Raw genomic sequence first — 57,671 nt, forward strand, 5'->3', positions numbered from 1 at the left:
GGACCGCGTACCGGGACCGCGTACCGGGACCGCGTACCGGGACCGCGTACCGGGACCGCGTACCGGGACCGCGTACCGGGACCGCGTACCGGGACCGCGTACCGGGACCGTTTCGGGGCGAGGGCTCTCAGGGGCGCCTCAGGGTCGGATCAGGGATGCCGCCGGATGTCTGAAACGTCCGCCGGCGGACAGTCTTAGCGCATGCTCGCGTCGAAGAGGCTCCACCCCCTGATCGCATGTGCCGCGATCGTCGTCGCCGTCGTGGCCGCCGTCACGGGACTGACCGAACCGGTCCTCTCCCCGAACCCGCTCGATCTGACGATCGGTGAGTACGCCGCCCTGGACCGCACCGGAGCCGCCGGGCTCGCGATGGCGGCGCTGGGGATCGCGGCCTTCGCGGTGGTCGCCGGGCTGCGGGCCGTGGGGGCGCCGGTGGACGCCTCGGCCGAACGGCTGATGCTGGCCTGGGGCGCGGGGCTCGTCGTCCTCGCGGTGTTGCCCGCCGCGCTTCCCGCCACGGGGACGGACCTGATCGCCCAGACGTACCGCTACCTGTCGGTCGCCGTGCTGGCGGCGGTGCCCGCGGCGGGTGGCCTGACGGTGGCGCGGTTCGCCGAGGACGAGCGGTGGCGGCAGACGGCCAGGCCGGTGGAGTGGCTCACGCTGGCCGGGGGGTTCGGGCTGCTGGCGCTCGTCTACGTGATGCTTCCCGGGCAGGGGATGTTCGTCGGTCTCGTCGAGTGGTCGCTGCTCGGCGCCGAGGTCGCGCTGGTCGGAGTGCTCGCCGCCCGGCTCGCGCGGCTGACGTGGGCGCGGGGCGCCGCTCACGCCTCACGCGCCGCCCTCGGCTGACTCATTCACTTCTGGAAACTCTTTCATCACATGTCACGAATAGGCTACAAATAGGGGGAGCCGCCAGTGCTATTGTCGTCGGCGATCTAGAGATTGCCCGGTCTCCCCGGGCGCTCCGAGAGCAAGCCGTTGAGGTGACATGGCAGCGAGCAGGTCCATCCGGTTCAAGGTCTCGGTGCTGTTGGTCATCCCCCTCGTCTCACTGGTCGGGGTGTGGGGCTTCGCGGCGGCCGTGACGGTCGGCGACTCGATGAGCCTGCTCTCCCTCAGCACGCTGTACGACGCCGTGGGCAAGCCCGCCGGAGAGCTCGGCGCGGCGGTCCAGCGTGAGCACCTCCTGTCGGCCGACTACCTGGCCACCCGCTCCGCCGCGGACCGCGACACCCTCGCGAGCCAGCGCCTCGTCACCGACCAGGCCCGTGACCGCCTGCGCCGGCAGACGACCGTCGGGGTGGCGCAGGCGGCGATGTCCGACGAGATGAAGGCACGCCACGCCGAGCTGATGCGCCAGGTGGACGGGCTCGACGCGATCCGCGCCAGGATCGACACCGGGCGGATCGGCCCGGTGGGCCTCACCGAGGAGTTCGGCCGGGTGCCCGACGCCCTGCGCCGGCTTTTCAACACCCTGAGCCTCAGCAACGACCTCCCGCTCTACCGCCAGTCGCGGGGCATCACGATGATCAACCAGGCCGTGGACGTGCTCAACCGCGAGCGGGCGCTCGTCGCGGGCCCGCTCGCGCTCGGAACCCCGATGACGGCGAGCGAGGCGAGGCTGTTCGCCAAGCTCGCCGGAAACCGGGCCTTCCTCATGGAGCAGGCGCTCCCCGACCTCTCCCCAGAGCTGCGCGCCCCCTTCTCCGAGCTGATCGCCTCCTCGGCGTACGCCCGCTTCACCGACCTGGAGAACCGCCTGCTCTCCGGCGTCTCCGAGGTGTCGTCCGCCGCCTGGCGCTCCGTCGGGGACGAGGTGGACGCCTCCTACCGGCGCTCCCTCGCGGGGGCCGTCCCCCTGCTGGTCGAGCAGGCCACGCCCGTGGCCGTCGGCGTCTTCGTCCGAGCCGGCGTCGTCGGGGTGCTCGGCCTCGTCGCGGTCATCGCGTCGGTGCTGGTCTCGTACCGGATCGGCAGCGGGATCACCAGGGAGCTCGCCGACGTGCGGGGGGCCGCCGCCGACCTGGCGCAGGTGCGGCTCCCGAGGGTGATGGAGAAGCTGCGCCGCGGCGACAGGGTGGACGTGGAGGCGGAGGCGCCCGCGCTGAAGCCGTCGGGCAGTACGACGGAGGTCCACGACGTCGCCGCCGCCTTCAACAGCGTCCAGCGCAGCGCCCTGGACGCCGCGGTGGAGCAGGCCAGGCTGCGCGAGGGTGTCTCGCAGGCGTTCCGCAACCTCGCCCGCCGGAGCCAGTCGCTGCTGCAGCGCCAGCTCAAGCTGCTCGACGGCATGCAGAAGCAGGCCGAGGATCCCATCGCGCTGGACAACCTCTTCAGGCTCGACCACCTCACCACCCGCATGCGCCGCCACGCCGAGGGTCTGGTGATCCTGTCCGGCGGGGCGGCGGGCCGCAAGTGGCGTTCGGCGGTGCCGATGGAGGACGTGCTGCGCGGGGCGGCCGCCCAGGTCGAGGACTACACCCGGGTGCTGATCTACCCGACGGGCGGCACCACCCTGATCGGCAACGCCGCCGCGGACATGATGCACCTGTTCGCCGAGATCCTGGAGAACGCCACCGTCTTCTCCCCGCCGGCCAGCCCGGTCTCGGTACGGGGCGAGCTCGTCGCGCGAGGCTTCGCGGTCGAGATCGAGGACAGGGGACTCGGGCTGACCGACGAGAAGCTCGCCGCGATCAACGAGCGCCTGGCCAGCCCGCCGGAGTTCGACCCCGCCGACACCGACCGGCTGGGTTTCGCGGTGGTCGGCCTGCTGGCCGCCAGGTACGGGGTCGAGGTGACGTTGCGCGCCTCGCCGTACGGCGGCACGGGGGTGGTCGTCCTCATTCCCGAGAACCTGCTCGGCGACCCCGAGCCCGTCGAGGAGCCGCCGGTTCTCACCGTCATCGGCGCCCGGCCCGAGTCGGCGGAGCGGCGCTCGGAGATCGTCGTGGAGCGGGTGGACCGGACCGGTGACTCCGGCGAGGTCCCGATCCCCGCGGACCTGTGGCAGCCGGGGCGGCGCGGTGCCGACGGCCTGCCCCGCCGGGTGCGGCAGGCGAACATGCCGCCGCGCCAGGCGCGGGAGCCCCGCCCGTCGGAGAGCGCGCCCGGCTCGGCGTCCGGTTCGGAGGTCGAGGAACGGTCGCCCGAGGAGGCGAGGGCGCTGATGAGCGCCCTGCAGTCCGGCTGGCAGCGCGGACGCGCCGACGACGAGGACGGCGGTGCCGATCGATGAGGCGGGAGCGCGGGAGCGGAGCCGCGGGATCGGGTTCGCGGAGCCCCGCCCGGAGGTCTCGGGCGCGTCAGGGCGACGCCGGTGTGAGTGAAGTCGCGCCGGTTCGAATGCTTGGGAGTCACGCCGGTGTGAGCGAAGTCGCGCCGGTTCGGGTGCTTCGGAGTCACGCCGGTGGGAACGGATCGGCGAGAACGGATTTACCGAGCCGGTGGGGGCCGGCGGCAGGCGAGACCATCGCAGGGGAAGGGGTTTGACCACGTGCCGGGTGAGCTTCATTGGCTTCTGGATGACTTCGTCACGAGTGTGGCGGACGTCTCGCACGCACTGATCCTGTCCAACGACGGGTTGATGATGGCCTCGTCCCGAGCGTTGAGCAAGGAGGACGCCGAGCACCTGTCCGCGGTCGCCTCCGGCTTCCAGAGCCTCGCCAAGGGCACCAGCCTGCAGTTCGGCGGGGGCAGCGTGCGCCAGACGATGGTGGAGATGGACTCCGCGTTCCTGTTCGTCACCTCCGCGGGCCAGGGGAGCTGCCTCTCGGTCCTGACCACCGGTGCCGCGGACGTGGGTCTGGTCGCCTACGAGATGGCCCGCCTGGTCACCCGCGTCGGCCAACATCTGGCCACAAGCCCCCGGGTGGGGGGCCTGTGAAGGACGACGTCGAGTGGGTCGACGAGGAGGCGGGTCCCGTCGTCCGCCCCTACGCGATGACCGGCGGACGCACCCGGGCGTCGTCCTCATCCTCGCTCGACATGCTCGCCGTGGCGGTGGCGACCGGAGCGCCGGTCGCCTCGGGGGCGAATCTGGGCTCCGAGCACCGGCGGCTGCTCAACCTGGTCAAACGGGCACGCCCGATCGTGGAGATCGCCTCGGACGCGGGCCTGCCCATCGGCGTGATCAGGGTTCTCCTGGGCGACCTGCTGGACCAGGGCCTGATCCTGGTACGGTCGCCGCTTCCCGCCGCCTCCATGCCCCCGGAGAACCTCCTGAGGGAGCTGATCAGCGGCCTGCGCGCCCTGTGACGCCCTCCGCCCTCCGGCCCTGAGCGCCCGAGCCGGCGCCCGGCCCCGCCACGGGGGCCGGTTGCACCTCGTCCGGCTTTCTCAGCTCTGGCTGGCCGTCAGCACCCTCAGCGAGTGCTCCACGAGCGTCACGAGCACCGTCTTCGCCGAGACGCGGCGCCGCACGTCGCAGAGCAGCACCGGCACGTCCACGTCGAGGTCCAGGGCGACGCGCACCTCCTCGGCGTCGTGCCGCTCGGCGCCGTCGAAGCAGTTGACGGCCACGATGAACGGCGTGCCGCGCTGTTCGAAGTAGTCGATCGAGGGGAAGCAGTCGGTCAGCCGCCGGGTGTCGGCGAGCACCACGGCACCCAGCGCTCCGTAGGACAGCTCGTCCCACATGAACCAGAAACGCTCCTGGCCGGGGGTGCCGAACAGGTAGACGACCAGCCCCTCCCTGATCGTGATGCGGCCGAAGTCCATCGCGACCGTGGTGGTGGTCTTGCCCTCGACGCCGTCGACGTCGTCGATGCCGATACCGCGGTCGGAGAGGACCTCCTCGGTGCGGAGCGGCCGGATCTCGCTGATGGCGCCCACGAGCGTGGTCTTGCCAACTCCGAAGCCACCCGCGATGAGTATCTTGAGGGCGACGGGTTCGTCAGAGGGCCCGAAGTCCATTGATCACTTCCTTGAGAATGCGCTCGCTCGCGGAGGCGCGCCCGATCGAGATGAGCTTGTGGTCCTGCAGGTCGCCGAGCAGGACCCGCACCACGCCGAGCGGCAGGTTGAGGTCCGAGGCGACGTCGGCGACCGAGGTCGGAGTGGTGACCATGGCGAGGATGCGTTCCTGTTCGGGGCTTGGGACGAACCCCCCGGTGGGAGCGCCACGGGTCGAGGTGACCATCGCGACCAGGTCCAGCTTGTCACCGGAGGAACGGGTGCGACCCCCGATGAGGGCGTACGGCCGGACGATGGGCCCGGCGTCCTCGTCCATCCAGTGGGTCATCCAGGCCTCCGGTACCGGGCTCGGGGGTCCAGCGGTCCGCTGAAGACGCGGCCGACCGCTCCCCCCCTCATGAGAGACCTTGGCGTGGGTTGGTGGAGATGTGCTGGCCGACCCGCTTGACCAGCATCGCCATCTCGTACGCGATGTGACCGACGTCGGCGTCGGAACTGCTCAGCACGGCCAGGCAGGTGCCCTGCCCGGCGGCGGTGACGAACAGGAACGCCGACTCCATCTCCACGATGGTCTGGCGCACATCGCCTCCGCCGAAGTGACGTCCCGCCCCGCGCGCCAGGCTCTGGAACCCGGCGGCGACCGCGGACAGATGCTCGGCGTCCTCGCGCAGGAGCCCCTTCGAGAATCCGACGGCGAGCCCGTCGGTGGAGAGGATCACCGCCTGGCGCACCGCACCCACCCTGGTGGTCAAGTCGTCGAGGAGCCAGTTCAGCTCGCCGGTGTTGGTCAATTTTCCGGTCACTTGTCCCCCTTATCGCCTGTCGTATGGTGCGCGAAGTCATTGTCCTGCTCCTCGCGACCGCGTCGAGACCCCGCCTGGAAGGCGGAGAACAACGCGCGGGCCTCCTCCGGCGAACGCTCCTCGTTCGGTTCCGCGCTCGGCTCGGGCTCGGCGGGCCCGGTGGACTCCGCCTCCTGGCGGAGCTGAGGCGCCAGGTTCGCCTGCCGGATCCTGCGGGGCAGACCGCCCGGCCCCTTGGGGGCCTGTGCGGCCGTCTGGCGCGTCGGACGGCCGTTGCCGCCCTTTTCCCCGGCGGGGGCCTCCCGGGGCGTCTCGTGGGACTCACGGGGCTCCTGAGGTGCCCCTCGGGGCGACGCCGTGGGAGGCGTCTCGCGTGAGGCCGTGTCCCGGCCGGTGTCCCAGCCCGTGTCCCAGCCCGTCTCCCATCCGGGCTCCTGGCCCGCGGGCGGGGACGGTGTGCGGTCGGGCAGGTCCGACACCACGCTGAGAGAGGGGGCCGCGGGCTGCTCGGGCTGGGGCGGCCTCGGGGAGGTCTGCCTGTTCCTGCGCGGGAGTCCGTTGCCGCCGGCCGGAGGTGCGAGCGCTCCCGGCTGGGCGGGGACGTACGGCTCCGCCTGGCGTCCGGTGCCGCGCTCGGCGGGGGACGTCCGCTCCGCGGTGAGGGCGAGCGGCGGGTCCTGCTGGGCGATCACCGAGCGGGGGATGAGGACGATGGCGGTGGTACCGCCGAACGGCGAGCCGCGCAGGATGACCTGGATGCCGTGCCGCGAGGCGAGCTGGCCCACCACGAACAGGCCGAGCCTGTCGCTGTCCGCCAGGTCGAACTCCGGCGGGTTGGCGAGCCGCTCGTTGATCGCCTCGTACTCCGCGATGCTCAGGCCCAGGCCACGGTCCTCGACCTCGACGGCGAACCCGTTGGCCACGACGTCGCCGCGCACGGTCACCGCGGTCTGCGGCGGCGAGAAGATCGTGGCGTTCTCGATCAGTTCGGCCACCAGGTGGGTGATGTCGGCGACCGCGGCTCCGTCGAGCGAGATGTCGGGCACCGGCGTCACGCTGACCCGGGTGTAGTCCTCGACCTCGGCGATCGCGGCCCGCAGTACGTCGATCACCGGTACCGGCTTGCGCCACGACCGGCCGGGGGCGGCGCCGGACAGGATGATCAGGCCCTCCGCGTGCCGCCGCATGCGGGTGGTGAGGTGGTCCAGCCGGAACAGGTCCTGAAGGCTGTCGGGGTCGGTCGCCCGGCGCTGCATGCTGTCGAGCAGGGTGAGCTGGCGGTGCAGCAGGCTCTGCTTGCGCCTGGCCAGGTTCACGAAGACCTGGCTGACACCGCGCCGCAGGTTGGCCTGGCCGACGGCGGCCTCCACGGCGGTGCGCTGCACCGAGCCGAACGCGTGGGCCACGTCGTGCACCTCGGTCGAGCCGCCCGCCTGGATCGGCGGCGCCTCGGCACGTACGTCGACCTCCTCGCCGCGCCGCAGGCGGTCCACGACGTGGGGGAGCCGCACCTCCGCCAGATCCAGGGCGGCCGAACGGAGCCCGGCCAGCTCGGCGGCGAGACGGCGGCCGAAGCGGACCGAGATGATGATCGACGCGACCACCGCGATCAGGCCGACGCCACCGGCGATCACGATCCGGGCCAGGACACCGGTGGCGACCCCCTGCGCCCGGTCCGCCAGGGCTTCGGCGGCGGCGAGGTTGACCTTGTCGAGCCAGGTCGTGAGCGCGTTCGTGGTCGCCTTCCACGCGCTCGCCTCGGAGGGAAGCCGGTCGCCGGCCGAGGCGATGATGACCTTCTCCAGGTCGGTGAACTTCTCGAAGGTGGCGGAGGCGAAGGTGTCGCGGTACTGCGTGCCCAGCTCGGGATCCAGCGCGGCCGCGCCCCGGTTGTGCAGGAAGCGCCGGGTGGCGACGTACTCGCCGAAGGCCCTGCGCTCCTCCTCCGACAGCCGCTTGTCGATCAGCGCCCCGCTGATCAGCGCGTTCTCCCTCGCGATCATCTCGTAGGCGTTGCCCATCCCCTGCATGGCCGAGGCCTGCTGGAAGATCGAGAGATCGGGCAGCGCGACCATCTGGTCGTACACCAGGAAGACCGAGTCGAGGATCTGGTTGTAGTTCGACAGCGCGCCCAGCCGCGTGTGCTGTCCGCTGTCGACGCCCGAGCGGATGCTGGGGAGCCTTTCGAGCCTGCGGACCAGCTCGCTCAGTGAGTTGTTCAGTTCCGGGCTGCCGGAATCCTCGGCCGCGGCCGCCTTGAACGCGCCGACCGCCTGGTCGGTGCGGGCGCGCTGCTCACCCATCCCGCTCGTGAGGACCCGGGAGCTGATCGCCACCGACGCCAGGGTCCGCTCGGCCTGGAGCTGCAGGCCCAGGTCCGTGGAGGTGACGCCCACCGTCTGGTACACGGTGTTCGACCTCAGCAGCGCGAGGCCGTCACCGACGGTGAGGTTGAGCACGAAGCCCCACAGCGCGCTCAACGACAACAGAGGCAGGAGCAGCAGCGAGAAAATCTTGAACCGAATCGAGCGGTTTCTAGAGCCCATGTCCACTCGTCCCAACCTCTGAGCGTGTGGAGGCCCGTGCCGCATTAGGGGTGATTACGCCTCCGGAAGATCGCACAGGAGACTAGCACCGAATAGGGTTTTTGCGCAGTGGAGGATCCGATGATTAGTGTGATTACCGGGGCTAGTGCCGGAATTGGTGCTGCTGCCGCGGTGGAGCTCGCGAGGCGCGGGCAGACCGTAGTTCTGGTCGGCCGTAATCCCGACAAGACGGCTCGGGTGGCAGAAAGGGTGCGGGAGGTCTCCGGGGTGCTCCCGGATACGTTTACCTGCGATTACACCCTTTTGGATGATGTGCGTAGTTTGGCAGCCGAACTGCTCTCCCGCTACGACCGGATTGACATCCTCGTCAACAACGCGGGGGTCATGACGACCGAGCGCACGTTCACGCGCGACGGCCACGAGACGATGATCCAGGTCAACCACCTCGCCCCCTTCCTGCTGACGAACCTGCTGCTCGAACGGGTCACCGGGCGGGTGATCACGACCAGTTCCCGCGCGGGCAAGACCGGGGGACTCGATCCCTCCGACCTCAACCGCGAACGGCGGCGCTGGAGCGGCTGGCTCCAGTACGGGGACACCAAACAGGCGGGAGCCCTGTTCACCGTGGAACTCGCCCGCCGCCTCCAGGACACCGAGGTGACCGCGACCTGCTTCCACCCCGGCGTGATCAAGACCGAGTTCGCCCCGTCGACGTTCATGATGTGGATGGTGAAGAACATCCCCGGCATGGGGCAGACCGTCGAGGAGGGGGCGAGCACCATGGTCCACCTCGCCACCCATCCGGACGGCGCCGCCCACCCCGGCCGCTACTTCGCCAAGAGCGCCCCCGCCGCCGTTCCGAAGAGGATGAGCGACCCCGCACTCGCCCGCGCCCTCTGGGACGCCAGCGCCGCCGCCGTCGCGTAACCGCCCACCCCCACGCGACCCTCCCGACGGGCGGCCGCGCCACGCCCCACGACGTCGCGACCTGACCTCGCGACGGGCGGGTTCACGCCCCAAGGTGTCGCGCGGGCGTGCCCACGACGTACGTCCTCGCGTGCACGGCGGGGATGTGGTCGAGGGAAGAACGGCAAGACGGTGGGCAGCACGTCCTCGCGTACGCGGCGGGGATTTCCCCGCGCGTCACCGGGCGTTCGCCGGGTGTTGGGCGGGTCCGGTTACGGTCCCGGGCTGTGAGCGTCGCAACCCCGCTGCGGGCCGCCCTCCCGCCCGCCACGGCGAGGGACCCGTTCTTCGACAACGCCAAGTTTCTCGCGATCACCCTGGTCGTATCCGGCCACCTGATCGAGGACCTGCGGGACGTTCCGGTCGCGCATGCCGCCTACTTCTTCGTGTACACGTTCCACATGCCGCTGTTCATCGTGCTCAGCGGCTACCTGTCACGAAATTTCACCTTCTCGTCCGGCAAGGCGCGCAAGCTGATCAGCACCCTCGCCGTCCCGTACGTGATCTTCGAGCTGATCTACTCACTGCCGCGCCTCTTCCTGTACGGCAAGCTCGACATCAGCCTCCTCGACCCGTACTACCTGACCTGGTTCCTGATGTCGCTGTTCCTGTGGCGGCTGTCCACGCCGGTCTGGCAGCAACTGCGATGGCCGCTCGTGGTCGCGGTCGGGCTGTCGCTGCTGTCGGGGATGAGCAGGCTCCCCGACGAGCTGTCGATGAACCGCACCCTCGGCCTGCTCCCGTTCTACGTACTCGGGCTCATGCTGCGGCCCGAGCACTTCGAACGGCTCAGGAGGCGGTGGGTCCGGGTCGCGGGCGCGGTCACCCTCGCCGCAGGCGCGGCGCTCGCGCTCGCCACGCACACCGTGGTGAAGACCGAGTGGATCCGCTGGCGGCACGCCAACGACGCGATCGGGGTGGACGACCTCACCGGCAGCCTGATCCGCCTGGGCATGCTGGCGGCGGGGGCGGTGCTCGTCGCGGCGTTCCTCGCGGTCACCCCCTCCGTGCGCACCTGGTACTCGGGGCTCGGCATGGCGACCATGTACGCCTACCTCCTCCACGGCCTGGTGGTGAAGGTCGCCGAGCGGTTCTACGGCGACTGGGCGCAGACCGTGCCCGGGGTGACGGCCGTGGCGCTCTTCGGGGTCGGGCTCGCCGCCCTGCTGTGTACGGCGCCGGTGCGGCGCGTCACCCACTGGGCGGTCGAGCCCAGCATGAGCTGGGCCTTCACCAAACTGAGAAAGCCGGGCTGAGAGAACCAGGTTGAGAAAGCCTGGCTGAGCGGCCCTTCCGATCGAAACCGACCGACCACGACCGACCGACCCCGAGGCCGGAGCGGAGACGCCGGAGTCAGGCCAGGATCGGTCCGGAGGAAGGGCCGGAAGGGCCGGAAGGGCGGGAAGGGCGCGAGGGTCCGTCCTGCAGCTCCGCGACCGCGCGGTAGGCGGCGGTGACGGCCGCGTCGGCGCGGGCGGCCGGAACGGAGTCGGAGTTGGCGATCGCGATCCGGCCGTGTGTCCTGCGGGCGACGGCCGCAGGAGGGGTTCCGTCGGGGTAGAAGTCGAGGTCCCACGGGGTGGCGTACTCCGGCGCGTAGCCGTGTCCCCACCGGTTGACCGTGATCGCCTCGATGTCACGGGCCGCGTCGAAGCCACCGGGCCCCAGCAACCGGGTGAGCTGGTCGCGGATGCTGTACTCCAGGTGCTCGTACGGCGTCTCGATCAGGGCGTACCGCCCGGCGACCGAGCCCTGCGCGGGGGACACACCGGGCGTGACGGGCGTGCCGACCAGGTGCGCGGTGATCGGCTCCTCGGGCCTCCTCGGACACCTGTAGGCGCCGACGTCCGCCGGGTCGTCGAGCTCGGCCACGCACCAGCGGGCGCCGGTGAACCGGGCGCGCCTGATCCCCATCCTCCGCCAGGCCCGCCAGTCGCGGAGCTGGACCGTCGCGTACAGCAGGGGCACCTTGACCGCCCGCCCCAGGGCCGTCCGCTGCTCGGGCGGGAGGTCGTCGACCAGGTAGGGGATCATCGAGTTCCAGCAGGCCATGATCACACCGCCCGCCCGTACGGTTCTCACCCGCTCGCCGTCGAAGTAGCCGACCGTGGCGCCGCCGGCCGTGCCGGCGGGGCCGTCGTTGGCGGCGGAGACGACCGGGCTGGACAGCCGTACGCGGACCCGGTTGCCCGGCCGGTCGAGCGCGCCGTAGTCGAAGCTCGCGGTGGTGATGTCCTTCACGCCGAAGGCCGTCGCGAAGCCGGGGATCATGCGGGCGGCCATCATCCTGACGATCGCCTGGTTGCCCTCGGGGAAGCGCCAGGCGCGCGGTGCGCCCGCGTCCCACTCCTTGATCACGGTCGGGGAGTTGTACCTGGACGGCTTGGACCTGTCGAGCCCGAGCCCCTGGAACCCCGGGTACCGGTACTCGTCGGCGCTGCCCCAGGCGTCGATCGCGCCGAAGGCGTCGGAGCCGTAGGCCCACTCGTCGCTCGGCATGGTCCTGACGAACGCCAGCACGTCCGGGTGGACGCCGCAGACGTCCCTGAGGAAGCCCGAGTAGGTCAGCCGGGCCAGCCGCGCCTGTTTCTCCTCGGCGGACAGGCCGGGAAACCAGTCGGGCGGATCGCCGTACAGCATGAGCAGGTCCCGTCTGGCCCGCTCGGCGACGGGCAGCTCGGCGATCCACTCGGGAGCGCTCCTGCCGGGCCCGAGCACGACGAGCCTCTCCGCGCCTCCGGCGGGGAACGCCTCCCGGTCGCAGAAGACGCCGTCGTGCATCCCCAGGCTCGCGTACGGCTCCCGGCCCGAGGGTTCCCCGAGCCCTTCCGGGTGGACGCCCAGTTTGGCGAGCAGGTCCTTGCCCTCGGGAGTCCACGCCGACGGGTGCCGCATCGACCGCGAGCCGCCGTACGCGACCAGCGGCCCCTTCCTGGCCGCCGGGCGGAACTCGTTGCGCAGGGCGTGCCCGCCGATGTCGTCGTGGTTGTCGAGGATGAGGATCCGCGCGCCGGGCTCGCGCTCCAGCCATCGGTGGGCCGCGCTGAGGCCGCTGATCCCCGCGCCGACCACGACCAGGTCGTAGTGCTCGCCGGTGGGTTCCGGGGTGCCGACGTACGGCCAGAAGCGCCGGTCGCGGAGGGCGTGGGGCACGCTCAGCGCCTCCGCGGTGTCGCCGCGCAACCCCGTGAGGGACGGCGGACAGGAGAGCTCCAGATCCTCCGGAAGCGCGGAGTGGGTCTCTTCCCGACCGGTCCCGGGCAGCGAGCACGCCGCCGCGACGCCGGTGGCCGTGATCACCCCATCGAAGAAGTCCCGGCGGGAGATGAGCCGGTCCATGCCGAGTTCCAGGGCCTTACGTGGATTGATCTCGTGAGGATCTGTCATGGGGCGATCATCACGATGTGAATGGATCGGTGGGGCCGCCTCGCTGCGTTTTCGGGAAGTTTTTACCCGGGCCATTAACGCGCTGTCGCGACATGTCCCACATGAGAGTCATGTCATGGCGACCGGGAATTAAGTGGGGAGATGGGGCCTTGGCCGATCCGATCCGGGAAAAGCCGCGAGTGGCCCGATACGCGCCCCACGCCGTCACCGGCCGACCCCGCTCATTCTCGCTGCTCCGGGCTCTCCGAGGGCGCTCCGGGCGCCCTCCCGACGACTCCGCGAGGCGGGGAAGGCATGCCATCCGGATTGTCGGATAATCCATAACCATATGGCCATTCGACTTGTTACTCGGATAAAGTGAAGCGAGGGATCCGGCGCCTCCATGTCGCCGGGTGGCGAGGCGCGGCACGCGGGGGCGGCCTCCGTGCCTTCATATTCGCTTTTCCCTTTGACCGATGTCGCGGGGGAGTATCACGTGGTCGGTAAGCACGGAAGAGTCACGGGACGGATCGGCCCCGGCCTGGTCGGGGAGGTGATGGTGGAGGTCCGCGGGGGCGTCGAGGCGTTCTACGCCTACCCGACGGTCCCGGACGAGGAGATCGCCCCGTCGTCGATCGTGGTGGTCGTCGAGTTCTTCCCGCCGCGCACGATCTACGTCGCCCGCGCGCTCCCCTGATCCGCCCCGCTCCCCGAATCTGATCTCCCCCACACCGCGGAGGCCGAGATGCCCACGGAGTACCTCGTCATAGGGGGCCTCGCCCTCGTCGCCCTTCTCGTCATCACCCTGCTCTTCAAATCCGTCTGGCGGGTGGCGGAGCCCAACGAGGCGCTGATCATCTCCGGCCTCGGTGCCCGGGGTAGCTCCGCGGTCGCCGACAGCCTCGGATTCAAGATCGTCACCGGCAAGGGCACCGCCGTGCTCCCCGGCTTCCAGACCGCGCGCCGCCTGCGCCTGGACAGCCGCGCCACCAACCTCCAGGTCTCCTGCGTCACCCAGCAGGGCATCCCGGTGGTCGTACGAGGCGTCGTCATCTACAAGGTCGGCGACGACCTGCACTCGATCGCCAACTCGGCCCGGCGCTTCCTGGACCAGCAGGATTCGATGAACGGTGCCATCCACGAGCTGTTCACCGGCCACCTGCGCTCGATCATCGGCAACCTCACGGTGGAGGACCTCATCCTCAACCGCGAACGGCTGACCGGCGAGACCCGCGCCTCGGCCGCCGACGAGATGATCAGGCTCGGTCTGATCGTCGACTCCCTGCAGATCCAGGAGATCGAGGACGGGACGGGCTACATCACCAACCTCGGCAAGCCGCACGCCGCCAGCATCGCCGCCGCGGCCCGCATCGCCGAGGCGCAGCGCGACCAGGAGGCCACCCAGGCCGAGCAGATCGCCGCGGCCAACAAGGCCGCGGCCTGGCGAGACGCGAAGATCAAGCAGGCGGTCTACCAGGCCGAGATCGACGAGGCCCAGGCCAGGTCCCGCCAGGCGGGGCCGCTCTCCGAGGCGTCCGCCCGGCAGGAGGTCGTCGTCCAGGAGACCCGGGCGGCCGAGCTCGAGGCCGCACTGGCCGAGCAACGGCTCCAGGCCCAGATCCGCAAACCCGCGGACGCCAGGGCGTACGAGACCGTGACGGTCTCCCGGGCCGAGCGCGACGCCCGCATCGCCCAGGCCGAGGCCGAGGCGCGCGAGACCGAGCTCCGCGCCGCCGCGCAGGCGTCGCAGGTCAAGCAGGCCGCCGCGGCCGAGGCCGAGTCCGTGCGGCTGCGCGGTATCGCCACCGCGGAGGCGACGAAGGTCACCGGCTTCGGCGAGGCGGAGTCCGCGAGGGCCCGCGGCCTGGCCGCCGCCGACGCCTCCAAGGCGCAGGGGCTCGCGGAGGCCGAGGCCGCCAGGGCGAAGGGGCTGGCCGTCGCCGACGCGATCCGGGCCCGCGCCGAGGCGCTCGCCGAGAACCAGGAGGCGGTCATCGCCCAGCAGCTCGCCGAGAAGTGGCCCCAGATCGTCGAGGCGGGCGCGAAGGCCTTCGGCAACGTCGACCACATGGTCGTACTCAACGGCGCCCAGGGCGTCGAGGAGATGCTCGCCAAGGCCCTCACCCTCGGCGGCGCCGGCCTCGGCCTCGCCCGCTCCCTCCTGAGCACCGTCACCCCCGCCGCCCCCCTCGAAGCCGCCCCTCCTTCCGCCACGGCCAGAACCACCGGAACCACCGAGGCGAGCGAGGCCACAGAAACCGACGAAACCGATAGGACTCCGGCAACCGATGGGGCCACGGCAACCGGTAGGGCCACCGCGACCGATGGGGCCGCCCCCTCAGAAAGATCGGAAAGAGGAGCCACGCCCCCGGAAAAACCTGCCGCCCTCGCCCCCTGACTCTCGGCGTCACGGTTCTTCGACGCCGAAGATGAGCGTTCCCCTCACCGTCGAAGAGCCGACTTCACCCCCTCCGAACCCCCTCTCCGAACCCCTCGCTTCGCCCCCTCTCCCCGATTTCTTCGACGGATTTCCCCGGCTGATCCCCACGGATGACAGATTTTTTCCGGGGATCCCCGTAGAAGACGGATGGGGGCCGTGTGGCTTTCGTGGCAGGTGAAGCCGGGTCTCCTCCACGGCGAATCGAGGGGAACGACCTGCCTGAGACCTCCGCGCAACGGATTCGTGACCCGCGGCCATTAATTCGGGGCACCCCGTTATGTGTTGTTCCTTTTTCCTAGGGCATACGCCTGGCAGCTGAGCAGACAGGGAGAGTGGAACATGACAGTCACCGGCATCATCACCGCCATTGTTATCGGCGCCATCATCGGTGCCCTGGGTCGGCTCGTCGTGCCCGGCAAGCAGTCCATCCCGATCTGGCTGACCATCGTCATCGGTATCGTCGCGGCCCTCATCGGTACCGCGATCGCCGGCGCGCTCGGGGTCGCTGCCACCTCAGGTATCGACTGGATCGAGCTGATGATCCAGGTCGCCCTTGCCGCGGTCGGCGTCATCCTGACGGTAAGCCTCTACGGCAGGCGAGGCGTCCGGTAATCCGTGATCCGGGGCGGCCGGATCTCCACGGGGAGACCCCGAGGAGATCCGGAGACCACCACCCCGGTTCACCCTCGACGGCCCCGCCCCGGATCTCTCCGGGGCGGGGCCGTTGCTGTCCGCCCGAACCCACCGTTTCCTGGAATTCACGACATCATGCTCATACGCTCCCAGTGCCGCCCGTACGGAGATCAAACCGCGGCCCGCGACCCCGGTTCCCCTTCGCCCGTACGCGGGAGGGCGACCGCACGCGCGCGGCCAGAGGGGCAGCCGAAGAAGACCCGCCCCCGTACACGGGAGGGCGACCGGGCGAGGGGCCCCGGTGAACGAGTACGAGGAGCCCGCGCTCGCACGCGGGAGGGCGACCGGTGAATGGGGAAAGGGGCCGCGGGCAAGAAGCGAGGCCCGAGGACCCGAGGCGGACCCGAGCCCTCCGACACCTCGATATCTCGGAAAAATGGGGCTTCCTTGACAATATAATTTGTCGGGGATAGTCTGCGGACATGCAGGACATCGCCGTGATCGAGGACTCCGCCGCCGCCGAGGTCTCGCTGGACCCCATCCGGGCCCGGTTGCTGGCCGAGCTGAGCGAGCCAGGCTCCGCGACCATGCTGGCGGCCAAGGTCGGCCTGCCCCGGCAGAAGGTCAACTACCACCTGAAGACGCTTGAGGCACACGGGCTCGTCGAGATGATCGAAGAGCGGCGCAAGGGCAACGTCAACGAGCGCATCATGCGGGCGACCGCGGCCTCGTACGTGATCTCCCCGACCGCGCTCTCCTCCGTCGAGCCCGACCCGGCGCGCTCACCCGACCAGCTCTCGGCGAGCTGGCTGCTGGCCGTCGCGGCCAGGCTGGTCCGCGACGTCGGGGCGCTCATCACCGGCGCCGCCAAAGCACGCAAGCGCGTCGCGACCTTCGCGATCGACGGCGAGGTGCGTTTCGCCTCGGCCGCCGACCGGGCCGAGTTCGCCAGGGAGCTCGCCGGGGCCGTCACGGCCCTGGTGTCCAAATATCACGACGAGTCCGCAGCGAAAGGCCGCGACCATCGGATCGTCGTCGCCCTTCACCCGAGCGTGAAGGAAACCCGTTGAGCCACCCCCTTCAAGGAGCGAATCCATGCGTATCGTGATCGTCGAGTTCATGAGCCTGGACGGCGTCGTGCAGGCGCCGGGCGGTCCCGAGGAGGACACCGACGGCGGCTTCGCCCACGGTGGCTGGTCCCACCCGTTCTTCGACCCCGAGGTGGTCGGCGGTGCCTTCGACGGCGCGCTGAGCGGAGCCGAGGCGCTGCTGTTCGGGCGCCGGACGTGGCAGACCATGGCCGCCGCGTGGCCGGGGCGAGCCGGCGACCCGTTCGCCGACCGGATGAACGCCATCCCGAAGTACGTCGTGTCCCTGACACTGGGCGACGACGAGCTGACGTGGAACAACACCACCCGGATCCCCGGTGACGAGGCCGTCGCCCACATCAGGAAGCTGCGCGAGACCGAGGGCGGCGACCTGGTGCTCATGGGAAGTCCCACCCTCGCCCGCACCCTCCTGAGCGAGGATCTGGTCGACGAGCTCCGGCTCATCGTCATGCCGGTGATCCTCGGCGGAGGTAAGACGATCTTCCCTGACGACGGCGGCCTGCGTACGTTCGAGCTGGTCTCCACGGTCACCAGCGAGGCGGGCACGAACGTGTGCGTCTACCGCCCGGCCGGCTGAATCCCCGGGACATCCCGGCGACCGGAAGGTGACCGGTGTTCGTCGGTGAGGATTCGGCGAGCGGGGGCCCGGGCATCCGTGCCCTTCCCCGTGGGCGACACGAACCCGTGGCCGACACGGGTTTCCGGGAGGGGGAAACCCAGGGAGGCGGAAGCGCCGGGGCTCGGTCAGGTGGCCTCGTCCAACTGTTCGGCCAGCCGCTGCAGACCACCCTTGATGAGCTGCCCGTACTCGTCGTCACCAAGCGCGCCGATCGTGTCCCGCGCCTGCTGGAGGTGCGTGCGGGCGAGGTCGAGGTCGCCCAGCTTGCGATAACAGTCGCTCAGGTTGAGGTGCAACGACGGATACAGACCGGCCACGGAAATCGCCACCCCGGCCTGGGCCGCCTGCTCGTCGGTGACCAGGTCGGCGGCGGCGAGCGCTCGCAGATCCCACATCAGCTCCTCGCGTACGTCGTCCTGCACGTCGGCCATCGAGTGGGCGAGGACGCAGACATGCAGCGGTTCGCCTTTCTCGCCGCCGATGTCGTCCCAGATCTGCGCGAACAGCTCGCGAGCGGCGTCACGTCGACCTTTGTGGTGATGTAACTCCACCCCCTGGCCGATCCGGGTGAGCGTTGGGTCGGTGATCACGAGCGACTCCTTCACAGACGAGATAGCGACGTGCAAGCCTAACCGCCCGACACCGCCCGACGATCTTCGATTTTCCAACCCGTTCGGTATGTCAGCCGACGCAGGAGAACCTCGGCGGGCCCTCGCATGCCGCGACGCTCCAGGCCGTAGGCCACGACCACGGTGATCAGCCAGACGCCGAGCGCGTAGCCGGCCACGGAGGCGCTGTGCAGGTGAGCCCCGACCCCGAGGCCCCATGCGGCCAGCACCGGGGCGCAGAGCAGCGATTGGGCGAGGTAGGCCGAGAGTGACCGCCTGCCCAGCGCGACCACCGCCGCGGACGCGAGGCCGGGACGTCGCCGACGCCCGAGCCGATGCCCGGCCAGTCCGAACGCCGCCGCGTAACCCAGCCCGGCGGGCAGGCCGGTAACCGTCTGGGACATCTCGAAAACGAACATCGACTCTTCCGGGACCCTCAGCACCCCCATGACCGCCGCCGCGTGCGGGAGCCCACCCAGCCAGCCGACGGCGATGCCGACGGCGGCGACGCGGCGCAACAGTGGCAGGTGCTCGCCCGGCTGTTCCAGGATCCGCCGCCGGGCCGCCCAGAAACCGAGGACGATCGCGACGGGCACGACGAGTCCCAGCAGGCCCTGGCCGACCACGACCATCGGCCAGAAGGCGAGGCGTCCCGACGCCGCGGCGAGCGGATCGCCCTCGGCACTGCCCGCAGCTCCCAAAGACAGATAACCGAAGATCTCAGGGGACGACTCCAAGCAGGCCCCCACCACACTGAGCAGGGTCTCCAGTATGAGGATGCCCGTGCCGATCGCGGCCCAGACGAGCAGCGTGCGATCCCTCCTGCGCAGGAACAGCCAGGACAGGAGAAACCCGGTCAGGCCGTACGCGCCAAGGATGTCCCCCTGCCACAGCAACGCCGCGTGCACGAACCCGAACAGGAACAACCACAGGCTGCGACGGCGCAGCAGTGCCGACACGGCCGACTCCGAGTGCCCGGCGGCCCGCTGGCGTGACAGGAGCTGCACCATGCCGTAGCCGAACAGGAACGCGAACATCGGATAGACCCGGAAGTCCACCCCGACGATGGCGACCACCTGGACGATCCGGTCCAGCGCCGAGCCTCCGGGCGGATGGATCGTGGTGGCCCGGATCTCTCGGCCCCACAGATACCAGGGAGTGTTCGCCACGGCGATGAGCAACAGCATGAAGCCACGGGCGAGATCGGGGGCGAGTGCGCGCTCGCCGCTCCGCACCGGGCCGCGGATCGGGGCGCTCCTAGTCGCCATGAGGGAGCGGACCTCCCGCCGCGCCGCCGTGGCCAAGCCTCAGCCGAGCCGGAAACCGTGCCGAACGGGCTGCTCCACCGGCAGCACGCACACATTCGACGAGCGGGCACCAGGATGTCTGCGATTCTGTGATCACACAAAGTTACGATACAAAGACAGGCAGTAGGAATGGGTGTGATTCGCGAGAGTGGACGCCTCCTGAGCGGTCCTACCTCTGAACGACGGCCGACAGGCGTTCCGCCCATCGACGACGATCGGTGATGCTGCCGGGGCCACCGTGGCCGGTCCTCGGTCCGCTCCCGGGGAACCGTTGCATCTGCTGGAGGGCCGGTCTCCGACCCGCCCTCACGAAACCCTGCCCCTGGCCCGGAAGGCCGTGGTCTTGACGCGGTTCTGGCAGGCGGTGCCGCAGAACCGGCGGGTGCCGTTGCGGGAGACGTCCACATAGACCCGGTCGCAGTGCGGCGCCGTACACACGCCGAGACGGTCGTGGTGCTCGCTCCCCAGCACGATCGCGAGCCCGGTGGCGCAACTCGCCGCCCAGTCGCCGGTCATGGTGCCGCCGGGGCCGTGGAAGTGCAGGTGCCACGGCTCTCCGTCGTGTCGTTCGAGCATCGGCCGGGCCCTGGTCTTCTCAAGAAGATCGTTGACCCGCAGGGCGGCGGCGTCGACGTCTCCTTTCGCGACGGCGTCGAAGACCACGCGCAGCCGGGCCGCGATCTCGGCGAGCTCGCCGGCCTCCACCTCGGTGACCTCCCGATGGCCCGGGTAGCCGGTGCGCAGGCCCTCCGTGGCGGCGGGAGCGAGATCACGCGGCGGCGAGAAGTCGCGGCCCCGCCTCTCTCCCGGCGTCAGTTCGTTGACCAACCCCACCGCCACGCGGACGATCGAATCGGTGTGACTGTTGAAATCCACTTGACCAGTCACATCCTCACGTTCTAGCTTGTAACTGTCATAAGCTTAGACGGCAGTCACAAGGAGACTATGGTGCTCACCCACGATGCCGCACTCGAGTGGATCGCACGCTGGGATCGTCAGCAGGAGGGCTACCTGCCCGACCGCGAAGAGCGCTTCACCGCGCTGATCGACGCCGTCGAGGCGACGGGCCGTCCCGATCCGCTCGTCATCGACCTCGGATGTGGACCGGGCTCGCTCTCCGCCCGCCTCCTGGAGCGGCTGCCCCAGGCGACGGTGATCGCGGTCGACGCCGACCCCCTGCTGCTCGGCCTCGGCCGGGCCGCCTACCCGCACCTCACCTTCCTCTCCCTCGACCTGCGCACCCCCGGATGGACCGGATCCCTCGGCCTGGACAGGCCGGCCGACGTCGCGGTGAGCACCACCGCACTGCACTGGATCTCCGGGCCCGATCTCCGGAAGATGTACGCCGAACTGGCGACCGTGCTGCGCCCGGGCGGGCTCCTGCTCAACGGCGACCACATGGAGACCGACGACACCACCCCGGCCATCGCCCGTCTCGAACGCGCCGTACAGGACCGGGAGACCCGGCGCGTGTTCGCCGACGGCCACCCCGAGGACTGGCGTCAGTGGTGGGACGCGATCGCCGCCGACCCCGCCTTCGCCGAACTCCACACCGCACGCACCACCGCGGGAGCCGACCACCACGGCTCGGAGTCCTCCCTGCTCTCCGAGCACGTCGACGCCCTGCGCGATGCCGGATTCGCCGAGATCGGCACCCTCTGGCAGCGCGGCAACAACCGCCTCCTCTGCGCCGTCCGCCACTGACCCGACCCCGACGCCCTCACGGCCGAGGGTGGAGAACGAGTGGTGAGCCAAGAGGACGAACCACGACGAGCCCGATGGACTCACGGCGAGCCCCATGCGCTCCTTTCCGCACCAACGCTTCAGCTACGGCGACGACCCCCGAACGACCCCGTACGGATTGCTTCAGCATCCCCAGAGCCCCGTGGGCGGCCCGTAAGAAAGCGACTACGGCCCGCACCACCTACGGCGAGACGGGCCGTGTGCGGAGGTGGGCGGGTGTTCCGGGCGGCTTATAAAAATCCGTAACCAGCGCGCCCGCCAGGCCGGAGGCCTGACCCACCAGACGACCACCAACGACGGCCGCCCGGAACACCCGCCCACCGGAGCGCGCACCCACCTTGAACACCGGTCCACACCGGCCGGACACCCAGCCCCATCACCAACGACGGCCGCCCACCGGAGCGCGCACCCACCCGACACGCCGACCCCCGGCCATCGTGCCCATGCCGCAGGAAAACCTTCGGGAACCACCCCACCAACGCCGAAACCGACGTCAGATCATGACGTGCGCTTCCGGATGCCCGGCGAAGGAGAACTGTGCGTTGCGGGTCAGCTTGATGTCGTCGGCCTGCCAGGTGTGCAGGGACTTGTCGCCACTGCGCCAGTAGACGAAGTTGAACCGGTCGGCGGAGTAGATCTTGACGCGGTCCTCCTTGAGCCGGCGGACCAGGCGGGTGTCCTCACCCCGGGTCACGTCCTCGAACCCGTAGTGCCGGAACATGTCGGCCTTGCCGAGGAACGTCCCGCCCTGCACCAGGAAGGCGTACCGGTGCTCCAGCCCAGGCAGCCGGAGCATCGTGGTGTTGCCGCCCTCGAAGTACGCGTAGTGCGCGCCCTTGCCGACCAGTTCGGCGTCGGAGTAGTCGAAGGCGCGGGCCAGGTCCGACAGGTAGTGCTCGCCGTAGAGGTTGTCGTCGTCCATTTTGGCGATCAGCTCGCCCTCGGCGGCGGCGATGCCCATGTTGAGGCAGGCGCCCAGCGACAGTGACGAGTCGGCGGGCAGCACCACGACATCGGTGATCCCGGCCATCCGCGCCTTGTCCGCCACCACCACGGGGTCGATGGCGAGCCCGTGCAGGACCATGACGAGCTGAACCGGACGATGGATCTGCTTGGCCACCGAGGAGATCGCGTGCTCGATCTGGGAGGCGCGGTTGGTGGGCAGGACCACCGAGATCGAGCGGGTCCGCGGCTGCACCGGCCGGCCGAGGATCCCCAGGATCTGGTCCACGCGATGCGAGAAGAGGTGCTTGTCGAAGACCTCGCGCATGGCGAGGTGCCCCTGACGGGCGCGCAGCTCGGGGCTGTTGATCAGGTGCAGGACCTGGTTGTACGACTCCAGCTCGTCGCGGGCGATCGGGATCAGCGACCCGAAGGTCTCCTCGATGGCCCGGGACCAGCCGGAGACCACCGACGTCGAGCAGGCCGAGAGCTCGAAGACGCGGCGGGCGCACATGGTCGGTGAGTCGAGCACCGAGTTCACGTTGAGGAAGACCTTGTACATCTTGTACGCGGCCAGCATCCGGTCGTACGGCAGCTCGCCCACGATGTGCGGGACGTACTCCTTCGGCCAGGCGTACTTCTCGTCGACGGTGCCGTTGCGGGCGAAGATGTGCAGCCCGAGCTCGCGGATCGGGGCGAGGACGGTTTCCATCTGTTCGCGGCGCTCGGGGTGCTTGTCCCTGAAGTACATGCCCGCGAAGACGACGTCGTTGACGCGCCCCTGCTTCTCCTGGATGGGATTGTGCACCCGGGGCTGCGCGGCGAACTGCAGGACGTCGACCCGGTCGTGACCCAGCACCTCGCGGTAGCGGGGGACCATGTCGCCGTCGCAGGTGAAGACGTAGTCGAACAGCTTGGCCGTGTCGATGAAGAAGTCGAAGTTCGGCGGGTCCTCCTTGTTCCAGAAGACCGTGGGGATGCCCTCGGCGCGGCACCAGTCGATCAGGGCGATCAGCTCTGCCTTGGGAGCCTTCGTCCCGGTCATCTGGTAGCGCCAGCGGCCCTGGTTGCCGTGCCAGGCCGACTCCACGAACAACAGCTCGGGACGACGCTCGGCGAAGATCTCCGGCCAGTCGCGGAGCCCGAACTCGATCTGGTCCCACTCGTACTTGAACGCCATCCGGGAGAAGTCGTCCAGGATGACCGCGACCTTCATGTCAGGGCGGACGATCGGACCGGCGGGCCACTTGACCTGCGGTACGTCGACCACGGGCCCCTGCCGGTCGAGTTCCTCGACCACCTCGGCCACCGGACGGGGCGGCTTGGGGCCCTTGCGGGCCTGCATCGCCGAGCGCAGTTTGCCCGGCAGCGCGGTGACCCCCGGCCCCTTGGCGGACGTCAGTGCCTCGGCCACCCGGTAGGGGCGCTGCACCTTGGTGGACTCCAGCTTCCACTGCGCGTAGTCGGCCCGTGCCTCGGCGATGGCGAGCCGCCGCTCCAGGTCGTGGACGCGCTCCTCAAGGCGTTCGACGACCTTGCGTTCCTCGGGCAACCAGTTGATCGGTCCGAGACGCTGGAACTTCGGCTCTTCTGGGGTCTCATCGCTCATGGGGAATCGCCTTTGTCAGAGGTCGTGCCAGCGTACGACCAAAGTCGTAGCCAAATGGCCGTTTTAAAGGGATTTGGGCGATACGGATTGACCGGCCGGTGAGAGGTTGCCGCCGCGCAGCCAGCTCTCGATCACCCGGGCGATCCGGGGACCGGCCTTGCCGTCCCAGAGCGGGGGCAGCTCGCCCGACGGCGTTCCCGAGCCCTCGGCCAGCGCCCGGTCGGCGGCGGCGGGCAGCTGCGCGGGGGTGACGAGCCGGTTGGTGCCGTGCGTGATGGTGATCGGCCGTTCGGTGTTGGGCCGCACCGTGAGGCAGGGCACACCCAGCATGGTCGTCTCCTCCTGCACGCCGCCGGAGTCGGTGACGACCAGCGTCGCGCCTCGCACCAGCGACAGGAAGTCCACGTAGCCCAGCGGGTCGACGATGAGGAGGTTGTCGCCGTTCACCAGTCCGGCCTCCGCCAGACGGGTCCGGCCGCGCGGGTGCAACGGCACCACGACCGGCAGGCGCTCGCTCACCGAGAGCACGGCGTCGACGAGCTCCTTGGCCGAGGCCGGGTCGTCGACGTTGCCGGGACGGTGCAGGGTGGCGACCGCGTACCGCTCGGGAAGGCCGAGCCGGGAGCGGACCGGGGCGGGGTCGAGGTGGTCCAGCGCGGAGAACAGGCTGTCGATCATCGGGTTGCCGACGAGGTGCACCCTGGCCGGATCGACGCCCTCGGCGGCGAGGTGGGAGAGCGCGTCCGGCGAGGTGGCGAAGAGGATGTCGGACAGGCCGTCGGTGACGACCCGGTTCACCTCCTCGGGCATCTCCCGGTCGAAGGAACGCAGGCCCGCCTCCACGTGCGCGGTCGGCACGTGGAGCTTGGCGCAGACGAGGATCGCGGCGAGCGTCGAGTTCACGTCGCCGTAGACGACGACCAGGGTGGGACGGTGTTCGAGCACCACGTCCTCCAGGCCGACGAGCAGGGCCGCCGTCTGACGGGCGTGCGAGCCGGAACCGACGCCGAGGTTGGCGATCGGCTCGGGAAGACCGAGGTCGGCGAAGAAGACGTCCGACATGAGCGCGTCATAGTGCTGACCGGTGTGAACGATGCCCTGTCGCACCCCGAGCTCGGTGAGGGCGCGCACCACGGGAGCGGCCTTCACGAAGTTCGGACGCGCGCCGAGCACGTGCAGGACGAGGGGATCATCGGGGCTCTGAGCAGCGCCCGGACGGGCAAAGTCCCTCATTGACCTCGCCTTTCATGCGGCAGTGGGGCAAACGTTGCCTATGGTACGGTCACGGCGTGGTATCCGATGCCAACAGGCCAGACTCCCCCTCGGTTCCAGCGAAGGTTTCGGCGAAGGATCCGGTGAAGTCCCCGGATCCGGTGACGCCCTCGGTTCCGGCGACACCCTCTCCCTCGGTGACGCCCCCGGCCGTTGAGACCCCCGCAGTGGACACGCCCACGGAGCCGCCGCCCCCGCCGAGCGCGGAGACGCCCTCGCCCGTGGACGCGGCCCCGGTCTCCGACGTGGACGCGACGCGGAAACCCGACGCGGACGGCACCACGGAACCGGACAACAAGCCGACGGAGACAGCGGACACACCCCCGGACACCCCCTCCGCCCCGGACAAGCTTTCCGCCCCGGACAAGCCTTCCGCCCCGGACACGCCCCCCGTCTCCGACATGCCCACCGTCACGGCGAGGCCCTCGGACGAGGACGAGGAGAAGGTCCCCGCGTCGCTCCCCGCCTCCCCGGACTCCCCGACGCCCACCGGTTCCCCTGCCTCCCCGGACTCTCCCGTCTCCCCGGTCTCGGCGAAGTCGGCCAGGGCCGGGCTGCGCGGCCTCATCAAGGGCTTCGTCCAGCACCCGGTCATCGTCTCCCGCGTCGTCGCGACCAAGGTGAAGTCCGACCCGGTACGCGTGGCGCAGGCGGCGGCCGAGACGCTCCCGCCGAGTGTCCGTCCCGTGGTCGGCCGGTTCGCCTGGCCCGTCGCGCGCCGCGCCAAGATCGTCGTACGCAAGCTCGGCATGCGCCTGGTGAAGGGCCCGTGGAGCGAGGCGAAGGAGCACTTCGACTCCGGCCGGATGAGCGAGGCCGCCGCGGTGCTGCAGGGTCACACGCGCTATCCCTTCATCAAGCGCCGGCACGCCTACTACGCGGGAGAACTGGCCGCGATCCAGCCGAACCCGATCCCGCCCAAGGCGAAGGTGATCGTGGGCGAGCGGTTCCCCGGCAGAGTGCTGCACTGCGTGACGAACGCGCTGCCGTACACGCAGGCCGGATACACCGTCCGCACGCACCGCATCGTCACCTCGCAGAAGGCCGCGGGGCTCGACCCGCACGTCGTGACCAGCTGGGGCTGGCCGATGATGCAGGGGCACGCCGACGCGACGCCGTACGAGGAGATCGACGGCATCCCCTACCACCGGCTGATCCCGAGCGGCGAGGTGCCGTTCGAGAGCCAGGGGCGGATGATCCGCGGCGCCGGAGAGGTGACCGAGCTGGTCAGGACCCTGCGACCGCAGGTGCTGCACGCCGCGACCGACCATCGCAACGGATCGGTGGCGCTCGCGGTGCGCGAGCGTACCGGCACGCCGATGGTCTACGAGGTGCGGGGCTTCCTCGAGGAGACCTGGGCCTCCCGCGACCCCAAGCGCATCGGCAGCCAGCGACACGTGCTCCAGCGCGACCGCGAGGCGTTCATCATGCGTTCCGCCGACGCCGTGGTCACCCTCGCGGAGACGATGGCGACCGAGATCGTCGAACGCGGGGTGCCGAGGGAGAAGATCTATCTCGCGCCGAACGCGGTGGACGACTCGCTGCTCAGCGCCGAGTACGACGGTGCGGCCTTCCGCGCCGCGTACGGCATCGAGCCCGGCGAGATCGTGATGGGCTCGGTGTCGAGCATCGTGGCCTACGAGGGTTTCGCCACCATGATCAACGCGGCCGCGCTGCTGCGGGACGAGGGCGCGCCGGTGAAGGTGCTGCTCGTCGGCGACGGCGTGGAGCGGGCGGCGCTGCTCGAACAGGTCGAGGAGCTGGGCCTGGGCGACATCGCGATCCTGCCGGGACGTGTCGGTCCCGACGAGGCCCTGCAGGCGCAGGCGGCGATCGACATCTTCGTCTGCCCTCGCGAGGACCTGCGCGTCTGCCGGCTCGTCACGCCGTTGAAGCCCGTCGAGGCGATGGCTCTCGGCAAGCCGGTCGTGCTGAGCGACCTGCCGGCGCTCTCCGAGCTCGTGGGTTCGGAGGGGGCGGGGCTTCTGGTGCCCCCGGGAGACCCCGAGGCGCTGGCCAAGGCGATCGCCGGGCTGCGTGACGACCCCGAGCGAAGGGCCGGGATGGGTGAGGCGGGACGGGCCGAGGTGGCGGCGAAGCGTACGTGGAGCCGTATCGCGGAGACTTACCGTGATATTTACCGATCGATTGCTGGATGATGGTCTCGTGTTGGTAACAGGGAGACCAGCCGTTTGCGATGCGTTCAATCGCATTAGGCGTAGCTCGTTCGGACTTGAGATAGCCTTTGCGACCATGAAGTGTTGTTTCCGGCGTTCCAAGGTCATCCAGTGACTGCCTACGACCTGGCCATCATCGGTCTGGGCTACGTCGGCATGCCCCTGGCCAAGGAGGCCACCGCGGCCGGTCTGCGGGTCGTCGGCTTCGAGGTCGACGCGGCGAAGGTCGAGTCCCTCAACGCGGGCACGTCCTACATCGACGACCTGACCGACGCCGACCTCGAGCACATGCTGGCGGGAGGCTTCACCGCCACGCTGGACGAATCCGTCCTGGCGGACAGCCGGACCGTCGTCATCTGCGTGCCGACCCCGCTGGACGAGGACCACCGCCCCGACCTGTCGTCGGTCGAGGGCGCCACCGCCACCGTCGCACGCAACCTGCGCGCCGGCACGCTGGTGGTCCTGGAGTCCACCACCTGGCCCGGCACCACCGACGAGGTCGCCCGCCCCATCCTGGAGAAGGGCTCGGGCCTCGCCGCGGGCACCGACTTCCACCTCGCCTTCTCGCCCGAGCGCATCGACCCGGGCAACCCCAAGTACGGCCTGCGCAACACCCCGAAGGTCGTCGGCGGTTACACCCCGGCCTGCAAGGACCGCGCGGTCGGGTTCTACGCCCAGTTCATCGAGCAGGTCGTGCCGGTGAGCGGCACCCGCGAGGCCGAGATGGCCAAGCTCCTGGAGAACACCTACCGCCACGTCAACATCGCCCTCGTCAACGAGATGGCGATCTTCTGCGACGAGCTCGGTGTCGACCTGTGGGAGTCGATCGAGGCCGCGGCGACCAAGCCGTTCGGGTTCCAGAAGTTCCTTCCAGGACCCGGCGTCGGCGGGCACTGCATCCCGGTCGACCCGTCCTACCTCTCCTACACGGTGCGCAAGCTGGGCTACCCGTTCCGCTTCGTCGAGCTGGCGCAGGAGATCAACGAGCGGATGCCGTCCTACGTGGTGGCCCGCGTGCAACGACTGCTCAACCGGCAGCGGAAGCCCGTCAACGGCTCCAGGGTGCTGCTGCTCGGTGTCACGTACAAGCCCGACATCGCCGACGAGCGCGAGACCCCGGCCCTGCCGGTCGCGCGGGCGCTGCTCGAGCTGGGGGCGGAGCTCGTCTTCGCCGATCCGTACGTCAAGGAGTGGCGGGTCGACGACGTCGACGTGCCACGTGAGGAAGACCTCGCCAAGGCGGTGGCCGAAGCCGACGTGACGCTGTTGCTCCAGCAGCACGCCGCCTTCGACCTGTCGACGGTCGAGGACCATGGCAAGCTCGTGCTCGACACCCGAGGCGTGCTCGCCGAGGGTGAACGCGTCGAGCGGCTCTAGCGACGGAGGGCTGCGCGAAGTGCACGTGCTCGTCATGACGGTGGTGCATCACCCCGAGGACGCCCGGATCCTGCACCGGCAGATCCGCGCGCTCGTGGACGCCGGTCATGAGGTCACGTACGCGGCCCCGTACACGGCGCGGGGCGTGATGGCCCGCTCCTGGGTGAACGGCGTCGACCTCCCCCGAGCGGCCGAGCGCAAGCGGTTCGCCGCGGTGCGCGCCGCACGCAAGGTGTTCAAGCGGATGCGCGGCCAGGTCGACCTCGTGGTCATCCACGACCCCGAGCTGCTGCTCGCGGTGGTGGGGGTGCGCAAGCGGCCGCCGGTGGTCTGGGACGTCCACGAGGACACCCCGGCGACGCTGTCGCTGAAGCCCTGGCTGCCCGCGTTCCTGCGCCCGCCGGTGCGGTTCCTGGCCCGCCTGCTCGAAGGGACGGCCGAGCGGCACCTGCACCTGCTGCTGGCCGAGACCGCGTACGCGGGAAGGTTCCGCCAGGCGCACCTGGTGGTGCCCAACGAGACGTGGGTGCCCGACGAGGTGACGCCGCCGGGCGACGACCGCGTCGTCTACCTCGGCTGGCTGTCGGGGGCGCGCGGAGTGCGCGAGGCGATCGAGGTGGCCAGGCTGCTGCAGCCGTACCGGGTGGCGGTCGAGCTGATCGGCTACGCCGACCCGCAGTCGCGGCCGACGCTGAACGAGGCGGTGGCCGAGGGCGTGCTGGAGTGGCGCGACTTCATGCCGAACGACGAGGCGCTCAAGCGGCTCGACGGCGCGCTGGCCGGGCTCTCCCTGCTGCACGACGAGCCCAACTACCGGCACTCCATGCCCACGAAGATCGTGGAGTACATGGCGCACGGCATCCCGGTGATCACCACTCCCTCGCCCCGCGCGGTGGAGCTGGTCGAGCGCTACGACAGCGGCATGGTCGTGCCCTGGCAGGATCCCAAGGCGGTGGCCCAGGCGGTGCTCTTCCTGCGAGACGACGCCAGGGAGCGGTATGCCAGGGGTGCCCGAGGGTATGCGGCGGCTCGTGCGAACCACCACTGGCCCAACTCGGCCCGCCGTTTCGTCGCTCAGCTGGAGGCGTGGGCGGGCGTCAAGAGCTGATCGTCGATACGGCGAGGCCCGCGGTGTCCGTCCGGCTCCTTATGTCTGCCTGATCACGAGAACGGTAGTGTCCTGAACGTGCGCTGGCTCATCGCTTTCCTGGGCGTGGCGATCCTCGCGGGTGTGGCGGCGTTCGTGGTGACCACGCCCACCGGGAACGGCTCCCCGACGGCGGGCGGCTCGTCGCTCACGGCCTCGCCCTCGCCCTCCACCTCCGCCACCCCCTCGGTGCCGGTGCCGGAGGTGACCGAGTTCACCGACCCGTGCGGGACGTTCGACACGACGATGCGCTGGCCGTACGCGGTCACCGGCTACTGGCTCGTGCCGACCAGCGACCACTGCACCTGGCGCCGGCAGTTCGGCGCCATCCACGAGGTGGGCGGCGACACGGTGATCCGGATCGGCTGGGGCCTGCAGGCGCGCCGCCTCGACAACGACGGCCGGATCCTCGACGGCCAGGGGGACGTCGACGCCCGCTACGAGCCGTGCGAGGAGAACGGGGTCCCGTGCGCGTTGGCGGCGGAGAACGACCTCAAGGCCGCCAACCCCGGCAACCGGGTGAGCTGGACGTTCGTCTACCGCACCGACGAGGCGTTCGGCCCCGACCTGTTCCGCTGCCCCGAGTTCGAGCGGAAGATCGTCACCGACAAGACCGTCTTCTACCGGATCGTCGCCCCCGACGACGGCACCGACGACCCGAGCTGCGAGAACATCCGGTCCAAGGGACGCGGCTATCACGTGATCCTGGTCGCGGCCGCGCACGAGGACAGCCTCGCCGAGCTGCTCGACCTCGGTGACCGGTTCGGCGTGAAGGTCTACCCGGCGCTGCCGCTCGCCCCCCGAGACCCGGCGCAGAAGACCCAGGCCGCCAAGCAGGGCACGGACACGCTCACCACCCTCACCCGCCGGATCATGCAGGACTACGGGGCGCGCTTCCAGGACCGGGCCTCGCTGGGCGGTTTCTACCAGCCGTTCGAGCTGCAGATGCGCGAGATGAAGTACGTCGGCGACTCCGACTCCGACCACCCGACGCTCAGGGTCTACGCCTCGCAGCACGAGATCGTCGAGCAGGAGATGCCCGGCAGGCCCGTGCTCGTCAGCCCCTACCTCGACGCCCGCAAGGAGCGGCCGTTCAGCGCCACTCCCAAGCAGGTCGCCAAGGGCTTCGAGGCCCTCGTCAGGACCGGTGTCGGGATCATCGCCCCGCAGGACAGCCGGGGTACCGGCAAGGTCGGACTGTTCTGGGCCGACCAGCGCGAGGAGAAGATCGACGAGCGGCTGAGCCCGGTCGTCAAGAAGAAGACCAACGGCGAGGCGTACCACGGCTCGACCCGCGACTACTACCGCGAGATGTCCCTCGCCAGGACCAGGATGATCGAGCAGGGCTTCAACGTGCAGCTCTGGGCCAACGTCGAGGCCTTCGAGCCCTCGGGCGAGGAGCCGTGCGCCGCGGGGTCCGACCGGGGACGCACCGACAAGGAGCGGCTCGACACGGCCGTGGCGCAGGTCGGACGCTATGTCTCCAAGGTCGTCTCCTACATGTGGAGCGACTTCTACACCTGCGGCTCCCCGTCCCTCGCCGAGGAGATCGCCCGCGACTACAACCGGCCCATCGCCGCCGACGCGGTCCGCATGCAGCGCGACATCCAGGACGGAATGGAGATCCGCGGCTACAACATCCCGATGGGCTCCAAGGTGACGATCACCTGGGAGGGCCAGGAGGAGCCCCGCGTCGTCGACGTGGCCGGGGTGAACCTGACCGAGCCGCCGCCGGACCTGCCGGTACGGATGGAAACGGCGTGGATCCCGTTCGACTGGACCCGGGTGCCCGAGGACACCTGGGTCAGGGTCTCGGTCGCGGCGGCCGACGGACGCGCCGCCACCGAGACGTTGCACGTCCGCGTACGGGTCTGACCGGTGTAACGTGCCTGCCATGGTGCCGCGCATTCCCGTCAGCGTGGACCTTGTCGTCCTCACGGTGCGCCGCCAGGTGCTGAGCGCGCTCGTCTGGCGGCGCGACAAGCCGCCGTACGAGGGACGCTGGGCCCTGTCAGGCGGTTTCATCCAGCTCGACGAGGACCTGCCCGCGGCCGCCGCCCGCGTCCTCGCGGAACGGGCGGGCCTGCCGGGCGCCCCCGTGCACCTGGAACAGCTGCAGACCTACGGCTACCCAGACCGCGACCCGCGCCAGCGCGTGCTGAGCGTGGCCTATCTCGGCCTCGCCCCGCACCTGCCCACCTCCACCGAGGCGCACATGAGCTGGCAGCCGGTCTCCTCGCTGCTGCGCGAGATGGCCTTCGACCACCGGCGCATCATGATCGACGGCATCGAGCGGGCCCGCGCCAAGCTCGAATACACCCCGCTGGGCGCGGCCTTCTGCCCGCCGGAGTTCACCGTCGCCGAGCTGCGCCGGGTCTACGAGATCGTCTGGGGCCGGAGCCTCGACCCGCGCAACTTCCACCGTAAGGTCACCAAGGCCGAGGGCTTCCTGGTGCCCACCGGCGGCACCACCACCCGCGACGGCGGACGCCCCGCCAAGCTGTATCGCCGCGGCCCCGCCGTGGCGCTGCATCCCCCGATGCTCCGCTCCCTCAAGGAGTAGCCGGGGCACCCGATGGCGGGGGCGGTCGCGCCGTGCTCGCATCGTGTTCAGGAACACCGGCTCTGTCATCGATGAGGGTCTTCGCCGGCACATGGCCAACGCGGTCAACCGCGTCGGCTATCGACCGCGAGGGTTGCTGATATCCGTCAGATCGATGTCGATGTCATAGGGGAGGCTGAGCTTCAGCCGATTCTGATGGACACCGGTGAGCGCGTATGCCCTTGTCACCGGGTTCAGTTCGTAGACGTAGACGCTGGGGCGGCCCTCGATGTTCTCGACACGCCAGAAGTGAGGGATGCCGGCCTCGGCGTACATCTGGGGCTTGCGGTTGCGATCGCGCTCCTCGGACTCCTCGGAGACGACTTCGACGGCGAGCAGCACGTCCGCCGCCTCGTAGAAGGTCCGCGTCAGCTCGGAGGGCGCGTGTGCGTGGAGGAGGACCAGGTCGGGCTCCGGTCGTTGACGTCGCCCCAGCTTCACCGTCATCTCCTGCTCCACCCGGAGATGGGCGGGTGCCGTCCGATCAAGCTCTTTGTGCAGCAGGAACAGCACAAGAGCATGAAAACGGGTCTGGGGGCTCACGAAGACGAGAGTGCCATCGATGAGTTCCGTGTGAGGAGGGATCCCCGGAAGCCGATCGAGGTCATCGGCGGTGAAGCCCTCTATAGGGGGAATTGCCCAGTCGGGAATGGGCTCAACGTCGGCTGGCGGTGCGATGCTCATGTCGTCCTCCCGGTCGGGCACGCCTCTCACCTCCAGTGTTACAGGATGCCCCATCCGCCCGCTGCTCATAAGGTAAGGCCATGCCTCGTTTCCGCGCGATCCTGGACACGATGCCCGCCTACCGGGCGGGCAAGGCCGTGGTGTCCGCCGACGGCCGGTCCTACAAGCTCTCCTCGAACGAATCCCCCTACGAGCCGCTGCCCTCGGTCGTCGAGGCGGTCGCCAGGGCGGCGACCCAGATGCACCGCTATCCCGATCCGGCGGCCACCGAGCTGACCGCGGCGATCGCCGAGAAGTACGGCGTCCCGGCCGAGCACATCGCGCTCGGCGCCGGCTCGGTGACGGTGGCCCAGCAGCTCTTCGAGACGGTGAGCGAGCCGGGCGCCGAAGTGATCTACGCGTGGCGGTCCTTCGAGGCGTACCCGCTGCTGGCCGACCTGGCGGGGGCGACCTCGGTGCGGGTCCCGCTGCTGGGCGAGACGCACCATCTGGAGGCGATGGCCGACGCGATCACCCCGCACACCCGCATGATCTTCGTCTGCAACCCGAACAACCCCACGGGCACGGTCGTCCACGCGGCCGAGCTCGCGGCGTTCCTCGACCGGGTTCCGGAGAACGTGCTCGTCGTGCTCGACGAGGCCTACCGCGAGTACGTCAGGGACACCGGGGTCACCGACGGGCTCACCGTCTACGGTGACCGGCCGAACGTCGCCGTCCTGCGCACCTTCTCCAAGGCGTACGGCCTGGCCGGACTCCGGGTGGGCTACCTGATCGCGAACGAGCCGGTGGCGTCCACCGTCCGCAAGACGATCGTGCCGTTCGCGGTGAACCACCTCGCCCAGGCGGCGGCGATCGCCTCGCTCGCCGCCGAGGACGAGCTGATGGAGCGGGTCGACGTCGTGGTCAAGGAGCGCGACCGGGTCCGTGAGGCGCTGATCGGCCAGGGCTGGGAGGTGCCGGTGAGCGAGGCCAACTTCGTCTGGCTGCGGCTGGGGGAGCGCACGCTCGAATTCGCCGGGGCGTGCGCGACCGAGGGTGTCGCGGTACGGCCCTTCGCCGGGGAGGGTGCCCGCGTCTCCATCGGCGATTCCGAGGCCAACGACACCTTCCTCGCCGCCGCGGCCGCCTTCAGAGGCGCCTGACCCGCCCGACTTCCCCGGTCCACTCGGCCCGACCCGCTTCGTCATGCTCCGCGTGCCCCATGACCTGTGGGTCCGCGTGACCACCCTGACCTGTCGGATCCACGTGGCCCGCGTGACCGGCTCGACGTACCGATTCCGGCCGATCCCGCGCCGGGCGCCCGCGGTCTACACGGCCGCGGGCTCCGGCTCGGGCCTCGGCTCCGCGGGCTCCGGCTTCTTCCGCCGTTCCGTGGAGACCACCAGGGCCACGCCGACGACGATCACCACGCCGGCCGCGACCATCGAGCCGGTGACCGGCTCGCTCAGCACGAGTGCGCCCAGCACGACCGCCACGACCGGGTTGACGTAGGCGTAGGTGGAGACCAGCGAGATCGGGGCGTTGCCCAGCAGCCACACGTACGCCGTGAAGCCGACCAGCGACCCGACCATGATCAGATAGATCAGCGCGGCCCACGACCGTGTGGAGACGGCGGCGACGTCGAGGCGCTCGCCCATCGTGGCGGCGGTGAGGGCGAGCCCGACACTGCCCGCCGCCATCTCGACGACGCTCGCGGCGAAGGGGTTCGCGGGCATCGGGATGCGGGAGGCGAGGAACGAGCCGACCGCCCACGACAGCGACGCGAGCAGGATGACCACGACTCCGACGCCGTCGGCCACGTTGCTCCCGCCGCTCAGTGACAGCACCGCCACGCCGCCGAACCCGATGAGCACCCCCACGAGCGTCAGCGCCCGCGGCCGGTCCCTGAACATGATCCTGAAGATGACGAGCCAGAGCGGGGTCGAGGCCACCAGCAGCGCGGCCAGGCCGCTGGAGATGTGCTGCTCGGCCACGGCGACCATGCCGTTGCCGCCGTTCAGCAGCAGCAGGCCGACCAGCGTCGCCCCGCCGGCCTCCCTCCAGGTCATCCGGAAGGCATCGCGCCCCTTCACCAGGAGCACCACGAGGCCCAGCACGAGCGCGGCCGTGACGAACCGGACGGCTCCGCTGAGCAGCGGCGGGATCGTCTCGATCGTGATCATGATCGCCAGGTACGTGGAACCCCACACCACGTACACGATCGCCAGCGCTCCCCAGACGAGGAGCGTCTTACGGCTGTAAGCACCGTCTTTGCTCATAGCTCATGACAATAGTGGCTGACACCGACAATCCGCTCGCGAGTTTCGGACCTTGAGACGCGCTTCCGCGGGGCCGTGATCCATTGACGCCGCGCCGACGTCGCACCGACGGATCCGCGCCGGGGGGATCGCGGCACCGGGGCCCTCACTGTGTCCTCGGCGGTCCTCGGCGGTCCTCGGCGGTCCTCGGCGGTCCTCGGCGTGCCGGGGGGACCGTAATTCCCGGGCCGTAATGAACGCCGTAATGAACAGGATGCTGTGAACAGGCCAAAACAAACAGGCCGGAATGAACAAGCCGCAGTGAACACGTCCCGGTGAACGAGCCACGGTGAACAAGGTTTCGTGAACACATGGCGACGAGTCGATGACGCTGCGTCACGCCGTGTCACGTCGAACGGTCCGGGCCCGCCAGGTCACGCCACGCCGGGATCGACGTGCCGTGACCTGGGAGGTTCCGCCGCCCGGGCGCGGCGGAAACCCTCCGTGCCGATGGAGGCGCGGGGCTCAGCGGGCGCCGAGCTTCTCCACGATCAGCCGGTACAGCTGACGGGGACGCCCCGGCTGGGGTGTCCGGTTCGGCGGAAGCGGCCACGCGAGTCCCTCGTCTACCAGCGTGCGCAACAACCGCCGTGCCGTACGCGGGGTGACGCCGAGCATCTTGCCCGCGCCCTCCGCGTCCACCACCGTGTCCCCGCCCTCCAGTTTGGCCGCGAGCCGGGCCAGGACCTCCACGCCCTTCGGCTTCAGCGCTCCCGCGCCCTGAGGAGGCATCCTGGGGGCCGGGATGAGCGCCCTGCCCTCACGGTCCACCGCGAAGCCCTGGGCCTGCTTGCCCGCCTGTGTGCGCGCGAGCGCGGCCCTGGCGTGCGACTCGGCGTCGTGGGTGGTGCGGCCCATGCCGACGCCCACCTCGACCGCGAGGCCCAGCTCGTCGCGGACCCGCGCGGCGAACGGCAGCACCCGGAAGCCCTCGGTGGCCGCGGCCACCGAGCCGCGGGTCGCGGTGACCATGTAGCTGTGGTCGTCGACCGCGGTGACCGACGCGTTGATCCGGTTGGCCTCCTGCACCAGCAACCGGTGCAGGGACAGCCGGAGCTCGTCGCGCCAGTAGCGTGGCGCGGCACGGCGAACCGGCTCGCGCAGCGTGGGCACCTCCACCAGGACCACGGTGAGCTGCGACTCCTCCAGCCTGTGGTGCGCGCCCAGCAGAGCCGCCGTGTGCAGCGCCGTGCGCACCGCGGCGGAGGTGGGGCGGATCCTGACCACGGGCACCCCGGCCGTCTGAAGGCGGTCGGCGACCGCGGGCAGGCAGGTGAGCGCCCCGCTCGTGCTGCCCTGGCGGGCGAGGCGTTCATGGAAGGCCGCGATCGTACCGGTGGCGCCCGGTTCGTCGCGGCTGTGCACATCCCCTGCGGGAAGGCTCAAATCGTGGTACGCCTCCTCGACCTCCGCCCTGCTCAGCACGTCGACGCTGACCCTGCGCGGGTCTATCCGCTCGTCCAGCGCGGCCCTCGCCAGCGCGGCGATCAGCGCGGCGCCTCCGAGCTGGACATACGTCGCGGGCATCGTCAGCACCCCCGATCGCCGTGCCAGATCGTAGGGGACCGGGCTGGCGAACAGGCACGCGTCCACCCCTGCTCCCAGCCGGGTGACCTTGTCGGCGGCCTCCTGCTCGTCGCGGTATGCCGCCGCCACCAGGCGGCAGGGTAACGGGGCGGCCGCATGTCCCATCAACATAACCCGTTCAACGAGGTCATGGGGGCCCACCACACCGATAGTGAGGTCTGGTGTCATGGCACCCGGGCGTGACACTCGTGGCGCTTCTTCGGCCCGCTCGACCAATGTTCGTCCCATCATGCCGTCCGTTTGTTTTCGGCTCTCTTTTGGAACGATCGCTTGCGAGGGCCGTAATGTCACGCCCGATTTGCGGCCAATTCCGGAAGCCACTTCCGGGTTAAAGCCATGACTGGCATCGTTTACACAGGTCAGAGCGGTTTTTGAGCGTCTCAAACCCGCTCATTATGAAGCTGAAATCTCTCGCCGCACGTCGGCCCCCAGGGACTGCATGCGCTCGGCCAGATAAGAGTGCCCGCGGTCGATGAGATAACCCGATCCGATGACGGTCTCCCCCTCGGCGGCGAGGCCGGCGAGCACGAGCGCGATTCCCGAGCGCAGATCGTGAGCGGTTACCTCTGTTCCGGTGAGCGGAGTGGCGCCGCGAACGACAGCACTGTTCTCTTTCACTTCAATGTCGGCGCCCATCTTGTTCAGTTCTGAGGCGAGAGCGAAACGCCCATCGAAGATGCGTTCATGAATGTAACTCGCGCCGTCGGCGAGGCACGCGACCGTCATGATCGGCGACTGCAGGTCCGTGGCGAAGCCGGGGTAGGTGTCGGTGATCACGTTGATCGGGCGCAGCGGGCGGTCCCTGCGCACGTGGAGCACCGCGCCGTGGTCGGCGAACTCCACCCCCATCTGCTCCAGCTTGTAGCGGACCACGCCGAGGTGGTCGAGGTCGGCGCCGACCAGGTTGACCTCGCCGCCGGTGACGGCGGCGGCCATGGCGAACACACCCGCGTCGAGGCGGTCCGGCATCACGGTGTGCTCGACGGCCTGGAGCTCCTCCACGCCCTCCACGGTGATGAACCCCGTGCCGCCGCCGCTGATCTTCGCGCCCATCCGGGTCAGCATCTCGATCACGTCGAGAACCTCGGGCTCCAGCGCCGCGTTCTCGATCACGGTGGTGCCGCGCCCGAGGGCGGCGGCCATGATCAGGTTTTCGGTGCCGGTGTGCGAGGGGGTGTCCAGGTACAGGGTGGCGCCGGTGAGCCCCGACGACTTGACGTGGATGACCGAGTCGCCCTCGTCCACGATCGCGCCCAGGCGCTTGTAGCCCAGGTAGTGGAAGTCGAGGTTGCGGCTGCCCAGGTTGCAGCCCCCCACGCCCTCGATCACCGCCTCACCGAGCCGGTGCAGCAGCGCGGGAACGAACAGCACGGAACCGCGGAAGCGGCGGGCGATCTCGGCGGGCAGGACCGGGCTGCTGAGCGTCGAGGCGTCGATCACCAGCGTGCGCTCCGCCTCGTGGAGCTCGACCGTGGCGCCGACCCTCTCCGCCAGCTCGACCGCGCGGCGGACGTCCTCGATGATGGGCACGTTGCGCAGGACCGTCCGGCCTCGGGACGCCAGCAGCGCGGCACCGATCATGGGCAGCACGGCGTTCTTGGCACCCTGGATGAAGGCGGTTCCACGAAGTGGGTTGCCACCGCGCACGCGGTAACGGACCATGCGTCATGCTCCTTGAAGTGATGTGGGTGATTCGTGTGGCGCGGGGCGGCAGCCGAGGTTTATCCGGCCAACAGTAGTCGTTGGATGCCCCTGAACCGGCCACTTCGCGGGGGAACTACCCCTCGAATGCCCGATAATCCTTGGCCTCCCGCCGCGTCCGCGCCACCCGTCGGCCCGTTACCTGCCCTTCGGGCCGCCCGCGGTGGTGAGGGGGGAGGCGGCCGAGAGGAGGTTGTCGGCCCGCTGGTCGACGAAGCGGGTGACGACCTGCTGGCCGTACCCGAACGCCATCGCCCAGACCAGGATCGCGGGCTGCGAGCCGAGCCCGGCGAAACCCGGTACGAAGCCCGAGTTCAGGATCAGCAGACCGAGCACCGAGGTGGCCACCCCCGCGGGGGCCTTGAGAAGGTTCTGCACGACCGCGAGCGAGTATCGGGTGGACAGCTCCGAGCGGGTCGAGAGCGAGGCCGCGGTGGCCAGCGCGGCGCCCAGCATGCCGATCAGGGCGACGAGAGGGACGTCGCCGTGCCCCGGCCGCAGACCGCCGGTCGGGCAGATCTGGGCGGGCATCAGCCCCTGGGTACGGATCACCGACTGGTCGCCGCACATCGGGATGACGTTCGGCCAGATCGCGCCGATGACCACCACGCTCAACACGATCAGGGACAGCATGACCACCCCGCCGAGCAGCAGGTTGCGGAAGCTGCGCACCCGCCCGGTCTCCATCGCCTGCGCCGTGTACGCGGCCCGCAGCACCGACTGCATCAGCGGCCTGTCGTTCTCCGACAGGTCCCCCGCCGCGAGTCTGGCCTGCAGGTGGACGAGCCGGGGGTCGTCGCCGGGCAGGTAGGCCCGGCCGATCGCCACCACCTCCGGGGCCCGGCCGCACAGCTCCGCCGCCGGCAGCACGCCGTACAGCATCACGGTGGCGCTGTTCACGTTGGACCAGGCGCCCTCGATGGCCTGGCCGGTCAGCCAGCGCCGTACGCCGTGCGTGCTGCGCGCGTACGTCTCCGCCCGCGCCAGGTGCGTGCCGATGCCCTCGCCCACCGAGGCGAGCTGCCCCGCCTCGTCGCGCATCGTGAGGGCCCGCTCGGTGTCGGCCCTGATCTCCTCGCTCCGGGTGGCGACGTACACCCGCCAGGTGCCGGGCCAGCGCAACACGCCGGTGTCGCCGATCCGCTCGGGGGGCATCGCGGGATCGAGCGACATCGTTCCTCCGGGGGGAGCGGCCTGGGACGGGCACCGACTGCCCCAGGCTTATCGCGACATGCCGATCAGGCGCTACACATCCCGCCGAAAACCAGGGCTCGGACGTGCCGGTCAGGTCCCGCGCACCCCCGGCGAACCGGGGCTCAGAGGTCGCCGCGGCTCGCGATGTCGGTGCGGTGGTGCGCGCCGCGCATCCGGATGCGCTCCACGGCCTCGTAGGCCGCCGCCCGCGCCGCGGGGACGTCGGGCCCCGTGCCGACCACGCTGAGCACCCGGCCCCCGTTGGAGACGATCCGGTCGCCGTCGAGGGCGGTGCCGGAATGCAGCACGTAGGCGTCCTCGACCGGGTCGGACAGCCCTTCGATCACGTCGCCCTTCACCGGCTCCGCGGGGTAGTTCTCCGCGGCGATCACCACGGTCACCGCGGCGCCTTCGCGGTAGGAGAGCGGCCCGAACCGGTCGAGCGTCCCGGTCGCGCAGGCGAGCAGCAGGCCCGCGAGGGGCGTCTCCAGCCGGTCCAGCACGACCTGGGTCTCCGGGTCGCCGAACCTCGCGTTGAACTCGATCACCTTCGGACCCTTGGACGTGAGGGCGAGCCCCACGTACAGCACCCCCGTGTACGGCGTGCCGCGTTTGGCAAGCTCGGTCACGGTCGGTATGACGGTCTCGGCCATCACCTGCTCGGAGAGGTCGTCGGGCGCCCACGGCAGCGGCGTGTAGGCGCCCATCCCGCCGGTGTTGGGGCCCTGGTCGCCGTCGTAGGCGCGCTTGTGGTCCTGGGCGGGCTGGAGCGGCACGGCGGTGGAGCCGTCGCAGAGCGCGAACAGCGACACCTCGGGGCCGTCGAGGAACTCCTCGATCACGACCCGCCCGCAGGCGGCGGCGTGCCGGAGCGCCTCGTCGCGGTCGTCGGTCACCACCACGCCCTTGCCCGCGGCCAGGCCGTCGTCCTTGACCACGTACGGCGTGCCGAACTCGTCGAGCGCGGCGGCGACCTCCTCGGGCGTGACGCAGGTGTGCGACCGGCCGGTGGGAACGCCCGCCGCGACCATGACGTCCTTGGCGAAGGCCTTGGAACCCTCGATCAACGCCGCCTGCCGCGAGGGCCCGAAGCAGGGGATCCCCGCCTGTCTGACGGCGTCGGCGACCCCGGCGACCAGGGGCGCCTCGGGGCCGATCACGACCAGGTCGGCTTCGAGGCTCCCGGCCAGCTCGGTGACCGAGGCCGGGTCGGTCGGCGTCACCGGGTGCAGGGTCGCGACCTGCGCGATACCCGCGTTTCCGGGAGCACAGTGGACCTCGGTGACCTGGGGGTCGGCCGCCAGCGACCGGCACAGGGCATGCTCACGCCCGCCGGATCCAATCACAAGAACGCGCACTCGTCAGAGCCTATCGTCCCTGCGGGGGCGCCCTCGGGCCCGTGCCCCCGGGAGGGGGTCTGCTCCCGGGATCCTGTGTGTCCTCCCGGGGATCCTGTGGGCCGGGAGCCTCGCGTTCCGGGCGGTTCACGCTTCGGGAGTTCCTCGCTTCGGGCGGCTCACGCTCTGGAAGGCCCCGTCTCCGGGACGTCGGCGCTTCCGGTGGACCCGTGCCCGTGGCGGATCCGAGGACTTGTCCACAGCCTGTGGACAAGTCGGAGCGCGCTCGGGTGGGAGAGGCGCCGTAAAGGGCGTGTGAATTTTGTCTGGTTACGCATGATCGACAGTTGAACCTGGGAGTAAGCTGAAAGTCGTCCCCCCAATCGTGTTACTTTTGGGTGGCTTTGCGTGTCTATTGCTGATTGGAGGTGGTTCGGGATGTCCTCTGGCGATCCCAGCAGTACGTGCCCGCGCACGCCTGCTGTGCGCACCCTCGACCACCCCATCTCGGTGCCCGACCGGCACCACACGCATCACCCTCCTCACCGGGGGTGACATCGCATCGCGTGTGGATCCCGCCAGGTTGGGCGGGAAAGGCTCGCCATGCGCTCCTCGCTTCTCTTTCCTCGCATCAAGCACACCCGGACGATCCGTGCCGCGCACACGCCCGCCGTCTCGATCCGTGAGCGGATGACCGGCGTCTGCGTACCGCCGAGCGACTCGCTCGTCGAGTACGCCGCGTACATCGGCGGCAAGAAGATCGACGCCCTGGGCATCCCCGACGCCCTGGAGCTCGTCCGTGCCCACAACGCGGCTCACGACCAGGGCTCCGACGCGGCCTCCGACGGAGGCTCCGGCGGAGGTGCCGGCAAGGGGAACGCCTTCGTCTGGGTCGGCCTGCACGAGCCCGACGCCCCCGAGGTCGAGTGGCTCGCCGAGGTCTTCGCCCTGCACCCGCTCGCCGTCGAGGACGCCGTCAAGGCTCACCAGCGGCCCAAGGTCGAACGTTACGGCGACTCGGTGTTCGTGGTCCTGAAGACCGTCGCCTACATCGACCACGAGGTGCTCACCGCCACCAGCGAGATCATCGGCACCGGCGAGCTCATGATTTTCGTCGGCCCCGACTTCGTGGTGACCGTGCGCCACGGCAGCCACTGCCCCCTCTCGGAGGTGCGCGCACGCCTTGAGGACAAGCCCAAGCTCCTCAACCGCGGACCCACCGGCGTGCTGCACGCGATCGCCGACCACGTGGTCGACAAGTACCTCAACGTGGCCGACCGCATGCAGGCCGAGTTGGAGGACGTCGAGGCCATGGTCTTCGCCGACGTCAGCGCCCGCGACATCGGCCGGATCTACAACCTCAAGCGCGAGATGATCGAGATGAAGCGGTCCGTGATGCCGCTCCAGTCGCCGATGTCCACGCTGGCCCAGCGCCGGATGATCCCCTCGGAGATGCGCGAGTACTTCCGCGACGTCGTCGACCACCTGGCCCGCGTCTGCGAGCAGGTCGAGTCGTCCAACGAACTCTGCAACTCCATACTGCAGGCGGCGCTCGCCCGCTCCAACGCGCTCGCCAACGAGGACATGCGGAAGATCTCCTCGTGGGTCGCGATCATGGCCGTCCCCACGATGATCGCCGGCATCTACGGCATGAACTTCGAGCACATGCCGGAGCTCGACTCCGTCTTCGGCTACCCGGTGGTGATCGGCGTGATGGTCATCGCCTGCACGCTGCTCTACCGGGGCTTCCGCCGCAACGGCTGGATGTGACCTGGGTTCTCCTGTCGGCCTCGCTCCACCGTGGCTCTCTCGTCGGCTTCGCTCCACCGCGGTTTCCGATGCGACGTCTGGATATGACCCGAGCTCTCCCGTCGGCCCTCAGGCGCTCAGCGGGCGCGCGGGGGTGACCGGCCGGGGGACGGGCATGCCCCGCTCGGTCCACAGGGCGATCATCCGGTCGGGATAGTCGGTGACGATCGCGGCCACCCCGAGATCGAGCAGCTCACCGGCCCGGCCGGGCTCGTTCACGGTCCACACGGCCATCGGCAGGTCGGCCTTCTCGGCCCGCCGGGCGAACTCCCGGTCGACCATCACGTGCTCGGGGGAGAGCGTGCTGCCCCCCGCCTCGACGGCGGCGGCCGGGACGTCGCCGCCGAAGTCCTCCAGACGGAGGCCGTCGAGCCACGCGCTGTCCATGGTGGCGCGCTCGATCAGGGCGTACCTCGGGGTCGCGGGGGTGAGCGAACGGGCGATCCGCAGGACGCGCCAGTCGAAACTGAGGATCGCCGCCCTGTCCAGTCTGCGGTGCCGGTCGAGCTCGGCGACGACCATCTCGGTGAACTCGGCGGGGTCGGCGCTCAGCTCCGGCCTGGTCGGATCGGACTTCAGCTCCACGTGCACCCGCACCCCGTCGGCGCCGTACGCGTCCATCAGGCCCAGCACGGAGGCCAGGGTCGGCATCCGGGTGTTCGGCACCGGCACCTGCGTCGCGGCGAAACGGTCCTCGGGGTGGCGCGGCACCCGTATCCCGCACTCCAGCGTGCGCAGCTGCGCCAGCGTGAGCGCTCCGACGGGCCGGCCCACGTACGGGAAGGCGGGGTCGCCGTGGAAGGCGGGACGGACGTCGGCGCTGGTCACCGGGGAGACGGTGAGATCGTGCGTGAGCACCAGCCGCCGGTCGGCCGTGAGCGCGACGTCGAGTTCGAGCGCGTCGACACCCAGTTCGAGGGCGTGGGCGAAACCGGGCAGGGTGTTCTCTGGACGGAGCCCGCGAGCGCCGCGGTGACCGTGAATCTCGGCATGCACACAGGGACCTTATCCACCTCGCGCGCCGATCGTCCGGTACGGCTCGCGTCTCGGTGACGCCGTTCGCGAGCCGTACCGGTCCTGACTAGATCAACGAGTGGATCTGAAGCGTTTCGGTACGGCCCGGGCCGACCCCGACGGCCGAGATCCTGGAGCCGCTCATCTCCTCAAGGGCCTTCACGTACGCCCGCGCGTTGGGGGGCAGATCCTCGAAGCTCCTCGCACCGGTGATGTCCTCCTTCCAGCCGGGGAACTCCTCGTACACCGGCTTGGCGTGGTGGAAGTCGGTCTGGGTCATCGGGATCTCGTCGTGGCGGACGCCGTCGATCTCGTAGGCGACGCAGACGGGGATCTTGTCCAGGCCGGAGAGCACGTCCAGCTTGGTGAGGAAGTAGTCGGTGACGCCGTTGATCCGGGTCGAGTAGCGGGCGATCACCGCGTCGAACCAGCCGCAGCGGCGGTTGCGGCCGGTGGTCACCCCGTACTCGCCGCCGGTGGTGCGCAGCCACTCGCCCATCTCGTTGTCGAGCTCGGTCGGGAACGGGCCGGCGCCGACGCGGGTGGTGTACGCCTTCAGGATGCCGATCACGCCGGTGAGCCGGGTCGGCGGGATGCCGGAACCCGAGCAGGCGCCGCCGCTCGTCGGGGAGGAGGAGGTGACGAAGGGGTAGGTGCCGTGGTCGATGTCGAGCAGGTTGCCCTGCCCGCCCTCCAGCAGCACGACCTTGTTCTCGTCCAGCGCCCTGTTGAGGACGAGCGAGGTGTCGGCGATGTGCGGCGTGAGGCGCTCGGCGTAGCCGAGATACTCCTCCAGGACCTTGCCCGCGTCGATCGCCCGGCGGTTGTAGATCTTGGTGAGGATCTGGTTCTTCTCGCCCAGCGCGACCTCGATCTTCTTCTGCAGGATGCCCGGGTCCAGCAGGTCCTGGACCCGCACGCCCATCCGGTAGATCTTGTCGCCGTACGCGGGGCCGATGCCCCGCCCGGTCGTGCCGATCTTGGCCTTGCCGAGGTAGCGCTCGGTGACCTTGTCCAGGGCCTTGTGGTGGGGCATGATCAGGTGCGCGTTCGCGGAGATCAGCAGCCGCTCCGCGGAGACTCCCCGGGCCTGAAGCCCGTCGATCTCGCTCAGCAGCACCCCCGGGTCGATGACGACGCCGTTGCCGATCACGGGGACGACGTTCGGGGAGAGCACTCCCGTGGGAAGCAGGTGCAGCGCGTACTTCTGGTCGCCGATGACGACCGTGTGGCCCGCGTTGTTGCCTCCCTGGTATCTGACGACGTAGTCGACCTGGTCTCCAAGCAGGTCGGTCGCCTTACCCTTGCCCTCATCGCCCCACTGGGCACCAACGAGAACGACAGCCGGCATCGTGAGTCTCCCACCACAAAAACGAAAACCCCTGGCGCAATCGCGACAGGGGCTCTTGCGTGGAGAGAATACCCGACCGCGCCCGAAATGGGGATCTCCCACCTTGGGAAAGAGGGTTCGGCGGGAGATCCCAGGGACGAATCGGAAGCTGACCCGCGGCTCAGCGGGACAGATCAGCTGCGGAGCCGACGGTCGAATACCCGCAGGTCAGCGGCTGTTCAGCTCCTCGGACGCCTCGGCGCTCGAATCCTTCAGAAACTGGAAGCACCGCTCGGCCTCCTCCTTCTCCCCGATGCTCTGGGCGGCGCGGGCGAGCGCGTGCAGGCACCGCAGGAACCCCTGGTTGGGAAGGTGCCCCCACGGGATCGGGCCGTGCCCCTTCCAGCCCGCCCTGCGGAGCTGGTCCAGGCCCCGGTGGTAACCGGTGCGGGCGAAGGCGTACGACGTCACGGCGTGCCCCGCCGCGAAGGACTCGTCCGCGAGCACGGCCCAGACGGCCGGGTACCCGGGGAAACGCGCGGCGACATCGGATGCTTTGGCGCCGGTTTCCAGTGCCTCCCTGGCCTCCGGTAGGTCCGGTAGCAGGGTGGGCGGCGGGCCGGCGAGGAGGTTCTCGTGCGATTCCATGACGACAGTCCTACCCGGTGGACCCGCGTCAGGCCAAGATCGGCCCCCGGAGTCTTTCCGGAAGCCGATCTCGTTGTCTCTGCTGTGACCCTTTTCTGGGCTTAGGAGAGCTTGGTGCCCGCGGACTTCAGGTGCTGGGCGGCCTCGACGATACGTGCCGCCATCGAGGCCTCGGCGGCCTTGCCGTACGAGCGGGGGTCGTACGCCTTCTTGTTGCCGACGTCGCCGTCGACCTTGAGAACGCCGTCGTAGTTCTTGAACATGTGGTCGACGATCGGACGCGTGAAGGCGTACTGCGTGTCGGTGTCGATGTTCATCTTCACCACGCCGTAGGCGATGGACTCGTGGATCTCCTCGAGCAGCGAGCCGGAGCCACCGTGGAAGACCAGGTCGAACGGCTTCTCCGCGCCGTACTTGGCGCCGACCGCGTCCTGGATCTCCTTGAGCACGCTCGGGCGGAGCTTGACGTGGCCCGGCTTGTAGACGCCGTGCACGTTGCCGAAGGTCGCGGCGAGCATGTAGCGGCCACGGTCGCCCAGGCCCAGGGCCTCGGCGGTCGCGAGGGCGTCCTCGGTGGTGGTGTAGAGCTTCTCGTTCATCTCGCCGACGACGCCGTCCTCCTCGCCGCCGACGACGCCGATCTCCACCTCAAGGACGATCTTCGCGCGGGCCGTCTTCTCGATGAGCTCCCGCGCGATGTCCAGGTTCTCCTCCAGCGGCACGGCGGAGCCGTCCCACATGTGCGACTGGAAGAGGGGGTCCTCGCCCCTCGCCACCCGCTCAAGGGAGATGTCGAGCAGCGGGCGTACGAAACCGTCCAGCTTGTCCTTGGGGCAGTGGTCGGTGTGCAGGGCGACCGTGACGGGGTAGTTCGCCGCGACGACGCGGGCGTACTCCGCCAGCGCCACCGAGCCGGTCACCATGTTCTTGACCGTGGTACCGGAGAGGAAGTCGGCGCCGCCGGTCGACACCTGGATGATGCCGTCGCTCTCCGCCTCGGCGAACCCCCTGAGCGCCGCGTTGAGGGTCTGTGATGAGGTCACGTTGATGGCCGGGTAGGCGAAACCGCCTGCTTTTGCCCGGTCGAGCATCTCGGCGTAGACCTCTGGAGTAGCGATAGGCATCGTGTCATCTCCCTGGAGACGGCTATGAACAGCTGGCGCGGCTATGAAGGCATAGCCCGCAGGCCAGTATTCCGGAGTTTCTTCCCGGCCGGATAGCTCGGGTACCACTTCGGCGCGTACCGAGGTGTCTCCGACCGTCTCCCCAACGGTATCCCCGGCCCCGTTCCCGCCGGATGGCCGGGACCCGCGGCCCCCCCTCGCCTCCCTTCCCACCAGGCAATCCCCGGCGCGGCGCTTTTCTGCCCCTTTTCCCGCGGGGGACTCGGCGGCCGTGGCGCGACCCGGACGAGGCGCGGATGATCTGCCGGAACACACCCTCCCTGACGGATCCGACCAGGTGGGTCGTGAAATCTCCTCACGAACCGCTAACCTCCACAGTGTGGGACGCCACAGGTCTGACCCCATGGGCATCGCGCGCCTGGTCCTCGTCGGACTCGCGGTGTCGGCGGTCGTCGTCCTGATCGTGCTGGGGGTCCTCTCGCTGGCCGGAAGCCTGGGCTCCGGCGCGCCGACGGCGTCGCCCGCCCCCTCGGACGCCGTCTCGTCCGCCGTCGCCTCCCCGCCGCCGTCCGCCACCCCCGAGCGCGTCCCGACGGTTCTCGTCGAGTGCCTGCGGGAACGGTGCCCCACGGTCTTCGTGAAGATCACCGGAGGTGACGTGCTCCTCGACAGGGAGATGGAGTTCGGGGAGCAGTTCCGGTCCTTCGACCCCAAGGTCGATGTCGTCCTCGCCGACTCCGCCGCCGTCCGCGTCGAGGTGAACGGTGCCGTCCGCTCCCCGGGGAAGGCGGGCGAACGCCAGGAGTTCACGGCCTCCCGCTAGCCCCGCCTCCCGCATCGTCGCAGGCGGCAAGCCGTACCGACCCGGGGCGGTCGGGAGGGCGTGCGGAACGCGGGGCCACCCCGTTTCCCACCGAGGCGGAACGCGGGGCTGCCTCGTTTCCCGCTGAGGCGGAGCGCGGGGTCGGCCCGTTTCCCGCTAGGCGAGGCCGAGGTCGGCCAGGGTGTAGGCGGTCAGGTACGGCAGTCCGGCCTCGGCGATCGCCGAGGCGGCCCCCCGGTCCACGATCGTGGCGACCGCCACGACCTCGGCGCCCGCCTCGCGCAGCGCCTCCACCGCCGTCAGCGGGGATCCGCCGGTCGTGGAGGTGTCCTCCACCACCAGCACCCGACGCCCCGACACGTCCGGACCCTCGATCCTGCGCTGCATGCCGTGGGTCTTCTGCGCCTTGCGGACCACGAACGTGTCGAGCCTCCCGCCTCGCGCGGCCGCCGCGTGCGTCATGGCGGCCGCCACCGGGTCGGCGCCCAGCGTGAGACCGCCGACCGCCTCGTAGTCCAGATCCTTGGTGATGTCCAGCATGACCCGCCCCACCAGCGGCGCCGCCTGCCCGTCGAGAGTCACCCTGCGCATGTCCACGTAGAAGTCGGCCTCCATGCCCGAGGACAGCACGACCTTGCCGTGCACCACGGCCTTGCCCTTGATCTCCGCCAGCAGGCTCTCGCGATCGCTCATGGCACAAGGTTAGGGCGACCGGGGAGCCCGCCCGATCGGGGCCCCGCCTACGAGCAGGCCGACCGTAACGTCGATTTCGGCCCGTGATGGCAAAAGTGCGATCCGGGTTTACTCGCGGCGCGGACTGCGGGATTATCCGGCAGGCAACTCCGGGTAATGGTGAGGTCACAATGGGTGCGGAAACATCTCAAGGCGACGCCGAGCTCCTGGCTGCCACCAGGAACGGCGACGTGGCCGCCTACCGGCTGCTCCATCGGCGACACGCCCCCGCGACGCGTGCCCTCGCCCGCCTGCTCCTGCCGGGGGCGAGCGAGGCCGAGGACCTCGTAGAGAAGGCGTTCGCCGAGATCCACCACGTGATCGCCCAGGGACACGGCCCGGAACAGGCGTTCCGTGTCCATCTGTTCACCGTCCTCCGCCGTATCGCCGACGACCGTTCCGGTACGGCCGGAGGCACACCGGCCGTACCGGAACGGTCGCCGGGGGAAGCCCCCAAGCGGGCCGACGGCGAGGACGAGGCCGATGAGGGGGCCGTGGAGCGGGCGACCGGCGCGGTCGCGGATGAGCCCGACGAGGGAGATGAGGGAGCTGTCGGGCGGGCGGCCGGTGAGGTCGAGGGTGGGGCGGAAGAGGGGACCGTCGAGCGGACGGTCCCCGCGACCGGGGAAGGAGCGGGTGGGGAGACCGGTGAGCGGCCCAGCGGTGAGGCGGGTGGGGAGACCGGTGAGCGGCCCAGCGGTGAGTCCGGCGGCGAGGTGGGCGAGGAGACCGGTGAGCGGTCCACCGACGGTGAGACGGGCAGGGCGGACGGGGAGACCGACGAGCGGGCGGACGGTGAGGCAGGGCCCTTCGATCCGCGCGCGTTTCTCGTGGACCCGTCACTGCGGGGCCTGGAACGCTCGCCGGTGGCGAGGGCGTTCCTCTCCCTGCCCGAGCGGTGGCAGTTCGTCCTGTGGCACGCCGAGGTCGAGAGGCTCAGGATCGAGGACGTCGGGCTCCTGCTGGGGCTGACCGTGAACGGCGCGGCCGCCCTCGCCCACCGGGCGAAGGAGGGGATGCGCCAGGCGTGCCTGCGCATCCACCTGGCCGAGACGTCCGCCCCCGAGTGCCGGCCCGTGCTGACCAGGCTGGGCCCTCACACGCGTGGCGGCCTGGACAGGGAACGAAGCAGGGTCATCGAAAGGCACCTGGAGGGGTGCTCCGGCTGCCGCGCGGTGCTCACGGAACTGACCGGCATCGGCCACGGCGTCCGCTCCGTCATCGGCCCGCTCGTCGCCGGTCCCGCGTTCCCCGCCTACCTGACGGCGCTCGCCAGGATGGGTGCCACGGTGGGGGGCGGCGGGCTGTCCGGCCGCTGGCGGAGGGCTCCCCGATCCGTACGGCGCGCCGTCGCGGCCGGTGCGATGGCCACCTCGGTCGTGGTGGCCGCGGCCCTCGTGCTGGTGTCGACGGAGGAGCCCGTCCGATGGCCGAGCACGGCCTCCGAGCCGATCGTCGTGGCCCCGGTGCCCGACTCGCCGGACCCGGAGGTGCCGGAGATCTCCGAAGCCCCCGTACCGTCACCGTCGGGGCGGTCGGCGGAATCCGGCCGCGGACCCGAGGAGACCGGAGCGGCGCCCGGATCCGTTGCCGGCGCGCCCCTCGACGGAGAGTCCGTCGAGACGGGCCCCGGGGACAGGGCCGGTGGGTCCGAGGGGGGCGCGTCGGCCGGAGCGGGGCCCGGAGGGGGGCCCGGAGGGGGGCAGGGCGGCCGGACGGGTGCCTGGCTCGCTCCCCGCCTGGTGGCCAGGATCGACGCGCTCGGCGCCCTTGTCAGGTCCGAGGCCGGAATCGTCGTGGTGCGGCTGCGCAACGCCGGCCGGGGGCAGAGCGAGGAGGTCGTCGCCGACGTCGGGCTGCCGCGAGGTGTGACGCTGCCGTCCGGGTCCCGCCGAGGAAACGCCGTCGGTGGCGTCACACCGGTGGGTACGGTCGACGGCTGGTCCTGCCGGGCACGAAACCGGGGCGCCCGGTGCGTCCGCGGCCCACTCCCCGCGGGCCGGGCCACGGCGGTCTTCCTGAGGGTCCTGGTGTCGGATGAGGCGGCCTACGGGACGTCGCCCTCGGTCACGGTCACCACCGCGGGGACGCGGGTGGAGGCGAGGTCACGCAGCAGGGTACGGGCGACGGGGGCCCCGGCCAGGTTCGCCACCGACGGCCGGGTCGCCGTCTCCGCGATCGGCAACACCCTGGTGAGCTGCGCGTCCTCGGAGCCCGCGTGCGAGGCCGCCCGCTCCCGACGGGGTGGCAGACGCGACAACAACAACTGGGAGATGCGTCCCATCGATCATGACGGGGATCCGTCGACGAGCAGTTCGAGCGCCGCCCGGCTCGCCCTGCCGGCGGCGAGCAAGGTGGTGTGGGCGGGACTCTACTGGTCGGCGAGCGCGCCACCGGGCGGGCGGATCAAGCTCAAGGTGCCGGGTGAGGAACGGTACCGGCAGGTCAGGGCCACGCAGGTGGTGGAGAGAGAACTGCCCGCGGGGCGCGGTTACCAGGCGTTCGCCGATGTGACGCGTTTGCTGGGCAGGGTTCGCGGGACGTACTGGGTGGCCGACGCCTCGGTGCGGTCAGGTGTGGCGCGTCACGCCGGGTGGAGCCTGGTGGTCATCGTCGCCGACCCGCGCCGGCCGTACAGCCAGGCCGTCGTCGTCGACACCACCGAGATGCTGGACGGGGAGAATCGCTCGGCGCGGATACCGCTCGAAGGGCTGACGCCCTCCGGCGTGCCCGCGAGGATGTCCCTGGTGACCTGGGAGGGGGACGCGGGCGTCGGGGGCGATCGGGTGAGGCTCGGCGGCCGGACCCTGCGGCCCGCGGGCGGGGAGCGGGACCCGGGCAATCCCTTCGACGGGTCCGCCGCCGGGGCGCGGGGCACCGGTACGACCTTCGGCACGGACGTGGACCGCTTCCGGGCGCCTCTCGGCCGTGACCCGGTGCTGGAGATCAGTACGCGCGAGGACGTTCTGCTGTTCGGCGTGGCGGCGGTGAGCGTGCGGACCGCCCCGTGACGGCCCTCGGTGGTCGGCGACGCGGTGGAAGTGGAAGGTGAGTCGTCGGCGGTGCCGTGAAGGGAGTCGACGGCGCCGCGAAAGGAGAGGACGGCACCGTGAAAGGAGGGGGCGGTCGTACACCTGACGAGGCGCATCGCCGACGGAAGAGGAGTCGTATCCCCGGCGGAAGGGCGCACCACGCCTGCGGGTTCGTTGTGCGGTGAGGGGGTGGTGTGAAGGCTGGGGAGGCCGGGGCGCGATGAGGGAGAACCAGAAGTGATAGCACCTCGCCGAACGGGTTCACGAACGGGACAAACTGGTACGGTCTGCGTGAACGATCCAGCGTATGGTCGAGCGCGGGTGGAATCGTCGGGATTCACCCTCGGATGGTCAGCTGCTTGATTACCCTGAGGAAGGGCCGTCTGTCCGGTCTCTGAGGGGTTCTTTCAGGCTTGTCTGAACCGAAGGATCGGGCTACGTAGGAAGGGCGGTGTCGTGTGGATCGTTGCGCGCTGTTCGTGGACGCCGGCTACCTGCTGGCCGACGGCGCGATGGCGGTGCACGGTATCCGCCACCGCGAGTCCGTCTCCTGGGACTACCCGGGGCTGCTCCAACTGCTCAACAAGTTGTCGAGAGAGCGCACCGGGCTGCCGTTGTTGCGCTGCTACTGGTACGAGGCGACCGTGGAGGGCCGCCGCACCCCGGAGCACGACACGCTGGCCGAGATCCCCGGCCTCAAGCTCCGCCTGTCGCGCATCCGCCCCGGTCGTCGCGAGGGTGTCGACGCCCAGGTCCACCGCGACCTGATGACGTTGGCCCGCAACGGCGCGGTCTGCGACGCGGTCGTGGTCAGCGGTGACGAGGACCTGGCGCAGGTCATCTGCGACGCCCAGGACCTCGGCATCCGGGTCACCGTGGTGCACATCGGCGCCGACGGCAGCTGGGCCGTCTCCCGTACGCTCCGCCAGGAGTGCGACGACCTGATCGAGATCGGCGCCGGTCAGCTGCGCCCCCACGTCAGCCTGCTGAGCGGCGACACACCCGCCCTGGTGGCCAACGGCCACCAGCGCGCCGCCAACGGCCAGCCCGTCTCCGCGCGCGGCACCGGGGGCGGCGGCGGAAACACCGGGAGCATCGGTGCGAACACCGCCGCCCCGGCCACCAGTCCCATCCCCGCGGTCCAGCCGTCCCGCGCGGCTCACGCCCAGCCCGCGCTGCCCTCCGCCTATCAGAGCTACACCCAGGAGTCACCGGTCGTCCCGGCCGCTCCCGTCACACCGCCGTCACCGTCGTCGCCACCGCCGCCCCCGCCCGCCTCCCCGCCCTCGCACGCGGCCGTCAGCACCCAGACCGGTCCGCTGCCCGTCGCGCCGCAGTACTCGCTGGGCAACACCGGCGGCATGCCGAGCTATCAGTCCCCGCAGCAGCAGATGGGCGCCTACACCGGTCCCCAACCGGCTCCGGTGCCGACGCAGAGCACCGGAACCGGTGCCGCGACGACCCTCTCCGACGCGGTGCAGGCCGCCCACAAGGAAGGCCACGACTTCGGCGAGTCCGTGGCCAAGGACGCGCCCGCCCTGTGGCTGGAGGCGGTCCTCGCCCGCAAGCCCCGGATGCCCTCCGACCTGGAGGCGCGCCTGCTCCAGGGCTCCTCACTGCCGATCGACTTCCTCCTGCACGACGAGGTCCGTCACGCCCTGCGCCGCGGCTTCTGGGACGCCCTGGAGCGCGCCCGCCGCTGAGAGGCACCCAGGAGACGTACGGCCGGCTCGGAAGGAAACCCGCGGCGCGAGAGGATCGCGCTGCGGAGATCCCTCAGGGAGGCGCGGAGACGCTCCTCAAGTGACGCGGGGATCCCTCGGGGAGGCGCGGAGACGCCCCTCAAGTGACGCGGAGATCCCTCGGGGCGGCGCGGAGACATCCCTCAGGCGGGCGCGGAGAGGTCCGCCGGGTGACTGCGGGGCACCCGTCAGGTGACCTCGAAGACGCCCCTCAGGTAAGGGCGTCGAAGCCCGCGCGCAGGTGGTCGAGACGATTGGACAGGTCGGTCAACGGCCCCGCGAGACCGGGGTCGCCGCCTTTACGGGCCAGTTCCACGACCCGGCCGACCTCCTCCTCGACGGCGGCCAGGCGCCTGGACAGCTCGGGCAGCACGGCCGCCTGGTCGGCCGCCTCACCGGGCGGCAACTCCGTGGCGAGGCGTTCGCGGAGCATGGTGGCCTGCTCGGCGAGCCTGCGGTTCATGTTGTAGAGCTCCACGAACACCGCGACCTTGGCCCGGAGCACCCAGGGGTCGAAGGGCTTGGTGAGATAGTCGACGGCGCCCGCCGCGTAGCTGCGGAAGGCGTAGTCGGGCGCGCTGTCGACCACGGTAAGGAAGATGATCGGGATGTTGCGGGTTCGTTCGCGGCGTTTGATGTGGGCCGCCGTCTCGAACCCGTCCATGCCCGGCATCCGGACGTCGAGCAGGATCAGGGCGAACTCCGTGCCGAGCAGCGCTTTCAGCGCCTCCTCCCCGGACTTCGCCCGGACGGGGATCAGATCGAGCGAGCTGAGAATGGCCTCAAGCGCGATGAGGTTCTCCTCCCGGTCGTCCACCAGGAGGATCTTGGCTTTGTCCGGCATCGATCACACGCCTTCGTCGGGGTCGGCGGCCGGCTTGCCCCGGGTGAGCCAGCCGCGCAGCCTTTCCAGCAGGCGGTCGACGTCCACGGGCTTGGGCACGTAGTCGGAGGCGCCGGAGGCGATGCTCTTCTCCCGGTCGCCTCGCATGACCTTAGCGGTCAGCGCGATGATCGGCAGATCCGCGAACTGGGGCATCCGGCGGATCGCGGAGGTGGTGGCCCAGCCGTCCATCTCCGGCATCATGATGTCCATCAGGACGAGGGCGACGTCCTCGTTGCGTTCGAGCTGCTCGATGCCCTCGCGACCGTTCTCCGCGTAGATCACCGTGGAGCCGTAGCGTTCGAGCACGCTGGTCAGCGCGAACACGTTGCGGATGTCGTCGTCCACGATCAGGATCTTCGCCCCGGTGAGCGGATCGTCGCCCTTCCACGGCTTGCCCTCGCCCTGCGGGAACTGCGGCAGGGGCATGTCGTCGTTGAGCGTCAGCTCCGGCAGGTCGCCCGGCTCCTCGAGCACCCCGATGAGCGTGGTGTTGCGGGGGGAGGAGGGAGTGCTCGCCCCGCCGTCGCGCGAGGACAGCGGGCCGCCGTACGACGGGGGCAGGTAGAGGGTGAAGGTGCTGCCCTCGCCGACCTCGCTGACCACGTGGATCTCGCCGCCGAGCAGGCGGGCGATCTCGCGGCAGATGGACAGGCCGAGACCCGTCCCCCCGTACTTGCGGCTGGTGGTCCCGTCGGCCTGGCGGAACGCCTCGAAGATGACCTCCAGCTTGTCGGAGGCGATCCCGATGCCGGTGTCGACCACCTCGAAGGCGAGGATGCCGTCGGTGCCGCGCAGGGTGTCGTCCACGAAGGCGACGGCGCGCCTGGCGTGGATCACGCGCAGCCGCACCTCTCCCTTGGGGGTGAACTTGATCGCGTTGGAGAGCAGGTTGCGCAGCACCTGCTGGAGGCGCTGCTCGTCGGTGCGGAGCTCCTGCGGGATCGACGGGTCGATCTCGACGGTGAACGACAGGCCCTTGTCCTGGGCGAGCGGCGCGAAGGTGGCCTCGAAGTAGTCGACGAGCTTGGGCAGGGAGATCTGCTGGGGGTGGATGTCCATCCGGCCCGCCTCGACCTTCGACAGGTCGAGGATGTCGTTGATCAGCTGCAGCAGGGCGGAACCGGCGCCGTGGATGGTCCTGGCGAACTCCACCTGCTGTGCGGTGAGGTTGCCGTCGGCGTTCTCGGTGAGCAACTTGGCGAGCACGAGCAGGCTGTTCAGCGGGGTGCGCAGCTCGTGGGACATGTTGGCGAGGAACTCCGACTTGTAGCGGGAGGAGACCGCGAGCTGCTCGGCGCGCTCCTCCAGCGTGCGGCGGGCCTGCTCGATCTGGAAGTTCTGGATCTCGATCGCCCGGTTCTGCTTGGCGAGCAGCGCGGCCTTGTCCTCCAGTTCGGCGTTGGAGCGGCGCAGCTCCTCCTGCTGGCGCTGGAGCTCGTCGGAACGCTCCTGCAGCTCGGTGGTGAGGCGCTGCGACTCGGTCAGCAGGTCCTCGGTCCTGGAGTTGGCGATGATCGTGTTCATCGTGACGCCGATGGTCTCGACGAGCTGGTTCAGGAAGTCGTGGTGGACCTCGCTGAACTCGCTGAACGAGGCGAGCTCCAGGACGCCGAGCACCTGTGTCTCGAACAGGACGGGCAGCACGACGATCTGCGCGGGCGTGGAGGTGCTGAGGCCGGTGTCGACGGTGAGGTAGCGGGCGGGCACGTTGCCGAGGATGATCCCCCTGCCCTCCAGCGCGGCCTGGCCCACGATGCCCTCGCCGGTGGCGAACCGCTGCCGGGGTCCGCTGCCGGGGCGGGCGCCGTACCCGGCGATGAGGAGCAGGTCGCGGTCGCCGGTGGGTTCCGCGAGGTAGAAGGCGCCGTAGTGTGCCGACACCAGCGGGGTGAGCTCGCTCATGATGAGCTTGGCGACCTCCATCTGGTCGCTGTGGCCCTGCATGAGGCGGGAGATCCTCGCCAGGTTGGACTTCAGCCAGTCCTGCTCCTGGTTGGCGGTGGTGGTGTCGCGCAGCACCGCCACCATCATGTTGATGTTGTCCTTCAGCTCGCCGATCTCGCCCTCGGCGTCGACGGTGATGGAGCGGGTGAGGTCGCCGGTCGCGACGGCGGTGGTGACCTCGGCGATGGCGCGCACCTGGGTGGTGAGGCGGGCGGCGAGCTCGTTGACGTTCTCGGTGAGGCGCTTCCAGATGCCCTCGGCACCCTCGACGCGGGCCTGGCCGCCCAGCTTGCCCTCCGAGCCGACCTCGCGGGCGACGCGGCTCACCTCGGAGGCGAACGACGACAGCTGGTCGACCATGGTGTTGATCGTGGTCTTCAGCGCGAGGATCTCGCCCTGGGCGTTCACGTCGATCTTGCGGTTCAGGTTGCCCGACGCGACGGCGGTGGTGACCTCGGCGATGTTGCGGACCTGGTAGGTCAGGTTGTTCGCCATGGAGTTGACGTTGTCGGTGAGGTCCTTCCAGACCCCGGAGACGCCGCGTACGCGGGCCTGGCCGCCGAGCTGGCCTTCGGTGCCGACCTCGCGGGCGACGCGGGTGACCTCGTCGGCGAACATCGACAGCTGGTCCACCATGGTGTTCAGGGTGTCCTTGAGCTGGAGGATCTCGCCCTGGGCGTCGGCGGTGATCTTCTTGGACAGGTTGCCCTGGGCGACGGCGGTGGACACCGCGGCGATCTGGCGGACCTGGGTGGTGAGGTTGTTCGCCATCACGTTGACGTTGTCGGTGAGGTCCTTCCAGGTGCCGGAGACACCGGGCACCTGCGCCTGACCGCCCAGCTGACCCTCCGAGCCGACCTCGCGGGCGACGCGGCTCACCTCGGAGGCGAACGACGACAGCTGGTCGACCATGGTGTTGATCGTGGTCTTCAGCGCGAGGATCTCGCCCTGGGCGTTCACGTCGATCTTGCGGGTCAGGTCTCCGTTGGCGACCGCGGTGGTGACCTCGGCGATGTTACGGACCTGGTAGGTCAGGTTGTTCGCCATGGAGTTGACGTTGTCGGTGAGGTCCTTCCAGACCCCGGAGACGCCGCGTACGCGGGCCTGGCCGCCGAGCTGGCCTTCGGTGCCGACCTCGCGGGCGACGCGGGTGACCTCGTCGGCGAACATCGACAGCTGGTCCACCATGGTGTTCAGGGTGTCCTTGAGCTGGAGGATCTCGCCCTGGGCGTCGGCGGTGATCTTCTTGGACAGGTCGCCCTGGGCGACGGCGGTGGACACCGCCGCGATGGCGCGGACCTGGGTGGTGAGGTTGCCCGCCATCACGTTGACGTTGTCGGTGAGGTCCTTCCAGACGCCGGAGACGCCGCGCACCTGCGCCTGGCCGCCCAGCTGACCCTCGGTGCCGACCTCGCGGGCGACGCGGGTGACCTCCTCGGCGAACGCGAGGAGCTGGTCGACCATGGTGTTGACGGTGTTCTTCAGCTCGAACATCTCGCCGACCGCGTCGACGGTGACCTTACGGCTCAGGTCGCCCCGGGCGACCCCGGTGGTCACCGCGGCGATGTCGCGGACCTGCGCGGAGACGCGGCTGGACATGGTGTTGA

45 protein-coding genes (1 of these 45 running past the window's edge) are annotated in these 57,671 nt (G+C 70.2%); 22 read left to right on the top strand and 23 right to left on the bottom strand.

Going from position 1 to position 57,671, the window contains the following annotated elements; translation table 11 throughout:
* Window positions 1-201: 201 nt before the first annotated feature.
* The 4 genes from ABT352_RS04180 (at window position 202) to ABT352_RS04195 (ending at window position 4,257) form a co-directional block, all read left to right on the top strand.
* Complete coding sequence (locus tag ABT352_RS04180) at window positions 202-852, top strand: DUF998 domain-containing protein (RefSeq protein ID WP_350942362.1); 651 nt, start codon at window positions 202-204, stop codon at window positions 850-852.
* Window positions 853-991: 139 nt separating this feature from the next.
* A complete protein-coding gene (locus tag ABT352_RS04185) occupies window positions 992-3,238 on the top strand; it encodes a sensor histidine kinase (RefSeq protein ID WP_350942364.1) in 2,247 nt (748 codons plus the stop codon).
* 258 nt (window positions 3,239-3,496) lie between these two features.
* The gene (locus ABT352_RS04190) at window positions 3,497-3,886 is read left to right on the top strand and encodes a roadblock/LC7 domain-containing protein (RefSeq protein WP_350942366.1); all 390 of its coding nucleotides are present in this window, start codon (window positions 3,497-3,499) and stop codon (window positions 3,884-3,886) included.
* Entirely contained in the window at window positions 3,883-4,257 is a 375-nt protein-coding gene (locus ABT352_RS04195; protein ID WP_350942368.1) for a DUF742 domain-containing protein, read from the top strand. The genes ABT352_RS04190 and ABT352_RS04195 overlap by 4 nt, the downstream gene beginning before the upstream one ends.
* Before the next feature lie 81 nt (window positions 4,258-4,338).
* Here ABT352_RS04195 and ABT352_RS04200 read toward each other — a convergent pair whose 3' ends face one another.
* From ABT352_RS04200 to ABT352_RS04215, 4 genes are all read right to left on the bottom strand, one after another.
* Complete coding sequence (locus ABT352_RS04200; RefSeq protein WP_350942370.1) at window positions 4,339-4,914, bottom strand: GTP-binding protein; 576 nt, start codon at window positions 4,912-4,914, stop codon at window positions 4,339-4,341.
* Window positions 4,895-5,242, bottom strand: coding sequence for a DUF742 domain-containing protein (locus ABT352_RS04205; RefSeq protein ID WP_350942372.1), 348 nt, complete (start codon window positions 5,240-5,242; stop codon window positions 4,895-4,897). The genes ABT352_RS04200 and ABT352_RS04205 overlap by 20 nt, the downstream gene beginning before the upstream one ends.
* Window positions 5,243-5,309: 67 nt before the next feature.
* The gene (locus tag ABT352_RS04210) at window positions 5,310-5,717 is read right to left on the bottom strand and encodes a roadblock/LC7 domain-containing protein (protein WP_344914882.1); all 408 of its coding nucleotides are present in this window, start codon (window positions 5,715-5,717) and stop codon (window positions 5,310-5,312) included.
* Window positions 5,714-8,263: a sensor histidine kinase gene (locus ABT352_RS04215; RefSeq protein ID WP_350942374.1), complete on the bottom strand. Its 2,550-nt coding sequence runs from the start codon at window positions 8,261-8,263 to the stop codon at window positions 5,714-5,716. Before ABT352_RS04215 ends, ABT352_RS04210 begins: the two co-directional genes overlap by 4 nt.
* Before the next feature lie 120 nt (window positions 8,264-8,383).
* On the opposite strand from ABT352_RS04215, the gene ABT352_RS04220 reads away from it, so the two are divergent.
* Window positions 8,384-9,190, top strand: coding sequence for an SDR family NAD(P)-dependent oxidoreductase (locus ABT352_RS04220; protein ID WP_350942376.1), 807 nt, complete (start codon window positions 8,384-8,386; stop codon window positions 9,188-9,190).
* 266 nt (window positions 9,191-9,456) lie between these two features.
* Window positions 9,457-10,485 (top strand): acyltransferase family protein, encoded by a 1,029-nt coding sequence (locus ABT352_RS04225; protein WP_350942378.1) that lies wholly within the window; start codon window positions 9,457-9,459, stop codon window positions 10,483-10,485.
* A 97-nt stretch (window positions 10,486-10,582) separates the two neighbouring features.
* Here ABT352_RS04225 and ABT352_RS04230 read toward each other — a convergent pair whose 3' ends face one another.
* Entirely contained in the window at window positions 10,583-12,616 is a 2,034-nt protein-coding gene (locus tag ABT352_RS04230) for an NAD(P)-binding protein (RefSeq protein WP_350942380.1), read from the bottom strand.
* A 448-nt stretch (window positions 12,617-13,064) separates the two neighbouring features.
* On the opposite strand from ABT352_RS04230, the gene ABT352_RS04235 reads away from it, so the two are divergent.
* The 5 genes from ABT352_RS04235 (at window position 13,065) to ABT352_RS04255 (ending at window position 17,354) form a co-directional block, all read left to right on the top strand.
* Window positions 13,065-13,292 (top strand): NfeD C-terminal domain-containing protein, encoded by a 228-nt coding sequence (locus ABT352_RS04235; protein WP_350942382.1) that lies wholly within the window; start codon window positions 13,065-13,067, stop codon window positions 13,290-13,292.
* A gap of 48 nt (window positions 13,293-13,340) precedes the next feature.
* Entirely contained in the window at window positions 13,341-14,993 is a 1,653-nt protein-coding gene (locus tag ABT352_RS04240; protein WP_350942384.1) for an SPFH domain-containing protein, read from the top strand.
* Window positions 14,994-15,374: 381 nt separating this feature from the next.
* Window positions 15,375-15,647, top strand: a complete 273-nt coding sequence (locus ABT352_RS04245) for a GlsB/YeaQ/YmgE family stress response membrane protein (protein WP_350942387.1) — start codon at window positions 15,375-15,377, stop codon at window positions 15,645-15,647.
* Between the two features lie 503 nt (window positions 15,648-16,150).
* Window positions 16,151-16,738 carry an ArsR/SmtB family transcription factor gene (locus ABT352_RS04250; protein WP_350942388.1) on the top strand — a complete coding sequence of 196 codons (588 nt, stop codon included), beginning with the start codon at window positions 16,151-16,153 and terminating at the stop codon, window positions 16,736-16,738.
* 25 nt (window positions 16,739-16,763) lie between these two features.
* The gene (locus ABT352_RS04255; RefSeq protein ID WP_350942389.1) at window positions 16,764-17,354 is read left to right on the top strand and encodes a dihydrofolate reductase family protein; all 591 of its coding nucleotides are present in this window, start codon (window positions 16,764-16,766) and stop codon (window positions 17,352-17,354) included.
* Window positions 17,355-17,521: 167 nt separating this feature from the next.
* Here the strand turns inward: ABT352_RS04255 and ABT352_RS04260 are convergent, their stop codons facing one another.
* The 3 genes from ABT352_RS04260 to ABT352_RS04270 form a co-directional block, all read right to left on the bottom strand.
* The gene (locus ABT352_RS04260; RefSeq protein ID WP_350942390.1) at window positions 17,522-17,986 is read right to left on the bottom strand and encodes a hypothetical protein; all 465 of its coding nucleotides are present in this window, start codon (window positions 17,984-17,986) and stop codon (window positions 17,522-17,524) included.
* Window positions 17,987-18,024: 38 nt separating this feature from the next.
* Window positions 18,025-19,272: a DUF418 domain-containing protein gene (locus tag ABT352_RS04265; RefSeq protein ID WP_350942391.1), complete on the bottom strand. Its 1,248-nt coding sequence runs from the start codon at window positions 19,270-19,272 to the stop codon at window positions 18,025-18,027.
* A gap of 345 nt (window positions 19,273-19,617) precedes the next feature.
* Window positions 19,618-20,187 (bottom strand): CGNR zinc finger domain-containing protein, encoded by a 570-nt coding sequence (locus ABT352_RS04270; protein ID WP_350942392.1) that lies wholly within the window; start codon window positions 20,185-20,187, stop codon window positions 19,618-19,620.
* Window positions 20,188-20,256: 69 nt separating this feature from the next.
* Here ABT352_RS04270 and ABT352_RS04275 point away from each other — a divergent pair, with 69 nt between their 5' ends.
* A complete protein-coding gene (locus tag ABT352_RS04275) occupies window positions 20,257-21,015 on the top strand; it encodes a class I SAM-dependent methyltransferase (protein WP_502992775.1) in 759 nt (252 codons plus the stop codon).
* 532 nt (window positions 21,016-21,547) lie between these two features.
* Here the strand turns inward: ABT352_RS04275 and ABT352_RS04280 are convergent.
* Window positions 21,548-23,605 (bottom strand): glycosyltransferase family protein, encoded by a 2,058-nt coding sequence (locus tag ABT352_RS04280; protein WP_350942394.1) that lies wholly within the window; start codon window positions 23,603-23,605, stop codon window positions 21,548-21,550.
* Window positions 23,606-23,668: 63 nt separating this feature from the next.
* Window positions 23,669-24,838 carry a non-hydrolyzing UDP-N-acetylglucosamine 2-epimerase gene (gene wecB, locus ABT352_RS04285; RefSeq protein ID WP_350942396.1) on the bottom strand — a complete coding sequence of 390 codons (1,170 nt, stop codon included), beginning with the start codon at window positions 24,836-24,838 and terminating at the stop codon, window positions 23,669-23,671.
* Window positions 24,839-25,044: 206 nt separating this feature from the next.
* Here wecB and ABT352_RS04290 point away from each other — a divergent pair, with 206 nt between their 5' ends.
* From ABT352_RS04290 to ABT352_RS04310, 5 genes are all read left to right on the top strand, one after another.
* Window positions 25,045-27,036, top strand: a complete 1,992-nt coding sequence (locus ABT352_RS04290) for a glycosyltransferase (protein ID WP_350942398.1) — start codon at window positions 25,045-25,047, stop codon at window positions 27,034-27,036.
* A 129-nt stretch (window positions 27,037-27,165) separates the two neighbouring features.
* Window positions 27,166-28,431: a nucleotide sugar dehydrogenase gene (locus ABT352_RS04295; protein WP_350942400.1), complete on the top strand. Its 1,266-nt coding sequence runs from the start codon at window positions 27,166-27,168 to the stop codon at window positions 28,429-28,431.
* 19 nt (window positions 28,432-28,450) lie between these two features.
* Window positions 28,451-29,539 (top strand): glycosyltransferase, encoded by a 1,089-nt coding sequence (locus ABT352_RS04300; protein ID WP_329088759.1) that lies wholly within the window; start codon window positions 28,451-28,453, stop codon window positions 29,537-29,539.
* 78 nt (window positions 29,540-29,617) lie between these two features.
* On the top strand, window positions 29,618-31,453 hold the full coding sequence (locus ABT352_RS04305; RefSeq protein WP_350942402.1) for a DUF4434 domain-containing protein: 1,836 nt from the start codon (window positions 29,618-29,620) through the stop codon (window positions 31,451-31,453).
* A gap of 19 nt (window positions 31,454-31,472) precedes the next feature.
* On the top strand, window positions 31,473-32,141 hold the full coding sequence (locus tag ABT352_RS04310) for an NUDIX hydrolase (RefSeq protein WP_350942404.1): 669 nt from the start codon (window positions 31,473-31,475) through the stop codon (window positions 32,139-32,141).
* Window positions 32,142-32,258: 117 nt separating this feature from the next.
* Here ABT352_RS04310 and ABT352_RS04315 read toward each other — a convergent pair whose 3' ends face one another.
* Window positions 32,259-32,864: a Uma2 family endonuclease gene (locus tag ABT352_RS04315; protein WP_502992835.1), complete on the bottom strand. Its 606-nt coding sequence runs from the start codon at window positions 32,862-32,864 to the stop codon at window positions 32,259-32,261.
* A gap of 80 nt (window positions 32,865-32,944) precedes the next feature.
* On the opposite strand from ABT352_RS04315, the gene hisC reads away from it, so the two are divergent.
* Window positions 32,945-34,006, top strand: coding sequence for a histidinol-phosphate transaminase (hisC, locus tag ABT352_RS04320; RefSeq protein ID WP_350942408.1), 1,062 nt, complete (start codon window positions 32,945-32,947; stop codon window positions 34,004-34,006).
* A gap of 165 nt (window positions 34,007-34,171) precedes the next feature.
* Here hisC and ABT352_RS04325 read toward each other — a convergent pair whose 3' ends face one another.
* The 5 genes from ABT352_RS04325 to purD form a co-directional block, all read right to left on the bottom strand.
* Entirely contained in the window at window positions 34,172-35,122 is a 951-nt protein-coding gene (locus ABT352_RS04325; protein WP_350942410.1) for an EamA family transporter, read from the bottom strand.
* A 504-nt stretch (window positions 35,123-35,626) separates the two neighbouring features.
* Window positions 35,627-36,916 (bottom strand): GTP cyclohydrolase IIa, encoded by a 1,290-nt coding sequence (locus ABT352_RS04330; RefSeq protein ID WP_350942411.1) that lies wholly within the window; start codon window positions 36,914-36,916, stop codon window positions 35,627-35,629.
* 225 nt (window positions 36,917-37,141) lie between these two features.
* On the bottom strand, window positions 37,142-38,410 hold the full coding sequence (gene murA, locus ABT352_RS04335) for a UDP-N-acetylglucosamine 1-carboxyvinyltransferase (RefSeq protein ID WP_350942413.1): 1,269 nt from the start codon (window positions 38,408-38,410) through the stop codon (window positions 37,142-37,144).
* A gap of 177 nt (window positions 38,411-38,587) precedes the next feature.
* Window positions 38,588-39,622 (bottom strand): hypothetical protein, encoded by a 1,035-nt coding sequence (locus ABT352_RS04340; RefSeq protein ID WP_350942415.1) that lies wholly within the window; start codon window positions 39,620-39,622, stop codon window positions 38,588-38,590.
* A gap of 143 nt (window positions 39,623-39,765) precedes the next feature.
* Window positions 39,766-41,001: a phosphoribosylamine--glycine ligase gene (gene purD / locus ABT352_RS04345; protein WP_350942417.1), complete on the bottom strand. Its 1,236-nt coding sequence runs from the start codon at window positions 40,999-41,001 to the stop codon at window positions 39,766-39,768.
* A gap of 582 nt (window positions 41,002-41,583) precedes the next feature.
* On the opposite strand from purD, the gene corA reads away from it, so the two are divergent.
* Entirely contained in the window at window positions 41,584-42,750 is a 1,167-nt protein-coding gene (corA, locus tag ABT352_RS04350) for a magnesium/cobalt transporter CorA (protein ID WP_350942419.1), read from the top strand.
* A gap of 108 nt (window positions 42,751-42,858) precedes the next feature.
* On the opposite strand, the gene ABT352_RS04355 is transcribed toward corA, so the two are convergent.
* The 4 genes from ABT352_RS04355 to fbaA form a co-directional block, all read right to left on the bottom strand.
* Window positions 42,859-43,785, bottom strand: coding sequence for a glycerophosphodiester phosphodiesterase family protein (locus ABT352_RS04355; RefSeq protein ID WP_350942421.1), 927 nt, complete (start codon window positions 43,783-43,785; stop codon window positions 42,859-42,861).
* A gap of 85 nt (window positions 43,786-43,870) precedes the next feature.
* Window positions 43,871-45,154 carry an adenylosuccinate synthase gene (locus ABT352_RS04360; protein WP_350942422.1) on the bottom strand — a complete coding sequence of 428 codons (1,284 nt, stop codon included), beginning with the start codon at window positions 45,152-45,154 and terminating at the stop codon, window positions 43,871-43,873.
* A 207-nt stretch (window positions 45,155-45,361) separates the two neighbouring features.
* A complete protein-coding gene (locus ABT352_RS04365) occupies window positions 45,362-45,781 on the bottom strand; it encodes a DUF3151 domain-containing protein (protein WP_350942423.1) in 420 nt (139 codons plus the stop codon).
* Window positions 45,782-45,882: 101 nt separating this feature from the next.
* On the bottom strand, window positions 45,883-46,905 hold the full coding sequence (gene fbaA, locus ABT352_RS04370) for a class II fructose-bisphosphate aldolase (RefSeq protein ID WP_350942425.1): 1,023 nt from the start codon (window positions 46,903-46,905) through the stop codon (window positions 45,883-45,885).
* Window positions 46,906-47,308: 403 nt separating this feature from the next.
* On the opposite strand from fbaA, the gene ABT352_RS04375 reads away from it, so the two are divergent.
* Complete coding sequence (locus ABT352_RS04375) at window positions 47,309-47,728, top strand: hypothetical protein (RefSeq protein ID WP_350942427.1); 420 nt, start codon at window positions 47,309-47,311, stop codon at window positions 47,726-47,728.
* Window positions 47,729-47,884: 156 nt separating this feature from the next.
* Here the strand turns inward: ABT352_RS04375 and pyrE are convergent, their stop codons facing one another.
* Window positions 47,885-48,421: an orotate phosphoribosyltransferase gene (gene pyrE, locus ABT352_RS04380; RefSeq protein WP_350942429.1), complete on the bottom strand. Its 537-nt coding sequence runs from the start codon at window positions 48,419-48,421 to the stop codon at window positions 47,885-47,887.
* Window positions 48,422-48,591: 170 nt separating this feature from the next.
* On the opposite strand from pyrE, the gene ABT352_RS04385 reads away from it, so the two are divergent.
* Together ABT352_RS04385 and ABT352_RS04390 are read left to right on the top strand one after the other, a co-directional pair.
* Entirely contained in the window at window positions 48,592-51,471 is a 2,880-nt protein-coding gene (locus ABT352_RS04385; protein WP_350942431.1) for a zf-HC2 domain-containing protein, read from the top strand.
* Between the two features lie 479 nt (window positions 51,472-51,950).
* Window positions 51,951-53,195 (top strand): NYN domain-containing protein, encoded by a 1,245-nt coding sequence (locus tag ABT352_RS04390; protein WP_350942432.1) that lies wholly within the window; start codon window positions 51,951-51,953, stop codon window positions 53,193-53,195.
* Between the two features lie 250 nt (window positions 53,196-53,445).
* On the opposite strand, the gene ABT352_RS04395 is transcribed toward ABT352_RS04390, so the two are convergent.
* Complete coding sequence (locus ABT352_RS04395) at window positions 53,446-54,078, bottom strand: response regulator (RefSeq protein ID WP_350942434.1); 633 nt, start codon at window positions 54,076-54,078, stop codon at window positions 53,446-53,448.
* A gap of 3 nt (window positions 54,079-54,081) precedes the next feature.
* On the bottom strand, window positions 54,082-57,671 hold the 3' portion of the coding sequence (locus ABT352_RS04400) for a HAMP domain-containing protein (RefSeq protein ID WP_350942435.1). Its footprint extends 583 nt past the window's final position; 3,590 of the gene's 4,173 nt are visible here — the last part of the coding sequence; its start codon lies off the right edge, out of view — the gene reads right to left on this strand; its stop codon occupies window positions 54,082-54,084.

Source organism: Streptosporangium sp. NPDC000563 (assembly GCF_040299985.1).
GTDB lineage: Bacteria > Actinomycetota > Actinomycetes > Streptosporangiales > Streptosporangiaceae > Streptosporangium.

What these genes read in the sequence shown, in the direction of transcription:
- ABT352_RS04245 (WP_350942387.1), top strand. Translation starts at nt 15,375, where the DNA reads ATGACAGTCACCGGCATCATCACCGCCATTGTTATCGGCGCCATCATC.
- ABT352_RS04265 (WP_350942391.1), bottom strand. Translation starts at nt 19,272, where the DNA reads ATGGCGACTAGGAGCGCCCCGATCCGCGGCCCGGTGCGGAGCGGCGAG.
- ABT352_RS04200 (WP_350942370.1), bottom strand. Translation starts at nt 4,914, where the DNA reads ATGGACTTCGGGCCCTCTGACGAACCCGTCGCCCTCAAGATACTCATC.
- ABT352_RS04360 (WP_350942422.1), bottom strand. Translation starts at nt 45,154, where the DNA reads ATGCCGGCTGTCGTTCTCGTTGGTGCCCAGTGGGGCGATGAGGGCAAG.
- fbaA (WP_350942425.1), bottom strand. Translation starts at nt 46,905, where the DNA reads ATGCCTATCGCTACTCCAGAGGTCTACGCCGAGATGCTCGACCGGGCA.
- ABT352_RS04330 (WP_350942411.1), bottom strand. Translation starts at nt 36,916, where the DNA reads ATGACACCAGACCTCACTATCGGTGTGGTGGGCCCCCATGACCTCGTT.
- ABT352_RS04280 (WP_350942394.1), bottom strand. Translation starts at nt 23,605, where the DNA reads ATGAGCGATGAGACCCCAGAAGAGCCGAAGTTCCAGCGTCTCGGACCG.
- ABT352_RS04215 (WP_350942374.1), bottom strand. Translation starts at nt 8,263, where the DNA reads ATGGGCTCTAGAAACCGCTCGATTCGGTTCAAGATTTTCTCGCTGCTG.
- ABT352_RS04255 (WP_350942389.1), top strand. Translation starts at nt 16,764, where the DNA reads ATGCGTATCGTGATCGTCGAGTTCATGAGCCTGGACGGCGTCGTGCAG.
- ABT352_RS04325 (WP_350942410.1), bottom strand. Translation starts at nt 35,122, where the DNA reads ATGAGCAAAGACGGTGCTTACAGCCGTAAGACGCTCCTCGTCTGGGGA.
- ABT352_RS04375 (WP_350942427.1), top strand. Translation starts at nt 47,309, where the DNA reads ATGGGCATCGCGCGCCTGGTCCTCGTCGGACTCGCGGTGTCGGCGGTC.
- ABT352_RS04220 (WP_350942376.1), top strand. Translation starts at nt 8,384, where the DNA reads ATGATTAGTGTGATTACCGGGGCTAGTGCCGGAATTGGTGCTGCTGCC.
- ABT352_RS04275 (WP_502992775.1), top strand. Translation starts at nt 20,257, where the DNA reads ATGGTGCTCACCCACGATGCCGCACTCGAGTGGATCGCACGCTGGGAT.
- corA (WP_350942419.1), top strand. Translation starts at nt 41,584, where the DNA reads ATGCGCTCCTCGCTTCTCTTTCCTCGCATCAAGCACACCCGGACGATC.
- pyrE (WP_350942429.1), bottom strand. Translation starts at nt 48,421, where the DNA reads ATGAGCGATCGCGAGAGCCTGCTGGCGGAGATCAAGGGCAAGGCCGTG.
- wecB (WP_350942396.1), bottom strand. Translation starts at nt 24,838, where the DNA reads ATGAGGGACTTTGCCCGTCCGGGCGCTGCTCAGAGCCCCGATGATCCC.
- ABT352_RS04250 (WP_350942388.1), top strand. Translation starts at nt 16,151, where the DNA reads ATGCAGGACATCGCCGTGATCGAGGACTCCGCCGCCGCCGAGGTCTCG.
- ABT352_RS04340 (WP_350942415.1), bottom strand. Translation starts at nt 39,622, where the DNA reads ATGTCGCTCGATCCCGCGATGCCCCCCGAGCGGATCGGCGACACCGGC.
- ABT352_RS04240 (WP_350942384.1), top strand. Translation starts at nt 13,341, where the DNA reads ATGCCCACGGAGTACCTCGTCATAGGGGGCCTCGCCCTCGTCGCCCTT.
- ABT352_RS04230 (WP_350942380.1), bottom strand. Translation starts at nt 12,616, where the DNA reads ATGACAGATCCTCACGAGATCAATCCACGTAAGGCCCTGGAACTCGGC.
- ABT352_RS04385 (WP_350942431.1), top strand. Translation starts at nt 48,592, where the DNA reads ATGGGTGCGGAAACATCTCAAGGCGACGCCGAGCTCCTGGCTGCCACC.
- ABT352_RS04365 (WP_350942423.1), bottom strand. Translation starts at nt 45,781, where the DNA reads ATGGAATCGCACGAGAACCTCCTCGCCGGCCCGCCGCCCACCCTGCTA.
- ABT352_RS04185 (WP_350942364.1), top strand. Translation starts at nt 992, where the DNA reads ATGGCAGCGAGCAGGTCCATCCGGTTCAAGGTCTCGGTGCTGTTGGTC.
- ABT352_RS04310 (WP_350942404.1), top strand. Translation starts at nt 31,473, where the DNA reads ATGGTGCCGCGCATTCCCGTCAGCGTGGACCTTGTCGTCCTCACGGTG.
- ABT352_RS04205 (WP_350942372.1), bottom strand. Translation starts at nt 5,242, where the DNA reads ATGACCCACTGGATGGACGAGGACGCCGGGCCCATCGTCCGGCCGTAC.
- ABT352_RS04180 (WP_350942362.1), top strand. Translation starts at nt 202, where the DNA reads ATGCTCGCGTCGAAGAGGCTCCACCCCCTGATCGCATGTGCCGCGATC.
- murA (WP_350942413.1), bottom strand. Translation starts at nt 38,410, where the DNA reads ATGGTCCGTTACCGCGTGCGCGGTGGCAACCCACTTCGTGGAACCGCC.
- ABT352_RS04315 (WP_502992835.1), bottom strand. Translation starts at nt 32,864, where the DNA reads ATGAGCATCGCACCGCCAGCCGACGTTGAGCCCATTCCCGACTGGGCA.
- ABT352_RS04395 (WP_350942434.1), bottom strand. Translation starts at nt 54,078, where the DNA reads ATGCCGGACAAAGCCAAGATCCTCCTGGTGGACGACCGGGAGGAGAAC.
- hisC (WP_350942408.1), top strand. Translation starts at nt 32,945, where the DNA reads ATGCCTCGTTTCCGCGCGATCCTGGACACGATGCCCGCCTACCGGGCG.